Genomic DNA, 57,096 nt, shown 5'->3' on the forward strand with positions numbered 1-57,096 from the left:
AATTGACGTTCTCCGCAATGCCGTTCAGCGTCGCGATCTGGCAGATGCGCCCTTCAATGGCCGCCGCCTTCCAGTTCCGCTCGACGTAGTCTCCGCCGACCATATCCAGGATAACGTTGACGCCTTCGCCGCCGGTGATCTCCAGGATCACCTTTTCGAACTCTTCCTCACGATAGTTGATGGCATGGTCCGCGCCGAGCTTTCGCACCGCTTCAACCTTTTCAGCCGACCCGACGGTGGTGAAGACTTCCGCGCCGAATGCCTTGGCGAGCTGGATCGCCGTCGTGCCGATGCCTGACGTCCCACCATGCACCAGGAAGCGCTCGCCGCTCTTCAGGCCGCAGCGATCGAACACATTCGTCCAGACGGTGAAGAAAGTTTCCGGAACAGCTGCAGCCTCCACCATGGAGAACCCCTTGGGAACAGGCAAGGCATGGCCTTCGGGAGCCTTGCAGTAGGTTGCATAACCGCCACCTGGCGTCAGTGCCATCACCTTGTCGCCGATCTTGTGACGCGTGGCGCCCTCGCCAAGAGCGACCACTTCGCCCGAGACTTCGAGCCCCGGCAGGTCTGACGCCCCCTTGGGCGGCGGATAGGCACCCTTGCGCTGCAGGACATCCGGACGGTTGACGCCGGCGGCGGCCACCTTGATCAGGATCTCACCCTGTCCCAATTCGGGAATGGAGCGCTCCTCAGCGCGCAGAACGTCCGGCTCCCCCGGCTCTGAAATGGCAACCGCGGTCATACGATCCGGCAGATTCTGCATGGGGACGTTTCCTTTTTGGTTCATATTGGGACTGGCTAGGCCAACTGTGCCTGGCATATGGTAAACCGAGTGTCAGTCTATTTGCAGGAAAACGGCCCGGAGAGGCAACCCGCCCGGCCCCACTCGAAATCACGGCCGGAAACGCAGCCAGCCCCTTTCCTGGCGCCGCAGTGGAGGAAACTGATGAGCCTGTTTGATGAAGATCTCCCCAATAAATCACCACCGGGCACTGTTGCCGTTGGGGAAGATCTGTCGCGCCTTTCCGAGACGGAGCTGGAAGAACGGATCGAAGCTCTGAGGGGGGAAATTAACCGTACCCAGAAGGAGCTTGAGCAACGCAGCACTATTCGCGATGCCGCCAACTCAATTTTCCAGAAGTGATCCTGTAAATTATTACAGTTATTGAGTTTATGTCCTTGTCTGGCACGCACTTACAGTAATGCCGATAGGTAAAAATTTACTCGTTTACCTGTTATTAATCTTTCCAAATTATAAACAGAGGTATCCAGTCATCTGGATGTGAGTGGCTCCTGTCCACTCTGTTTGACGCCTCCCTGTTAAAGACTCAGAGCCGCAACCAAGCGGCTCTTTTTTTTGCTGCCGCCTCATAGTATCTTGTCAATGTTCTGGTTAATGGCCGTTTACTTGTCTGATTGGCACGCGCTTTGCTGGATACAGGCCATGAAGACCTGCATCGTTCCAAAAAGGAACATCTGAAACGGGATGTCATATCCCGGGACAGACCAGAAGAGATGCCAGGATAACCGGAAGAGTAATTGAGGCTTAGCAATCCTATGACGGACGACATCAAAAAAGCCGGTGAAACAGGCAGCGCAGTTCACATCGCGCATCATCTTGCCAGCTCCGACAGTTTCCAGAACCTGTTCCAGGAAGGCATGTCGCTGGTCGAGGAAACCGCGATGTACCTGGATGGCAACGGTCGCGAAGAAGCCAAGCAGCTTCCGCGCCCCGCCTCTCTGGCCTATGCGACTGAATCCATGCGCCTGACAACCCGGCTCATGCAGCTCGCCTCCTGGCTGCTGTTGCAGCGTGCCGTCAACGAGGGCGAAATGTCCCGCGAGCAGGCCGGCAGCGAGAAGAACAAGGTTCGCCTCGACAAGCTGTCCACCGCCGCAGGCGGCCCGACCTGGAATGATCTGCCGGAGACACTGCGCGAACTGGTCGAGCGCTCCTCCCGCTTGCAGGAACGCGTCGTCCACCTCGACAAGATGCTGTACCGCAAGGACGCCGAGCAGGTCGAGGAAGCCACCAACGACAACCCGGTCGCATCCCAGATCGACAAGCTGCACGCAGCATTCGGCAAGTTCGGCTAAGACCGCTCAGCCGCTCTCGAATTCGAAAAGCCGCCGCAAGGCGGCTTTTTTGTATTGGGTGAGCCTGCGCAGGATGTCAGTAAAGCCATAGGTGACGCCCCGAGAAGCGAAGCGTAGATCCGAAGCCTACTCGCAAGGCCGAGTACCGAAGCGCCAAGGTTTACTGATGAAGGTCAACACGCTCCAATTTTCTGGCCAGGTCTCTAGCTAGGTCTCTGGCCAGCTCTCTGGAAACGAGTAGCCCCCAGGTCCGCGATACTCGCCCAGGATGACACTATACTTGCTGCGCTTCCTGCGGCCCCAAACACAAAAAACCCGGCCAGAGGCCGGGTCTTTCGTTTGAAGCTGTCGTGGCGGAGGCTTAGGAGCCCAGGAAGCCAGCGAACTTGTTCTTGAAGCGGGACACGCGGCCGCCACGGTCCATCAGCTGACGGTCGCCACCGGTCCATGCCGGGTGGGACGTCGGATCGATGTCGAGCGTCAGGGTGTCGCCTTCCGCACCATAGGTGGAGCGGGTGGTGTATTCGGTGCCATCGGTCATGACGACCTTGATGGTGTGGTAGTCGGGATGAATATCCGCTTTCATGGCCGGTCCTTTCAAGCGCCCTGTGACAACCTTCCGGGAAAGCCGCCAAGCAAACGCAAAACGAAATGAGGGGCCGCCGATCCGGTTGCGGACGCCGCCCTCAGAAACATGAGGCGGGGATATACCTCATGGTGGAGGCCAAGACAAGGGGCAAATTCCCGCAATTTCCTGCTATGTCCAGCAAAGGATTTCCGCCCCTTGCGATCATACCCTGCTTTCGCCCGATAAAGCTCTTTCAAAGCTCTCGAACGGCTTTGTCCAAAGTCATTGTCCACCGTGTGGAACATGCTAAGACGGGGTGAAACAACAAGGAGACCCCAGTGGCCGACGCCCCTGCCAACGAAACCCAGTCCCCATCCGGAAAGTCCCGCAGATCGCTTCGCCCGCTCACCCGGCTGCTGCCCTATCTCTTCCGGCACAAGGGCATGGTCGCGGCAGCGGTTGCAGCTCTGTTTTCCGCCGCCGTCATCACGCTGATTCTGCCAGCGGCCGTCCGCCGGATGATCGACTTCGGTTTCGGCGCAGACGATCCCGCCCTGGTCAATTCCTATTTCGCCGTGCTGATCGGTGTGGTCTGCGCGCTCGCAACGGCCAGTTCCGTCCGCTATTTCCTGGTGATGTGGATTGGCGAACGTGTGGTTGCCGATGTGCGATCCGACGTTTTTGCCCATATGACCCGGCTCAGCCCGGTGTTTTACGACAGCGCCAAGTCAGGTGAAATCCTCTCGCGGCTGACGGCCGACACCACCCAGATCAAGGCGGCCTTCGGCTCCAGCGCATCGCTCGCCATGCGCAACCTCATCATGTTCCTGGGCGCTGCGGTAATGATGGTGGTCACCAGTCCGCGCCTGTCCGTCATCGTGCTGGCGGCAATCCCGGTCATTCTCATTCCCATCCTCGGCTTCGGCCGGCAAGTGCGCAAACGCTCCCGCTTCGCGCAGGACACGTTGGCAGAAGCCTCGGCCTATGCCAGCGAGATGCTGGGCTCGGTCCGCACACTTCAGGCCTTCACTCATGAAAGCCTCAGCGCAGGCCGCTACTCCGATGCCGTCAACGAAGCCTTCCAGGCTGCACGTCAGGCAATCGTCGCCCGCGCCGCGCTCACCGGCTTCGCCATCATGGTGATCGGGGCCAGCATCGTCGCCGTTCTGTGGATCGGGGCCAGCGATGTCTTTGCTGGCAGGATCACCGGCGGTGAACTCAGCCAGTTCCTGCTGTATTCCATCCTGGCGGCCGGTTCCCTGGCCGCCCTTTCCGAGGTCTGGGGCGAACTCTCACAGGCAGCAGGGGCAGCCGAGCGCCTGTCGGAGCTACTGGAAATCCAGCCGGAAATTGCCGCGCCCGCGAACCCCGTCCGCCTGCCCGCGACACCGCGCGGCGAGATCGTCTTCCAGAACGTATCCTTCGCCTATCGCAACGCGGAAAAGATGCCCGTCGTTCGCGACCTCAGCCTCACCGTCTCACCCGGCGAGACCGTTGCCGTGGTCGGGCCTTCCGGCGCGGGCAAATCGACCCTGTTCAGCCTGCTGATGCGGTTCTACGATCCGGTCTCGGGTGTGATCCGTCTCAATGGCGCGGCCTTGCCCGACCTCGACCCGGAAGACCTGCGCCGCCATATCGCGCTGGTGCCTCAGGACACCGCCATCTTCGGCGCCAGCATTGCGGAAAACATCGCTTACGGCCGACCGGAGGCCAGCCGCGAAGACGTGATCGCGGCAGCGGAAGCGGCCCTGGCCGCCCCCTTCATCGAGCAGATGACGGACGGTTACGACACGCTTGTTGGTGAACGCGGCATTACCCTGTCCGGCGGCCAGCGCCAGCGCATTGCCATCGCCCGCGCCGTCTTGAAACACGCTCCTGTGCTGCTGCTTGATGAGGCCACCAGCGCTCTGGACGCGGAAAGCGAAAACCTCGTCCAGCAGGCCCTCGACCGGCTGATGGAGAACCGGACCACACTGGTCATCGCCCACCGGCTGGCAACCGTGCTCAAGGCAGACAGGATCGTGGTGATGGAAAACGGCCGGATCGTCGAAACCGGGACGCATGGCGAACTGACAGCCGCCGGAGGTCTATATGCCAAACTCGCCCGGCTGCAATTTGGCGCCGAGCAAGAAGCTGAAACGGCATAGAGCCTCAAATGCAAAAGGGCGGCACGATTGCCGCCCTTTCTTATCGATGAAACCCTGTAACGATCACGCGTCGTCGGGAACGGCGACCGTGTAGTTGAGCGGCATGCGGCCGCCATCGGCAAAGATGGTCTGGCCGGTGACATAGCTGGCATCGCTGGAGGCCAGGAAGGCCGCGACGCTGGCGATTTCGGACGGCTCACCGACACGCAGCATCGGTGTCCGCGACAGAACGCGGTTCTTCGCTGCCGGATCGCTGTTCACCGACGCCAGCATCTCGGTCATGATCGAGCCCGGCCCGATGGCGTTGACGCGGATGCCGTATTGGGCGAGCGCCAGGGCCGTCGTCTTGGTCAGCTGCGACATGCCACCCTTGGAAACGCAGTAGGGGATCTGGTTCGGGATCGCGAGCACCGAGTTGACCGACGACATGTTGACGATACAGCCCGGCTCACCGCCGTTCTGCACCTTTTCCACCATGTGGCGGGCAACGGCCTGTGAGCAGAGGAAAGCGCCTTTCAGATTGATTGAAAGGACGCGCTCGAAATCTTCTTCTTCCAAGTCGAGGAAATCCGCGCCGACCACGATGCCGGCGTTATTCACCAGCACATCGATGTCGCCATAGGCATTCAGCGTCTCGGCAACCAGATTGCGGACATCCAGGCGTTCGGCGACGTTGCAATGGATATACATCGCCTCGCCCTGAGACTTCAGATCTTCTGCCGCAGCTTCACCGGCTTCGTCATCTACATCGGCAATCACGACCTTTGCGCCATCGGCGACAAAACGCTTGGCGACTGCAAATCCGATCCCCCGGGCTGCCCCGGTGATGATGGCGACCTTATTTTCCAAAGACACGGAAACCTCACGGCTGCTTGAGTTTAAATCTGACACGCAAAAAAGCGGGCCGCTTCGCGGCGGCCCGACCTTAAGTGGCAAAAACGGCTATGTCGATGGCTGTTATTGCCCTCCAGCAACGTCACCTGGCCAATTCAGACGGAAATTCCATGCGTTTTGAGCGCTTCGGTGATCTCGTCCAGGATGGCGGGATCGTCGATCGTCGCCGGCATTTTCCAGGTTTCGCCATCGGCAATCTGGCGCATCGTGCCGCGCAGGATCTTGCCGGAGCGTGTCTTCGGCAGCCGGTCGACCGTGATTGCGATCTTGAAGGCCGCCACCGGGCCGATCTTGTCGCGCACCAGTTTGATGAGTTCCTTCTCGATCTCCTCATGAGACCGGTCGACACCGGCCTTCAGCACCACGAAGCCGCAGGGAAGCTGGCCTTTCAGCTTGTCGGCAATGCCAATGACGGCGCATTCGGCGACATCCGGGTGTGTTGCCAGCACCTCTTCCATCCCGCCTGTCGACAGGCGGTGGCCGGCAACGTTGATGATGTCATCCGTCCGCGCCATGATCGACAGATAGCCGTCATCATCGATAATGCCCGCGTCCGCGGTCTTGTAGTAACCGGGGAATTCGGCGAGATAGGCATCGAAGAATCGCTTGTCCGCGTTCCAGAGCGTCGGCAACGAGCCGGGAGGCAACGGCAACTGCACCACGATGTTGCCGAGCGTATTCGCCCCCAGCGGATGGCCGGCATCGTCAAGCACCTGAACATCGTAACCGGGCATCGGCACGGTCGGCGAGCCCGGCTTGACCGGCAACTGGCCCAGGCCCACCGGGTTGCCGACGATGCACCAGCCGGTTTCCGTCTGCCACCAGTGGTCGATCACCGGCACCTGCAACTGATCGATGGCCCAGTTGACCGTTTCCGGGTCCGCACGCTCGCCGGCAAGAAACAGAGACCGGAACAGCGATAGATCGTAACGCTGAATGAGTGCGCCGTTCGGATCTTCCTTGCGAATCGCCCTGAATGCGGTTGGCGCAGTGAACAGCGACACGACGTTGTGGTCGGAAATGACCCGCCAGAACGTGCCTGCGTCCGGCGTCCCCACCGGTTTGCCTTCAAAGACGATAGTGGTGCAGCCGTGCAGCAGCGGCGCATAACAGATGTAGGAATGGCCGACGACCCAGCCGACGTCGGACGCCGCCCAGAACACTTCACCCGGCTGGATATCGTAAAGGTTCTCCATCGACCACTTCAGCGCCACCATGTGGCCGCCGTTGTCACGGACGACACCCTTGGGCTGGCCGGTCGTACCGGAGGTGTAGAGGATATAGAGCGGGTCGGTTGCCTTGACCGTCACCGGCGCAATCCTGCGTCCGGCCACGATAGCTTCTGCCTGAAGGGCGCCGAGGTCATGGTCCCTTCCCGGCTTCAGATCGGCTGTCAGTTCCTCACGCTGGAAAACGAGGCAGCTCTCCGGCTTGTGTCTGGCAATATTGATGGCCTGGTCGATCAGCGGTTTGTAGGCAATGACCCGGCCCGGCTCGATGCCGCAGGAGGCCGCGATGATCGCCTTCGGGGTGGCATCGTCGATTCGCGTTGCCAGCTCGTTGGCGGCGAACCCGCCGAAGACGACGGAATGGATGACGCCGAGACGCGCGCACGCCAGCATCGCCATCACCGCCTGCGGGATCATCGGCATGTAGATGATGGCCCGGTCACCCTTGACCAGCCCGTGGTCGGCCAGCACGCACGCCATGGCCTCCACTTCCTCCAGCAGCTCTGAATAGGTGTAGCTCGCCGTCCGGCCGGTAATCGGGCTGTCGTAAATGAGCGCCGGCTGGCCGGGACGGCCATGTTCCACATGCCGATCCAGGCAATTGTAGCAGGTGTTGCACTCCCAGTCCGGAAACCAGCGGCCGTATTGCCCCTGATCCGGATCGAACACCTTTTCCCCCGTCGAGACCCAGTCTATTTCCTCAGCGGCTGTCTTCCAGAACCCGAGCGGGTCGTGTTTCCAGCCCTGGTAGACCTCGTGATACCGGCTTGCCATGACAATGTCCTCCCAAACAAAGGCCCGGAAACGCAGCTCCGGCTTTTGCCGCCTAGAGTGCTGTAAGGGAACCTGGAATTGCAAGCCTCCGCTTCTAGGCAATTCGGCCTTCGGGACTTTACGTAAGCACTCTGGCATGATTGTCTGCCGGTCCTGTCCGTTCTATTCCTCGCGTTTCTCAGCACATGATTCCAATTTCAGATCCCTGGTTCTATGCGGCCGCCATTCCGTCGGTCTTTCTGGTCGGCCTGTCCAAAGGCGGCTTCGGCGGCACGTTTGCCATGCTTGGCGTGCCGATCATGGCGCTGGTCATTTCCCCGCTGCAGGCAGCCGGCATCATGTTGCCGATCCTGATCGTGATGGACATCGTCGCGCTGATCGCCTATCGCGGACGTGCGGACTGGAAAAGCCTCAGCATTCTGCTGCCCGCCGCCGTGATCGGCATCGGCATCGGCTGGGCCACCGCCGCTTATGTGAACGACGCCTTCGTGATCTTCCTGATCGGCATCATGTCGCTGGCCTTTGTCGCCGACTATCTCTTCAAGCAGCGCAAGGTCACCACGGCCAGCGGCCACAACCGGGCGAAAGGCACGTTCTGGGGTACGATCGCAGGGTTCACCAGCTTCATCAGCCACACCGGTGGCCCGCCCTTTCAGATGTACATGCTGCCCCTGCGCATGGCGCCGCTGATGTTCGCCGGAACGGCGGTCATCTTTTTCGCCACAGTGAACGCGATCAAGCTGGTGCCCTATTTCCTGCTGGGACAATTCGACGCCACCAACCTGTCGACCTCCGTCTTGCTGTTTCCCGTGGCACTGGTGGCGACCCTTGTCGGGGTCTGGCTGGTGCGCGTCGTCAAGGCGGAAATGTTCTACGCCATCATCTATACCTTCATGGGCGTGATTGGCGCCAAGCTGACGTACGACGGATTGATGGGCCTGCTTGCCTGACCCCGGCGGTCGCGGCGGATCGTCAAAGGGGATACCCCCGCCAATGATCAATTGCACGGCAAACCGTTTCCGGTTTTGATACGGCCAAAATCAACCGGTCACCGAACCTCGCCCACACGGCAAAGGGGCGGCTGACCGGTCTCAGGACATTTTCGGCATCCCGCGCTCCATGTGCCGGCAGGATGCTTCAGGGAGGATGGTCATGGATGCCAGCGTCAACCCCTTCACAAAGGGTCTCGACAAGAACACCGCCAATTATGCACCGCTCAGCCCGCTGAGTTTTCTGGCACGGGCGGCCGATGTCTTTCCCGACACGATTGCGATCGTACACGGCCGTCAGCGGACCGACTACCGGACGTTTTATCGGCGTGCGCGTCAGCTCGGCTCCGCACTGACGCGGCTTGGCATCGGCAAGAACGACACGGTCAGCGTCATGCTGTCCAACGTGCCGCCGATGCTGGAAGCCCACTACGGGGTGCCGATGGCAGGCGCCGTGCTGCATTCCATGAACACCCGTCTGGACGCCGCGATCATCGCCTTCCAGCTCGATCATGCCGATTGCAAGGTGCTGATCACCGACCGCGAATATGCGCCGGTCGTCAAGGAAGCCCTGTCGATGGCGGCGGTAACCCCGATCGTGATCGACTTTTCCGACACGCAGTTTCCGCAGGACGGCGAACGTCTCGGCAGCCTCGACTATGAGGCGTTTCTGCAATCAGGCGATCCGGAGTTCGCCTGGTCGCTTCCGGATGACGAGTGGGATGCGATCGCGCTCAACTATACCTCCGGCACAACAGGCAATCCCAAGGGCGTGGTCTACCACCACCGCGGCGCCTATCTGCTGGCCCAGGCGAATGTGATCACGGCCTCCATGGCCAAGCATCCGGTCTATCTGTGGACCTTGCCGATGTTCCACTGCAACGGCTGGTGCTTTCCCTGGTCGTTGTCGCTCGTTGCCGGCACCCATGTGTGCCTGCGCTGGGTCCGGCCGCAAACCATGTGGGAACTGATCGCCGAGGAAGGCGTCACCCATCTGTGCGGCGCGCCGATCATCATGTCGACGCTCCTCAACGCCGCGCCCGAGCACAAGCGCGATCTGGACCGCGAAGTGGAATTCTTCACGGCCGCCGCTCCACCGCCGGAAAGCGTGCTGGCTGCCATGAAGACCGCCGGCTTCAACGTCACCCATCTTTACGGCCTCACCGAAGTCTACGGCCCGGCAGTCGTCAATGACTGGAAGCTCGAATGGAACGATCTGCCGCTGGACGAGCAGGCGCAGAAGAAGGCGCGGCAGGGCGTACGCTATGTCGCGCTGGAGGGCCTGACGGTGCTTGACCCGGAAACGCTGGAGCCGGTGCCCGCCGATGGCGAGACGCTTGGCGAGGTCATGTTCCGTGGCAACGTCGTCATGAAGGGCTACCTGAAAAACCCGGAAGCCACCGAAAAGGCCTTCAAGGGTGGCTGGTTCCATTCCGGAGATCTCGGCGTGCTGCATCCCGACGGCTATGTCCAGTTGAAGGACCGCTCCAAGGACATCATCATCTCCGGCGGCGAAAACATCTCGTCCATCGAAGTGGAAGAGGTGCTCTACAAGCACGCCGACGTGCAGGCGGCAGCTGTGGTGGCCAAACCGGATGAAAAATGGGGCGAAACCCCTTGCGCCTTCGTCGAACTCAAGGAAGGCTCAACGGTGAGCGAAGCCGATCTGATCGCCTTCTGCAGGCAGCACCTTGCCGGCTTCAAGGCACCGAAAACCCTCGTCTTCTGTGAATTGCCCAAGACCTCCACCGGCAAGATCCAGAAATTCGCTCTGCGGGAACAGGCAAAGGCGCTTTAAGAGCCAAAAACAAAAACGCCGCGCAATGCGCGGCGTTTGAACTAAAGGCGACGCCCCCTAATGGAGCGTCTCGTTTTCCCGTATTCGCGTAATCTCATCCTTGATCTTGAGCTTTTGACGCTTCATGTCAGCCAGTTGCAGGGAGTCTGTACTCGGATGTAACTGAGCGTCTTCAATCTTGCGTTCCATTTCCGCGTGACGGCGCTCAAGTTCTGCGAGATGCGACTGCATTGACATGGATATCCTCCTGTCTGTTGGCTCAACATTTTCATCGTGCCACAGGAATTCCGGCGTTGTCGATTGCTGATTCCGCATACCTTGAGCATTTCGCCGTCAAATTATGCATTCTCGTAGGTATCCTTAGGAAACCTTAAAGATGCGCCCCCAAGTAAGCCCCCGAAAACTCACGAAAATTACCCTTGAAAAATTTGCCAGTTCACAAGTTTTCAACATACGAAATCGTGACGGGCCGAAGATGATAGCTTGCCCGTGATCGGCAAAATGGATTAGGACTTATCTCCTGTTTAGGGGACATAGATGGCGCAGATGGATAGTGATGCGTTGCGTATGCAACTGGCGCAGCTTCGCCAGGAACACAGAGATCTTGACGCGGCCGTCGAGGCACTTGCCTCAACTTCGAACCAAGATGCCTTGCAACTGCAGCGGCTGAAAAAGAAGAAACTGATGATCAAGGACCGGATCACGGCGCTTGAGGATCAACTCTTTCCGGACATCATCGCCTGAGCCTTTTCCGCCGCGAGAGCTCCCGCATCCGCGGCACCTCCCCCGAAAGTGAATTTCCGGCACAGTACTGGCGGATTCGCGCTTGCGATGCGCGGCTCGCTGCCTATACTCCGCGGCTCTTCTGAGCCTGCCGGAAACTGGAGCACTTTATGGCAAAAGCGGATGTCGCCATCATCATGGGCAGTCAGTCGGACTGGCCGACTATGAAACACGCCACCGACACACTGGACCAACTGGGCGTCAGCTACGAGGCACGCATCGTCTCCGCACACCGCACACCGGACAGGATGTACGACTTCGCCAAGAGTGCGAAGGCCGAAGGCTTCAAGATCATCATCGCAGGCGCAGGCGGCGCCGCCCATCTGCCCGGCATGACCGCCGCCCTCACACCGCTTCCCGTCTTCGGCGTTCCGGTTGAAAGCAAGGCGCTCTCGGGCGAGGACAGTCTATTGTCCATCGTGCAGATGCCCGCAGGCATTCCGGTGGGCACGCTGGCCATCGGCAAGGCCGGTGCGACCAACGCCGCGCTTCTGGCAGCCGCCGTTCTGGCGCTGCACGATCCGGCAATCGATGCCGCGCTCACCGCTTTCCGCGCCGAGCGCACGGCAGCCGTCGCCGAAACACCCTCCAACGACTGACACAGAACCCCCGCGGGCAGGATCCACATCATGAGCGCCAAAACCCGTTTGAGCCCAGGCGACACCATCGGCGTCCTTGGTGGAGGCCAGCTTGGCAGGATGCTGGCACAATCGGCTGCCAGCCTTGGCCTCAAGACACATATCTTCTGTCCGGACCCGAACAGTCCCGCCTTCGATGTCAGCGCCATCTTTACGGTTGCCCCCTATGAGGACATCGATGCGCTCGACCGTTTCGCGTCCTCGGTCGCTGCCGTCACCTATGAATTTGAAAACGTGCCCGGCCCGACCGCGGCGCATCTGGACGCCAAGGTTCCGGTCCGCCCCGGCGTGCGCGCGCTGGAAGTCTCCCAGGACCGGCTGTTCGAGAAGCAGTTTCTGTCCGGGGCCGGTGTCGCCATTGCCGACTTCGCCGACATAACCTCTCAGCAGGAGCTTGACGCGGCCGTTGCCCGGTTTGGTGGCCAGGGCGTTCTGAAGACGCGCCGGTTCGGCTATGACGGCAAGGGCCAGCAGATGATCCGCAAGCCCCAGGATGCCGAAGGCGCCTTCAAAAAGCTCGGCTCAGTGCCCATGGTGCTGGAAGCGCTGATCCGGTTCGAATGTGAAGTCTCGGTGATTGTCGCCCGCGACCTGGACGGCGCCATTGCCTGCTACGACATTGCCCGGAACCACCACGAGAATCACATCCTGAAAACCTCGACCGTTCCCGCCGGCGTCTCTCAGGAAACGATGGAGGCTGCACGTGCCATGGCCGGGCAGATCGTCGCCGGTCTCGATTATGTCGGGGTCATGGGTGTCGAGATGTTCCTGGTCCGCGACGGAGCGGGCGAAAGGCTTCTGGTCAACGAGATCGCGCCGCGCGTCCACAATTCCGGTCACTGGACGCAGGACGCCTGCCTGACCTCGCAGTTCGACCAGCACATCCGCGCCGTTGCCGGCTGGCCTCTCGGCTCCGCCGAGCGGCATTCGGATGCGGTCATGGAAAATCTGATCGGTTTTGACGCCGACGGCTGGCTGGATATTCTGAAGGAACCTTCTGCCCGGCTGCATCTTTACGGCAAGGCGGAAACCCGGGAAGGCCGCAAGATGGGCCACGTCAACCGGATTTCCGGAAAGTCCTGACCTGGATCAGCCATTAAGTGTCTCAAAAGCCCCGGCCTCAAAACCGGGGCTTTTGTCATGACGCCGAGCCGCCGCCAAAACGGAACGGCTCAACCCGGCACGAGGCCCAGCTTCTCTCGCCGTGCAAAGCGGAGGTTCGCCAGCACGGCAACGGACGCAAGACCGCCTGCCAGACCGCACCAGACGCCGACCCCGCCCCACCCGGCAACAAACCCCAGCCCCAGAGACAGGCTGATGCCGACGACCCAGTAGCCGAAGAGGGCATAGAACAGCGGGATCGTGGTATCGCCCAGGCCGCGCAGGTTGTTGACACCGATAATCTGGCCACCGTCCGCGAGCTGGAACAGCGCTGCCACCGTCAGGAACGAGACGCCATAGGTCATCACTTCCCTGGCTTCCGGGTCACTGAGATCAAGATAGGCGCCGACGAGCTGCTCCGGGATCGACCAGAACAAGATGGCGAAGAAGCCCATGAACAGCATGGTGACGACCAGCGCCGTCCAGCCGGCGCGGCCTACACCCTTGTGGTCGTCCCGGCCTGAAGCGAGGCTGACGCGGGTCATGGCGGCCACGGACAGCCCGACAGGCACCATGAACGTGATGGACGCGATCTGCAGCGCAATGCCGTGGCCGGCCAGAGGCAAGGTGCCCAGCCAGCCGATCATCACCGATGAGGCCGTGAAAAGAGACCCTTCGGCAATGATGGTCAGGGCAATCGGCGTGCCCAGCCGGACGATCTGGAAAAAGACCGGCCAGTCCGACCGCCATATCCGGCCCAGAATGTTGTAGCGGCGCAGCTTGGGGTGCAGCACGGCATAGGCCAGCAGGAACAGGAATGTCGTGGTCGCGCTGAGGACGGATGCAATCCCTGCCCCCACCAGTTCCAGGCGCGGAAAGCCGAACTCGCCGAAAATCAGCACATAATCCAGGAATGCGTTCGCAAAGGCACCGGCAATCGTCGCCCAGAGCACCACCTGCGTGCGTTCCATCACCGTCAGGAAGCCGCGCACGGCCATGATCAGCAGCGCAGGCAACATGGTCCACTGCAGATAGGCCATATAGACGCCCGCGAGTCTGGCCAGTTCCGGCTCCTGTCCCAGCAGCAGCAGGATCGGCTCGATGAACAGCAGGATGCCCCAGACCGGTATGCAGAACAGGACCGAAATCCAGAACCCCATGCGCACGGCACGGCGCAGGTCACGCAGTTTTTTCTGACCGCGGGCGCGGGCGGCAAGCGGGATCACCGCCTGCAGCAGGCCCATGCCGAAAAACCACACCAGCATGTAGAAATTGAACGCCAGCACCGAGGCAGCAAGTTCCTGCGCACCGAGACGTCCGATCATCAGAACGTCGGTGGTGTTGATGGCCATCTGGGCCAACTGAGCGCCGGCCAGCGGCAAGCCCAGAGAGAGAGTCGGCTGAATGTCGCTCCGCCAAAGGGACTGGCTCTTGTCCGAATCGGGAGCCCTTGACGCGTGCTGCGCCATTGTTTCCTCCAACAATGAGGGCAAGGTCATACCTTCTTGTACGAGGCTCGATTGACCGGGGTGAGACATCCACCTCTAGTCGTGATACACTGCCGTGTCCACACCTGTTCTGCGGGTTGGGGACACCCTCCGGCCTTGGCGCCGGAATCCGATTTTGGCGGGTTTCTTTGCGAATGCCTGTGGACACATGGGGTTTGCTCTGGTATTAAGCCCGCCAAAGTGAGCGACGCGTCAGCGGCGATAAGGTCTCTGTACACAAGTGGATGCTTGACTGATCGGTACGCCGATGGGCACACGCATGTGTTTTTGAAACCACCGTAAGGTTCGTTGGCGAAGCCTCGCTTCCATCATGGTTCTTCTTGCTGCGGATCCTCTGCAGCGCATCGAAAACGGGAAAAAACGCGTGCAGGTTCTGGTTCGCGACAACAATGTCGATCAAGCGCTCAAGGCGCTCAAGAAAAAGATGCAGCGCGAAGGCATCTTCCGTGAAATGAAACTTCGCGGTCATTTTGAAAAACCGTCTGAAAAAAAGGCGCGTGAAAAGGCTGAAGCAATTCGCCGTGCACGCAAGCTGGCTCGCAAGCGGGCACAGCGTGAAGGCCTGCTCCCGGGCAAGTCCGCTCGCCGCTAAGATCGGCTTGAGCGTTTCTGGCGGGTTTGGCCGCCAATCTTCTCAAAATTGCCCTAAGGCCGACCGAAGTCCCGGTCGGCTTTTGGCGTTTTGCGGAGAATGCTTCGGGCTCGCTCCAAAGAGCCCTGCGCAGCCATACTCACGCCCTATTGGAGGCAGATGAACGGCATGTCTAATCGTTTGACCCTTAGAGATCGTCTGTGCCTCATGCACAAATTTCTGCCTCATGCAACGCTGATCGGCCTGGCTTCCATGCTGGCAGCCTGCAACACGTCGGGCGTCTACGACGATGTGCCAACCAACTCTTCTGCCGGGTCTTCGACCAACATCGCCTCACTGACGGCGGTGATCGACGCCAATCCGAACGATGCCAGCGCCTACAGCACCCGCGGCATCGCCTACGGCCAGGCAGGCAAGCTGGACAAGGCCGTCGAGGACTTCAACAAGGCGCTGCAACTGAACCCGCAATCCTATCAGACCTATGCAAACCGCGGTCTCGTCTACCGCCGCATGGGCCAGAACGAGCAGGCGGTTGCCGACTACACCCGCGCCATCAACATCAAGCCGGATTATGACGTGGCTTATGTCGGACGCGGCAACATCTATCGTCAGCAGGGCAACTACAACGCCGCCCTCGCCGACTTCAATTCCGTCATCACCCGAGACAGCAGCGATGCCCGTGCGTTCTACAATCGCGGCCTGATCTATCAGGCCCAGAACCAGCATCAGCGCGCGATCGAGGACTTTGCGACCGCCATCGGCCTCAACCCGAAGGCAAGCGCGCCCTATATCGCCCGCGGGATCTCCTACATTGCGGTGAACGACCCGAACGCCGCCTTCTCGGACCTGTCGATGGCCGTCAATCTCGACCGGGATTCCGCCATTGCCTGGGCAAACCGGGGCCTCGCCCAGGAAATGCTCAACAATCCGAAGGATGCCCGGCGCAGCTTTACGCGCGCGATTACGCTGGACAACTCCAACACGATCGCCCGCGAAGGTCTCCGCCGCGTCGGCAACGGCTGACCCGGCCCAAACGTAAGCTTTTCAAAAGACCTGAAGTCATCATGTGCGGTGACCGCACGAGCCAGTTTGCGGTGTCTCGCCCGGTAGCGGCTGAGGCTGGTCGGGGGCACCACACAGGCCGAATGGCTATCTAGAACGGCACCTCGGACCGGAAACAGATCCGTCCGCCATGCGCCGGGTGGTGCAGCTCCAGGGTTTCTGCGTGGAGCGCCAGCCTGGGAGAGGCTGTCAGCGCCGCACCTTGTGCATAGAACCTGTCGCCGGCAATCGGATGACCCAAAGCAAGCATGTGGACGCGCAACTGATGCGAACGGCCGGTATGCGGGAACAGGCGGACCCGTGACGTCGTGTCTTTCCGCTCCAGAACCTGCCACCGTGTCAGCGCTGGCTTGCCGAATTCGAAACTGACCATCTGCTTGGGCCTGTTCGGCCAGTCGCAAATGAGCGGCAGATCGACTTCCCCCTCGTCTTCCGACGGACTTCCCCAGATATCGGCAATGTAGGTCTTGAGCGTCTTGCGGCGTTCGAACTGAAGCCCCAGATGCCGATGTGCCGCCGGGTTTCTTGCCAGAACCATGATACCGGAGGTGTCCATGTCGAGCCGGTGAACGATGCGCGCATCCGCATACCGCTCCTGTGCGCGGCTCTCGATGCAGTCAGCATGTTCGGCGGCCTTGCCCGGAACGCTCAAGAGGCCGCTCGGCTTGTCGACGACAAGAAGATCGTCATCTGCGTGAAGCACCGTCAGAAACGGCTCCAGCGGCGGGGCATAGACAAAGGATACTGGCGCGGCCTGGCTCATCGCAGTTGGGTCCAATGACAAAAGGCGCGGATCTGACCGCGCCTTTCCAAAACAGATGTGTTCGTCTGTACTCTCCGAACCTTTCAGGTCCGGCAAAAACCTCAGACGGTCAGGATCGCCAGGATGCCGCTCAGAACGAACACGGCTGCAGGCGGGATCCAGCCGGATGAACCCAGCGCCATGCCGACGGCAGTGGCCACAAGGGTTGCAATCAGCATCAGCCAGCCGAAGACGGTGGCAGCGGTGCCGCCGAAAGCGAACATGATCAGGCAGACAACAATGGTCAGGACTGCGATCGTGCCGATCTTGGAGAAGTTGATGAACCCCTCGTAGGTCTGCTCGTGAGAGTCATAGTCCATTGCGGGCGCAGTTTCGTCAGACATGAAGTCCCCCAGGAAAATTCGTTAGTCGGCAGCCTACATACAATAAAGCTTCCCGGTTCGGCAATGATGGGAAGTGCACAATTCGTCACTGAGGTCGCGACTTTTTGACAGTCCGCGGCGTGGCACCCCTGTCGGCAGGACAAAAGGGTGGACAATCAGGCGGCGTGCGAGGCCCCCGCAAGGCCTGCAGCAGTCAAGACATCGTCCTGGCGCTTGCGCACGGTTGCCGCATCGAAGCCATCGATCTGTTCGTTGAAGAGCTTGAAGAAGTTGAGTTCCGCCCGCAAGTGCAGGAAGACACCCCCCAATCCGATTGCAGCCCTGTCCATGAAGACGAACTCCTGCGGCACGGTGAGCGGGCCCAGTTCCTTCAGAGCGGTATGCACCCGGAAGGCCTCCTTGCGCCCGTATTCGGCTGCCGACACGCCATCTGCGATGGAACGGACACGGTCACTGAGCAGCGGACCGTAGATGAACCTTGCCCAGATATTCAGGACCTCGATGACTTCCTTCTTCAGATCCTTGAAACCCCAGCGCTCATAGGCCGCCACGACCCGGTCGTTGTCTTCTTCCAGGAGACCGCGATAAAGCTCGACGACACCCTCGACAAAGGCTTCGGGGAAAACGCGGATACAGCCGTAGTCGAGCAGATTGATTCCCGCCGGCTCGCCTTCCTGCTCGAAAACCGTGTAATTGCCCAGGTGCGGATCGCCGTGAATGACGCCGAAATGGCTGAATGGATGCCACCAGGCGTGGAACATGGTCCGGGCGAGCAGATTGCGCTCGTTCTGGCTGTGGTCCTTGTAGTCGAGCAGCGGTTTACCGGTGAGCCAGCCCATTGTGAGCAGGCGCTTTGTCGACAGGTCGTGGATCACTTCCGGAACGCGGATGCGGTTGAAGTCTCCCAGGATTTCCTGATAGACGGCGATATGCGCCGCTTCCCTGGCATAATCCAGCTCCTCACGGACCCGGGCGCTGATTTCCTTGGCAATTTCCCGCGTATCGATGGCCGGGCTCATGCGGCGGTGCAGCGAAAACAGCATCTGCAACTGCTTGAGATCGGCCTCCACCGCCGAGGCCATGTCCGGATATTGCAGCTTGCAGGCCAGAACCCTGCCGTCGTGGCCGGTAGCCCGGTGCACCTGCCCAAGGGAAGCCGCCGCAGCCGGTTCCTTGCCAAACTCGGCGAACCGGCCCTGCCAGTCCGCACCAAGTTCGGCGCGCATCCGGCGCTTGACGAAGGCCCAGCCCATGGGAGGTGCGTTGGCTTGCAGCTTCGCCAGCTCGGTCGTGTATTCGGGCGGCAAGACGTCGGGGATCGTCGACAGAAGCTGCGCCACTTTCATCAAGGGGCCTTTCAGCCCGCCAAGGGCCGCAGCAAGTTCGGCTGCATTCTTGGCGTTGTCGAGTTCCATGCCGAACAGACGTGCCCCGGCCACCTTTGCGGCAATCCCGCCCATGTTGGTGCCGACCTTGGCATAGCGGCCCATACGGGCACTGAGGCGATTGCTTTCGCGGTCTTTCGATTCGGCCATGCGGTGGCGGTCTCCCTTGTGACACCAGACGTTCCATGGACCACCCGATGTGCCAAACCGGTGGCTGCGGTCTCTGGAAACTACATATGACCTACCGCAGCAATATCCAGATCCGCCAGCCGCTATTCCGACGCAGGTCTGCAACGAGCTCCCGAAGGACGGCTATTTTCAAGGCGTTGCTCGGGTCTCGTTCGCAGGAAATCCGTCGCGTTGCCGCTATCGGCCGCCCCCGGATCGAAGGCAGGGCACTTCCCGAAACCAGGCAATCTGCCCGGTGGTCACGGCTTTCCAAGGCTGATTTTTTCAAGCGCCCGGGCCAGATCGTCTCGCGTTGCCACAAGCCCCTTGTAGGCAAGCTGATCGGCATCAAGCGCGAGAAGCTGTGTCCGAAGCCCTTCCGCCAGGCCCGCACGCCCTTCCTGTGCTTCCAGAGCCGCCAGAGGGTCGTGATGGATCTTGATGGTGAACAGGATGTCGCCGGAGCCCGGCAAACGCCGCAAGGTCTGCCGTTCGACCCGGAGGAAAAGCTGAGCCAGCGCGCCGTCGTCAATCTTGACGCGGATCTGTTTCGGCAAGGGATGGTGCAGTTCGCCGTCGGGATAGATCGACCAGTTGAAGCGCTCCAGAAACTGTCCTGCTTTCAGATTGTCGAAGATCCGGGCGACCATCATGCCCATGCGGCTTCCGTTGAATCCGGGGACATTGTCGTGAATTCCCGTCATGGACTGCCCGAATTTCTCCGCCAGGGACCAGGACGAAGGAAAGCAGAGCGCAGCGGCCGCAAGCCTGTAGCCATCCGGACCGGGCCGCATCAAAACGAGATCTTCCTGCACGAGACGCGCCGCGGTCATCAGAGGCGGTGAACCGGAAAGCACTACGCGCTCGCCGGTTTCGGCGATCTCGACCGCGTCATCACCCACCCGGTGGGTCTCTTGATGGAACCTCGAAAGGTTTTCTTTGACGAGATCCAGCACCTCCTGCTGCGCGGGTGTTGTATCCACTTCTGCCCGGAACACCGTTTCAAGATGTTCTGAGAACAGGCGGTTTTTCTCGCGGAGGTGCTTTGCCAGCAAGGGATCGGGTTCCAGCCAGCCCTCCTCACCAATCGGCTTCAGGCCGACAGTGAAGGGCTGGCTGGTGCCGTCGTAAGGCGTGTGGTGGAAGGGGGGCGACGGTTGCCGTGTCATTGGGTACCGCGTCAGGCCTCTTCCAGTGCTTCCAGTTCATCGATGATCCGCTCGATCACCGAGAGGCCCTTCTTCCAGAAATCCGGATCGACCGCGCTCAGTCCGAACGGTGCCAGAAGTTCGGAATGATGCTTGGTGCCGCCAGCCTTCAGAAGGTCGAAATACTTCTCCTGGAAGCCCGTCTCGGCTTCCTCGTAACCGCATAGAGCGAATTCACCAGGCAATCGCCGAAGGCATAGGCATAGACATAGAACGGCGAATGGATGAAGTGCGGAATATAGGTCCAGAAAGTCTCATAACCTTCGCTCAACTTGATCGCGGGCCCGAGGCTTTCGCCCTGCACGGACAGCCACAGTTCCCCGATCTTGTCCGACGTCAGCTCACCGTTGCGCCGCTCTGTATGAACCTTGCGCTCGAACGTGTAGAAGGCGATCTGGCGCACCACGGTGTTGATCATGTCCTCCGCCTTGGAGGCCAGCATCACCTTGCGGGTCTGCGGATTGTCCGCCTTGGCAAGCAGCGACTTGAAGGTCAGCATCTCGCCGAAGACGCTGGCCGTTTCGGCCAGGGTCAGCGGTGTCGGCGCCATCAACGGCCCGTTGGGCGCTGCCAGCACCTGGTGAACGCCGTGGCCAAGCTCATGCGCCAGGGTCATCACGTCGCGGATCTTGCCCTGGTAGTTGACCAGCACATAGGGGTGCGCGCTTGGCACGGTCGGATGGGCGAAGGCACCCGGGGCCTTGCCGGACCGGGCCGGCGCGTCGATCCAGCGCCGGTCGAAGAACCGGCCCGCGATTTCCGCCATATCGGGGGAAAACGCGCTGTAAGCGGACAGAACCGTGTCTTTCGCCTCGTCCCAGGGGATCACCCGCGTGTCGGCGTTCGGCAGGGGCGCGTTGCGGTCCCAGGTATTGAGCTGATCCATACCCAGCCACTTTGCCTTCAGCTTGTAGTAGCGATGCGACAGGCGCGGATAGGCATCGCGCACGGCGGCCACCAGCGCGTCGACCACTTCCCGCTCGACCCGGTTGGACAGATGGCGGCTGTCGGCAATGTCCGTGAAATTCCGCCAGCGGTCGGAGATTTCCTTGTCCTTGGCCAGCGTGTTGGTGATCAGCGTGAAGGTGCGCAGATTTTCCTTGAACGTCTTCGTCAGAGCTTCCGAAGCCTTGCGCCGGGTATCAGGCTTAGGGTCCACCAGCAGATTGAGCGTCGGTTCGATGGAAAGTTCCTGTCCGTCGACATCGAAGGTCAGCGAGGCCATCGTCTCGTCGAACAGCCTGTTCCAGGCACCGGCGCCGGTAACGGACTTCTCGTGGAACAGTTGCTCCACCCTGTCTTCAAGCTGATAGGGCTTGCCCTTGCGCAGATCCTCGATCCATGGACGGTAATGCGCGAACTGGCCGTCCTCAAGCGCCGTTTCCATCACGGCGTCGTCGATCTTGTTCATCTCCAGCGTGAAGAACAGAAGATGCGAACTTGCCGTCGTTATCTGTTCCTGAACGTCGCCGTAGAATTTCTGCGATGCCGGTTTGATGGTGTTTTCCGAATAGACGAGACCGGCAAAGGAAATCAGCCTGCCCATCAGGTCTTCCAGGTCCTCATAGGCGCGAATGGCCGTGACCAGCGCGGAAACGTTGCTCTGCGCCATTTCGGCCAGCCTGCCCTTGTAGGACGTCTCGAAGGTTTTTGACCGGTCGAGGATCTCCTTCAGATCGGCAGCAACCTCCGGCGCGTCGACGGCAGGATATAGATCCGTGAGGTCCCATTCGGGAAGAGACCCGATATCTGCGGAAGCGGCGGCCTGCGGGGCGAAGACGGGATGTGGAATGGGCAAGTTTTCTCTCCGGTGCGTCTGCGGACGAACGGGTCCGGCAATCATCTGTTGTTAGAATTAGTAGGCCGGGAAAAGGTTCGCCCGCAATCAGAGTGTGAAAACTTTTTTGCCGGCGCTTGGACGATTTGTTTACCCAATTGCGACCAGAATGGTTCGAAACGAGACAATTCGGGACGAGCGAAACCGCAAATGCAAGCACTCAGCGGCAAAATTCTCATTGTTGACGACGACCCCATCCAGCGCAGGTTGCTGCAGGAAGCCGTGAAGAAATTCGGTTACCGGTCGAAAACCGCCGAGAATGGCGCCGAAGCGGTGCGCATCATGTCGAGCGCAGAAGCAAGCGAGATCGATCTGATCATCCTCGATATGGTAATGCCCGAGCTTGATGGCCTGGGTGTTCTGGAGCGGCTGCGGTCCGACAAGAACGCAACGCCGGTGATCGTCCAGACCGCTCATGGCGGCATCGATACCGTTGTCACCGTGATGAATGCCGGCGCTCAGGATTTCGTGGTCAAACCGGTGGCACCGGAGCGGCTGAACGTCTCGATCCGCAATCTCTTGAAGACATCCGCGCTGGAAGGCGAGATCACCCGGATCCGCAAGCAGGCCTCCGGCACGCTGACCTTTGCCGACATCATCACCCACTCGCCGGCGATGGAACGGGTGATCAATCTCGGCAAGCGGGCGGCCGCATCGAACATTCCGATCCTGATCGAAGGAGAAAGCGGCGTCGGCAAGGAAATGATCGCCAGCGCCATTCAGGGCTCAAGTGACCGCAAATCCAAACCTCTGGTCACCGTCAACTGCGGCGCGATCCCCGACAATCTGGTGGAATCGATTCTCTTCGGACACGAGAAAGGCGCCTTTACCGGCGCGGTAGACAAACACATCGGCAAGTTTCAGGAAGCGCACGGCGGCACCCTGTTCCTGGATGAAGTCGGCGAACTGCCGCAGGATGTCCAGGTCAAGCTGCTGCGCGCCTTGCAGGAAAACGAGATCGACCCGATTGGTGCGCGACGTCCCGTGAAGGTGGATTTCCGGCTGATTTCTGCAACCAACCGGCGGCTGATCGATCAGGTGAAGGAAGGCGTCTTCCGCGAAGATCTGTATTACCGTCTGAACGTTTTCCCGATCTGGATCCCACCGCTGCGCGACCGGCGCGAGGACATTCCCGCGCTCACCCGCCATTTCCTGGCCCGTTTCGCGGCCGAGGAAGGCAAGCCCCAGGTGGCAGGCGTCACCGCCGATACGCTCGCCATGCTTCAGGACTATCATTGGCCGGGCAACATCAGGCAGCTTGAAAACGCGGTTTTCCGTGCGGTCGTCCTGTGCGACGGCCCGCAACTGACGATCAACGATTTTCCGCAAGTGGCCGCCGCTACCGAGCAGACAGCCGCTCCTGGCGTTAGCCACCACCTGCAGGCACCATCGGCATATGCGGACAGGTCGTCCGGCGGCGATCTTGCCGCGGCCCCGGTTCGCCCGAGCGAACCCACGGCCACGCCGCATCATGCTCCCTCAGCCCCGCCCCCTCAGGCAGGCTTCGAGCAATCAGCCCCGTTCGGCTTCATGCGCAACCTCGACCAGGATGGTCACGTGCGCAAGCTGACCGATATCGAGGAGGAATTGATTCGTGCTGCGATCAATCATTACTCCGGGCGCATGACAGAGGTTGCCAAACGGCTCGGAATCGGCCGGTCCACACTCTATCGCAAGCTGAAGGAATACGGACTCGACGAAAGCGGCAGCGACGCGGCGGCCTGAATTGAGGCAAATCATAGCGCAAACCGTCGATTTCGACGATATTTTGACGCATTCTCCGGGTAACCACCACTACCGGAGCGTTTTTGCACTACGCGCTTGCGCCGTTGCAGTTCTGCAACGATTATCAGCTAAGCGAAATTAGGGTAAAAACTTCTTAACCTGCGGCAGCTAGGGTATGTGACCTGCTGGGGAGCACGGGATGGGTGAAAGCCCTCAAAAACGGCGAGATAGAGATTGCGTACACGGTTAGTTGATTTCGACGCCGTCGGTTGGCTGAAGCGTGCCGCGAAAGCGGCCGGCGCGTTTGCTGTTGTGTCTGTGTGCCTGGTCACCTTTGCCCAGGCGGAGACGCGTACCCTGAAGCTGTACAACACGCACACGAAAGAGCGTGTCTCCATTACCTTCAAGAAAAACGGCCGCTATCTGCCCGACGGTCTGCGCGAAGCCAACCGCTTCCTGCGCGACTGGCGCCGCAACGAAATGACCAAGATCGATCCGGAGCTTCTGGATCTCGTCTGGGAAGTGTACCAGCAGGTGGGCGCAAGCCAGCCGATCCACGTCGTTTCCAGCTACCGGTCTCCCGCGACCAACAACATGCTTCGCAAGCGGTCCTCGGGCGTTGCCAAGAACAGCCAGCACACGCTCGGCAAGGCCATGGACTATTTCATTCCCGGCGTAAAACTTGCCACCCTGCGCGCCACCGGCCTGCGCAAGGAAGTGGGCGGTGTCGGTTACTATCCAAGGTCCGGCTCTCCGTTCGTTCACATGGACACCGGCAGCGTCCGTCACTGGCCGCGCATGAGCCGCTCCGAGCTGGCCCGCGTGTTCCCGGACGGCAAGACCCTTCACATTCCGTCTGACGGTAAACCGATGAGCGGCTACAAGGTTGCGCTTGCCGAAAGCAAATCCGGCCGCTCGAGAAGCACCAAACCGACGATCGTCGCCTCCAACTCGCGCTCCAGCTCCTCCAATGGCCTGAGCACCCGCGACCAGAACCTGACGCGTCCGGGCAAGCCCATTCCGGTGACCGCGCAGAATGACAAGCCGTCCTCTGGTGGCGGCAACCTGTTCGCCAGCCTCTTTGGCGGCGGCAACAGCCGTGACGACAATGCAGCCAGGCGTCCGGGCGCGGTCGGCAATACACCGCCCGCACCTGTTACAGCCGAAGCGCCCGCTGTCGTGATCGAAAATCCGCCGGTTCCCGCTCGGAAAATCCTGGGCGACGAACCAGAGGCACCGGCAGCCGCGCCGATTGTCGTTGCCAGCAGCGCTCCTATCGTGAAACCGCCTGCGGATATTCCCTCCGTGGCGGCGACCAAGACGCCTCCGCCTGCGCCGAACACGCTTGATGCACAGCGGTTCGCCATCGAGACCAGCCCTCCGGGCGCCCAGAGCCCTGCGACGGGCACCGTTCCGGAGAAAACGATCGATTCGCGGTTCCAGGTTGCCACGCGCACACCGGTGCAAAAGCCGAGCAAGGGCCTCAGCGATGCAGCCAAGGTCGCTGCGGCAAATCTTGGCCTGAGCAGCGACGTCCCCGTTCCGGGCTCCGTACCGACCGACGATCCGGTCGCTGCAATCGCGGCAGCCACCGGTACAGCCGTGCCCTCTCCGGTGCCCGCGCCCCGGTCGGAAACCACGCTCGCCTACGCCTCCGCCTCCGCGACACCACCCAGCCTGAGCCGCTCCCTGCGGCCGTCGGTCAGCGAGCCGGCACGGGCGCAGGCCACCCGGCCGGCAGCCGCCGCAACCGCCAAGGCCGCCCCGGCTCGTCAGCCTTCCGTTTCAGGCCGGATCCCGCGTGACCAGATTGTCGACCCGCTTGCAGGCTTTGCGAGTTTGCCGGACAAGTCCGCACCGACGCTTCTCTCAGGTGCAGGCACCACACGGCATCAGGCATTTGCCTCGCTCAGCCACCCCAATCAGCGTCAGCTCAAGAACGTGATGATGCCCGGCAACCGCTTTGTGTCCGCCAGCTTTGAAAGCAATCCTTACGGTGGTCTGCGCACAGACCGGTTCGACGGTCCGGCTGTCGTCATCCTGCCGGTCCGCTTCGCGCGCTGACCGGTCAGCCGGTAAAATTCAGACAAAAAAAGAGCGGCATTCCTGCCGCTCTTTTCATGTCGGGGTGCGGATCTTTCCGCTGATCAGCCTTCTGCGCCGCCAGCACCGCCAGCCATGCCGAGTGCGTGCAGGTAGAGATCGAGAACTGCCTCTTCTTCTTCACGCTCATGGGGCTGCTTCTTGCGCAGGGAGACCACCTTCCGCAGGATCTTCACGTCAAAGCCGTTGCCCTTGGCTTCCGCATAGACGTCCTTGATGTCATCGGAGATGACTTTCTTTTCTTCTTCAAGACGCTCGATACGCTCTACGAATGCGCGCAGCTGGTCGCCTGCCACTCCACCGGGATCGGACATGTTTTCTGTTTCTCCTTCTCGTTCTTCCGTGTCGCGCTGTGCGCGGTCTTAATGGCTGCGGCTGATCTTCAGCCGCCGTCAATCACCTAGCCGTGCGTTGCCAGACTGCGCATCGCCCGTCAAGCAGTCATGCGCGTTCAGGCAAGTGCTGGGCTGGCTCAATGCTGGGGTTTGTTCTTTTCGAAAGCGGCTTGCTGGTCCGCCGTCGCTTCGGTCTGGTATTTGGCTTTCCAGTCGTCATAGGGCATGCCGTAGACGATTTCGCGGGCTTCCGACTTTTCCAGGGGAACACCCTTTTCCTGCGCAGCGTCCTGATACCAGTTGGACAGGCAGTTGCGGCAAAAGCCGGCCAGATTCATCATGTCGATGTTCTGCACGTCGGTGCGTCCGCGCAGATGGTCCACAAGGCGCCTGAAAACGGCAGCTTCCAGTTCGAGTTTCGTCTGATCGTCCATCCCGAAGGTCTCCCTGTCCCGGACCGGTGGCCCGGCCTTAAGCGGCGTCGCTGCGCGACTTGAAATGCTGGATACGCCGGCAGTCGGACATGCCGGCAATTTTTCTGATGACCGGCTCGAGGCGGTCCGCCCACTCAAGCGCTCCGGCTTCGTCGGCAATCAGATCCTGCCGCAGTTCCAGAAGCGCATGCGCCAGCCCACGGCGCGTTGCGTGCCGGTACATTGTGTCGTTTTTGAGAGCCCCGTCATAAGGCTCATTGTCGCCCACAATGATGTCGTCCTGCGCCCTCAAACCCTCCAGCAGGGGATCAACGGCCCGCGGGTCGCTGTCCCACAGGACGGTGACATGCCAGGGCCGCGGCACACCGCGCCAGACCGGCGTAAAGCTATGAATGGAAAAGATCACCGGTGGATCGTTGACCTCGATCATCGCATTCAGTGTCTGGTCGATCAGGTCGTGATAGGGTTTGTGAAACCGGTCGATCCTGTTCGCCCGCTCAATCGTGTCGACCTTGGCATTGCCCGGCACGACGGCGCCGTCCGAGAGGCGCATGATCAGCGTCGGGTCGTCGGCGCCCCGGTTGGGATCGATCAACAGACGCGAAAAAGTGGTCAGGCAAGCCGGTGCATTGAGCCGCTTCGCCAATTCGAGCGTAACTGCGCGCGCACCGATATCATAACCGATATGCCGCTCGAACTGTTCGGCCGGAACGCCGAGATCACCATAGGGCTCCGGAACGGTGTTGCGGGCATGATCGCACAGGAGCAGCAATCCGGTCGTTAAATCGCCATTGACATATTCGGTCGGCTGAAAGGCCCGGCCGGTTTCGGCAGCTGGTTCTATCATGTCTCGCTTCGTGGAAACTTCTGTGGCTCACTATCGTGCAAGCGGTCAGGTTTACGGCAAACCAGCGAAGGAACCAAGCCCGAAAACACCGCTTTCAGACAGCGTTTCTGCAGACCATCCACACCTTCCGCACGCCAGCGCCCGATCTGTGCACCCGCGATTTTGCCAAGGTCCTTACAACGCGGTATACGCTTTATTGACATCTAACGACGATCTGAGGCGGAGCGGTCATGTTCCCGCCCCATTTCTGACGGCATAGGGGGTGGGACTGTTCAATTGGACAAAAAATCCGGACGGTTCGGGAAACAAGTCTGGGCGAAAGACACCGTATCCCGTTAACGACGTTGACAAGGCCCCCTTGTCGACGCAAAAAGCGAATGTCTGTAAAGCAGCAAAGCGAACGACTGCATATGTTTAAGGTTGGGGAACGGAACCAGGGCAGGTCTCGGGCATGTGTCAGCGTGCCTGTGAAATTTGCCTTTGCTGCTTTCCTTGCCGTGCTGTTTTTCTCCGCATCCAGTGACGAAGCCAGAGCGGATCTGCGCCTTTGCAACAAGACCGACAGTCAGGTTGGTGTGGCCATCGGCTACAAGGACAAGACCGACTGGGTTACCGAAGGCTGGTGGAACCTTGCTTCCAACTCCTGCGAGACCCTGGTACCCGGGGCGCTGGTGTCACGATACTATTACATCTACGCAGTTGATTATGACCAATTCGGCGAATGGGGTGGCCGGGCGTTCATGTGCACCCGGGAAAAGGAATTCACCATTCGCGGAATTGAAGACTGTGTGGCTCGCGGATTCGAGCGGACAGGCTTTTTTGAAATCGACACGGGCGAACAGAGCAGCTGGACGGTCCAGCTGACCGAACCCGTGCAACAGGGGACAGGTGGGCGATGAGGCGTAACCGGCGAGTCAAAATTCTTGCAACTCTCGGACCCTCTTCCTCAGAACAAGACATCATCGAAAAATTGTATCGCTCCGGTGCGGACGTGTTCCGCATCAACATGAGCCATACCGATCATGATCGTCTGAAGATGCTTGTCGAACGCATCCGTTCTGTTGAGGAGAAGGTTGGGCGGCCAATCGGCATTCTGGCCGATCTGCAGGGGCCCAAGCTGCGTGTGGGGACTTTTGCCGACGGTCCGGTGATATTGGAAAACGGCGCAACCTTCACGCTGGATGCCGACAAGTCCGGCGGCAGCGTCGACAGGGTACATCTGCCGCATCCCGAAATTCTTCAGGCGCTCGAGCCGGGCCACCGCCTGCTGCTCGATGACGGCAAGATCCAGCTCAAGGTTCTGGAAGCCGACCGCACCAGGGCCGTGACGGAAGTCATCGTCGGTGGCAAGCTGTCCGACCGCAAGGGCGTCAGCGTTCCCGATTCGGAAATCGCGACCAGCGCCATGACCGAAAAGGACCACAAGGACCTGATCGCGGCTCTCGACCAGAATGTCGACTGGGTCGCCCTGTCCTTCGTGCAGCGCCCGGACGATATCGCCGAGGTGCGCAAGATCACCCGCGGCCGCGCCGGCGTTCTGGCCAAGATCGAAAAGCCGCAGGCCATCGGCCGGCTGGACGAAATCATCGAGCTCTCGGACGCCATCATGGTTGCCCGTGGCGACCTGGGCGTTGAACTGCCGCTGGAACAGGTTCCCGGCCTGCAGAAGCGCATCACCCGTGCCTGCCGCCGCGCCGGCAAGCCGGTCGTGATCGCCACGCAGATGCTGGAATCGATGATCAACGCACCGGTGCCGACCCGCGCCGAAGTGTCCGACGTTGCCACCGCCGTGTTCGAAGGCGCAGATGCCGTCATGCTGTCGGCAGAATCCGCTGCAGGCGAATTCCCGATCGAGGCAGTGTCCACCATGGACAAGATCGCCCAGCAAGTGGAACAGGATCCCAACTACCGCACGATCATCTACGCACAGCGGACCGAACCGGAAGCCACTGGCGCCGACGCGATTTCGGCAGCGGCCCGGCAGATCGCCGAGACGCTGAACCTGGCCGCCGTCGTCTGCTACACGACCTCCGGCGCAACGGGCCTGCGTGCATCGCGTGAGCGTCCGTCCAGCCCGGTGATCGTTCTGTCACCGGTGCTTGCGACCGCGCGTCGCCTGTCGCTTGGCTGGGGCCTGCACTGCGTGGTCAGTGAAGATGCCGCCAACGAGGAAGACATGATCGACCGCGCCTGCCGCATCTCCTTTTCCGAGGAGTTCGCAAAACCGGGCCAGCGCATCATCGTGACAGCGGGCGTCCCCTTCGGCACGCCGGGCTCCACGAACATGCTGCGGATTGCCTTCGTCGGCAACGACGGCCAGGGCGGCATTTGACGATCTAATCGGTTAAACAGACCGGATCACGAGAAGGCGGCCTCAAGGTCGCCTTTCTTCATTCCGCCGGCACGGCTTCGGCCCCTGTTTCGGGCACCCTTGCCTTGCCGCCGGATCCAGCAACCCGTTCCACCAGCCTGTCGATACCGGACACGATCTCATCCGTATGCGTGTGCTGCGGCATGTGCCCCGCCGCGCCCAGCATCAGCAGCTCTGCGTCCGGCAGATCCTGCAACAGGCCTTCGCAATGGATCGACGGCCAGACCACAGTATCTTTCGTTCCCGTGATGATCAGCGACGGTTGAACAAGTTCCCCGTAATGCGCCGACTGCTGCCGGACAGCCTGTTTCAGACTGCAGATGTCTGCCGCGTTGGACCGGAAGCTTTCGGGCCGGAAGAGCAGCGGCAGACGGACCGACGCGGCATAGCCGGAAACCGGCGGATCGGGATGGAAGACATGCCTCAGCATCTGTGGCACCAGCCGCTCGCCGAACGGGATCGTCAGTGTTCTGGAAAACAGCCAGCCGAAGACCGGCATTGCCGCAACCGTGTAGTACCAGTTGACCCCGCCCGGCCACACGTGGCTGACGGGCGCCAGGAAGACGAGCCCTTTCACCCGCTCCGGCGCGGCAAGGCCCACTGCTGCCGTCACCGCTCCTCCGAGCGAATGCCCCACCACAATGGCAGACTCGATGCCAAGGCGTGCAAGCAGACCGGTGATCAGCTTCGCCTGGCTTTCCGGCGTGTTCCGGCCGGTTCTGGAGCGCTGCGAGAACCCAAGTCCAGGCCGGTCGATGAAGAGCAGCGGGTAGCGCCCCTCAAAAGCGCTCTCAAACGCAAGCTTCATGTCATAGGCATTGCCGCTTGCTCCATGCAGGAACACCAGCACAGGCTGCCCGCTGGCCGCCTGAGACGCAGGAACGAAGTGATAATGCATCTGCGCGCCATCCACCTCGGCGAGACTGCCGTCGGGCGCATAGGCACGCGAAATCTGCCTTGCCCTGTAAAGAGAGTAGGCGACAAACAAACTGGCGGTGGCGAGAAGAGCAGTCAGGAACGAAATCATATTGCGGACATAGCACTGCGCCATCAGCAATCAAGTCTGGCAGCAATCAAGTCTGGCAGCACGCCGGCGAAACGGAAGAGCCTTCCTCAGGCGGGTTCGCCCTCGGCGTCCTTTTCCAGATCCTTTACAGCCTTGTTGGCATTTTCCAGGCTGGGATTGATTTCAAGCGCCCGCTTGAACGTCGTCAGCGCTTCGTTTTCAAAGCCCAGTCGCCGCTGGATAATCGCAAGGCCTGACAAGGCGCCCCAATGACGCGGCTCCAGCGCCAGTGTGCGCTCGATATCCACCAGGGACTTGCCGAAGTCCTCTTGCATGTAATGGACAGTCGCACGCCTGTTCCAGCCTTCCGCATAGGTTGGCTTCAGGATGACGACCGTGTCCAGCAGATCAAGCGCCAGGGCATGATCGTCGGCCTGGATGGCCTTGCCGGCGCGGGACATCAGCACGTCCACCGTATCGCTGCCGGAATCCATCCAGAACATCTGGATTTCCCGGCCGATACGCGCAGCTTCCTTCGGATTGTCCGATTTGGCCAGATTGGCAAAGAGCTCATCCAGACGGGACTGTTCATCGTCCGGATCGCTCTCTTCGACAACCACCTGCCCGCCTTCTTCCGGAAGTTCGTCGGGAAGCGCGTTGAAGTCTTCGGCAGACGGCGGCTCTGCCTCCGGACCGAGATCCGGAACAGGCTGGGCGCTCGCCATACTGGCGCCGGCGAAAAACAGAAAGGCAAACACAAAAATCCGCATCCGACGATTATGGGTCGTTGGATGCGGCGGTCAATCCTGCAATTTGACACATCTTCGTGCGCCACGGTGGCAGGAACCCGATCCACTCCCACCGCAACAAGACAAGGCCTTGTTCAGCAAGAGATTTCCTGGTCTTCCGCCACGCAATGCGCAGCAGCAAGATTAGCCCTGGCGTGCTTTGAAACGCGGGTTTTTCTTGTTGATGATGTAGACGCGGCCTTTGCGGCGAACCATGCGGTTGTCGCGGTGGCGGGTCATGAGCGCTTTGAGCGAGTTCTTGATCTTCATGTCACTGTCCCCACAAGGGTCCTGCTTCTTTAAACCAAATGAGCGCCAAAGGCGCTCACGTTTGACTGGATTGGCCTTGAAGCAGCGGCAGGTCCTGCGCCTATCTTCAGATCAACCCGCGCTTCTCGAAACCTCAATCAGCGCAATAATGGTGGGCGTGACAGGGATTGAACCTGTGACCCCTTCGATGTCAACGAAGTGCTCTCCCGCTGAGCTACACGCCCGAATTTCTCGGTAGTCCGGCGCCCCAGCGCCGTGGTGGAGTGCGATATAACGGGGATCGGCAAACTGTGCAACCCCCCTTTTTCACCGAACCGTCAAAATTTCCCCAGCCCGGTTGGCACCCCCAGTTTTCCGCGGCGTCAACGCCTTGTCAGGCCGCCAGCATGCGCTCCACTTCCTGCACGAGGTCTTTCAGATGGAACGGCTTTGAAAGGACTTTCGCATCCTTCGGAGCATCCGATTCCGGGTTGAGTGCAACGGCAGCAAACCCCGTGATGAACATCACCTTCAGGTCCGGATCGAGTTCGGTTGCCCGGCGGGCCAGCTCGATCCCGTCCATTTCAGGCATCACGATGTCGGTCAGGAGCAGTGAAAACGGTTCCTCGCGCAGGCGCTCGTAGGCGCTTCTGCCGTTATCGAACGAAACGACGTCGTGACCGGCATTTTCCAGCGCCTTCGCCAGAAAGCGGCGCATGTCATTATCATCTTCGGCAAGCAGGATACGCGGCATCGTAATTGACCAGGTCCTTTGTTCGTGTGGGTTATGTTCCCTTTCTGCCGGTTATAGCTCGAATTCCACAGAATGATAGGGTGAATTGGATCACACAGCCACGGTGTGGATAGCCAGGTGTTGAGAACGATGCCGCCTTTGACCTTTCCACACGGGAAGGCTTCTTACGCAGGGGAAAATCACCCGGCCTCCGCTCCTCACACCGTACCGTGGGTGCACGAAGCCCGCACGGCCCGGCCGGCGCCGCCGTCAATCGCGGCATCGTTGCCCACAAGCGCGCACGCTTTTGATCCTGTCGAGGTGGACTGCGCACCGATTCCTTGGCACCATAGGTGACGGCCTGCACCGGGCGCCAACCAGGACACAGCATTGACGGACGACAAGCAGCCTTCCTCCCCAGCCTCTTTCGAGGCGGATTTTAACGGCTTTCCCGCTTTCGAAGTTCTGTGCCCGGCGGACCAGAGGGTGCCGTTCGTTTTCAATTCGCCTCATTCCGGCCGGCAATATTCCAAAGGCTTTCTTGCCTCCTCCCGTCTGGACGAAATAGCGATCCGGCGGTCGGAAGACGCTTTTGTCGACGATCTTTTCGCCCATGTCGTGCCGCTCGGTGCGCCGCTTCTGCGTGCGCACTTTCCAAGGGCCTACCTTGATGTGAACCGCGAACCCTACGAACTCGATCCGAAAATGTTCGACGGACGCCTGCCGACCTATGCGAACAGCCGCTCGATCCGGGTGGCAGGTGGTCTTGGAACCGTGGCCCGCATCGTCAGCGAAAACCACGAGATCTATCGGCACAAGCTGCCGGTCGCAGAGGCACTCAGCCGGGTGGAGGAAATCTACAAGCCGTATCACACCACATTGCGCCGGCTGCTGGCCCAGACCCACGTAACCTTCGGCTACGCCGTTCTGATCGATTGCCACTCGATGCCGTCCAACGTGAAATGCCAGACAACCGACACAAGGCCGGACTTCATCCTTGGCGACCGCTACGGCACAAGCTGCAGCAGCGATCTGACGGAATTCGCCTGCTCGGTTCTGAAGGACATGGGCTACACCGTCTCCCGCAACAAACCCTATGCAGGCGGCTTCATCACCGAACACTACGGCCGCCCCACAAGCGGCCTCCATGCGCTTCAGATCGAAATCAACCGCGGGCTCTACATGAACGAGGTCACGCACCAGCCAACCCCGGGCTTTGGCGACCTCTTCCATAACCTGCGCCAGTTCGCCCGCGAGCTGACCTCCATGCCGGATGCCGCCTTGCCGGCAGACTCCATCGCAGCGGAATAAAAATCTCAGGACAAAAAAAAGGCCGCTCTCAAAAGAGGCGGCCCGAGTCTAGGGAGGAAACGCCCAAGGAGGGCGGTACGACACAACGTATCGCACCGCAATAAAATCGCATTGCACCGCACAAACGTCAAGACCGACAGCCCTTCCAAACTGATCAAAGTATGAGCAGTCATTCAGGTTTTGCAGATTCATTTTTTTGCAGAACCGGTTATACAAGCGGCAATTCGTAATAATTTCGGTTTCGCGCGGTTTCCGCGGCCAGGAGGTAATGATGTCGGCAGGGCCGGTTTCCAGTTCAAATATGTTTGCCCCGTTCCTGGACAGGCTGGCGGAAGCAGCCAGTGGCGCGATCATGCCGCACTTCCGCCAGGGCTTTGCAATCGACAACAAGCGGGAAGCCGGGTTCGACCCTGTCACCATCGCCGACAGGAACGGCGAAACCGCAATGCGCGCTTTGATCAACGAAACCTATCCGGACCACGGAATCCTTGGCGAAGAACACGGTCCGGAAAATCTCGACGCGGAACATGTGTGGGTGCTCGACCCGATTGACGGCACACGCGCCTTCATCACCGGCCTGCCCACCTGGGGAACGCTGATCGGCCTCAGGACCAGCGGCATTCCGAGCCTCGGCATGATGGTTCAGCCCTATATCGGCGAGCGCTTCGGCGGCGACGGCAAGACGGCCTGGTACGATGGCCCCCTGGGCGGAAGACAGCTTCAGACACGTCCCTGCGCCAGCCTGGAAGATGCCACTATTTTCACCACCACCCCTGCGCTTTTTACTGATGGCGAACGCCAGGCCTTCGACAAGATCGAAGCTGCCGTGCAATTGTCCCGCTATGGCACCGACTGCTACGCCTATTGCATGGTGGCAGCCGGCCATGGCGACGCGGTGATCGAAGCCGGCCTGCAAGCCTATGATATCGTTGCACTTGTGCCGATCATCGAAGGGGCCGGCGGTGTCGTCACCACATGGACTGGCGGTTCACCGGCCGATGGTGGCCAGATCGTTGCGTCAGGCGATCCGCGTCTGCATGAAATCCTTCTGCGGAACCTGGCAATAGCTGCCTGACGGCCCGCACGGCCTCATCAGGGGGCCGGATCAGCTACTGGCGCGGTCCAGCGCCTGTTCGGCTTCCAGGCCCGGAATGAAGGCGTCGAACGCCGCCCAGAACTGATCCCGGAAGACATCACGCTCCATCATCAGTTCATGTTCGGCGCCTGCTATTTCCACGTAAGCTGCCGCCTTCGCCCGTGCGACGAAATCCTCGATCATGGGTGTGGAAACGATCCGGTCGTTTCCTGCCGCCAGCACAAGGCAGGGCAACTTGATGTTCGGCCCGGCGGCCCGCCGGCGCAGCGCCGACATGGCCCGGCCGGTCGCGGCCAGCCATCCGAGCGTCGGCGAACCGACACCCAGTTCGGGGGCCTTTTCCAGAACCTTGTTGAAGCGTTCGAAGCGGACCCTGTCGGTCGTTTGCCGGTTGACCTCATAGGCCACGGTAATCTCTGCATTTCCCCCAGGCACGAACAGCCTGCCCAGGCCAAGGAGTGACAGTAGACGGGCGGTGGGAATGGCAACCTTTTCGATCAGCCAGGATGTCTTGGGGGCTGTTGCCTTCAGCCCCGGACGCCCGAACAGGCCGAACGTGAGCTTGCGCAAGATCCACCGGTAGCCGGACACCAGGTCAGGCGACCATGTTCCCGTCGGCAGGCCCAGAAGCGGTGCGGTCAGCACCGCCCGGTCCAGCATGGTCCGCAGGCGGTCGGTATCGGACAGGACCACGAGCGCGCCAGTGGAATGGGCGAGCGCAAAATGCGGCCCGGGGTAGGTTGCCAGCGAGACTTCCTTGAGCACCGTACGCAGGTCCAGCTTGTACTTGTTGAAGTTCGAAACATGACCGCGCCTGGGGTTGCGGGTCAGCCGTTGAGAACCGCCCTGCCCGCGCCAGTCGAAGGCGATGACCGCAAAGCCCCGTTTGCGAAGATCTCCAATCACCTCGAAGTATTTTTCAATGAACTCCGCCCGGCCCTGAAGCAGGGTGACCGTACCCTTGCGCCGCGCACCAGCGGCCGGCCAGTGCGCATACCGGATCTTCTTGCCGTCCGGCGTCGTGACGAACCCGGATCGCGCCCCGTCTGGCACCGGATTGTCGGGATGATCGATCAGGGTCATGCGCTGCGAATCACTTGGGTTCGATGAGAGCTTGTTTCTCAATCAGATAAAGGTTTTTCGTCAAGAACTCGTCACCCGTGCCGGCACTGGTGGCCCTGTTCGGTGCGCACTTGTACCATATGTGATAGCCGCGTCCCGCATCCGCCTCAACAAGGTTCAGGCCGGCTCCCTGGGAAGCCGGCCCTGAAAATGTCAGATAGCCTTGAGCAGCCGATCAGTACCAGCGGCGCTGCCAGTGACCGCGATGACCGATCGGATGGCTGCGGACGATGTTGGCGTTCCGGCTGTCGACGACCAGTCGAACCGGCATACCGCGCCAACCCTGTGCCCGCACGATGTACATCGGGCCGCGGCGGTCGAGGATGCGGATGTGGTCAAAACCACGGTGGCGCAGGCTGCGGCGAATCTGGCGCGGACCCATTTCGACGTTCCGGCCACCATGACGGCCATGCCAGTTGCCACCACGGCCGTTTCCACGACGATGATCGACCTTGACCACCAGCTCGGCCTTGGCCGGTTCGATCTGGGTCTTGCCGGCCAGCGGCGCAGCGGATGCGGTGGAAATGAAACCGGCGGAAACCAGCAGAATGGCACCGGCGATCGGGGCGGACAATTTCGAAACATTGGCAAACATCTTCAAATCTCCAGTCTGTTCCGCCAGCTCCGTGCTGACGTTGGACTGAAGATGCACCGGGCCACTTGAACGCAACCGGAAGGCATCGTTCATGTGGCGTTCATGTTTCGGCGACCGCCGCCCTTGCCTGCCCTCTTGAAATGAAAATCCGAATTACCAAATCTCATCATGCAAGCGCCAACATGGGTTTGCACCGCAGCCTGTCCCGCCATTCCGGGGGACGAAGGACTGCTCAACATCAGTGAAGTATCAGTTGCTCAAGAGAGGACAGACACATGCGTCACTTCGACTTTTCTCCGCTTTACCGCTCCACCGTCGGTTTCGACCGGCTTTTCTCGATGCTTGATGCCGCCGGCAACGAAGCCCCGAGCTACCCGCCCTATAACATCGAGCGCACGGGTGAAAACGCCTACCGCATCACGATGGCCGTGGCTGGTTTTTCCGACGACGAACTGAGCGTCGAAGCCAAGGAGCACACGCTCACCATCAAGGGTGAAAAAGCTGAAGAAGATGCCGGCCGGGAAATTCTCTACCGCGGCATTGCCTCGCGCACCTTTGAACGCCGCTTCCAGATTGCCGAACATGTTCGCGTGGAAGGGGCAAGCCTCGAAAACGGCTTGCTGCACGTCGATCTCGTCCGGGAAATTCCGGAAGCCATGAAGCCGCGCAAGATTGAAATCACCAGCGGTGAAACCAAGCAGATTGAAACCACGGCGCACTAACCGCCCGGTTCAACTTTCTGAAATCGCATCTTTGGGGCGCCTGGGAAACCAGGCGCCTTTTCTGGTGCTCTTGTGCAGAAGATCGCTGGCAGGGAACGGTTTTCAAACCGTCCCGGCAAGCACCTTCAGAAATGCGTCGACGTCTTCATCCGTCGTTGCGAAACTGGTGACCAGACGCATGCAGACTTCGTCCGGCGCAGGAGCGTGACCTTCGGCAAGTCCTTTGGCAGGCCACTCGTACAGCCTGGCTCCCACCGCCTGCAGCGCTTCCATCTGGCTGCGCTTGAGGATCGGAAACAGCTCGTTGGCCTCCACCGCCCAGGCAGTTCGCCCGCCGGCTTCCCGGATGCCTTCGGCAAGGCGCGTGGCCATGCCGTTGGCGTGGCTTGCGGTCGCCAGCCAGGTATCGTCTTCGAAATAGCCTTCGAACTGGGCGGCCACAAACCGGCTCTTGGAAAACAGGTGCCCACCGCGCTTGCGGAAATACTCGAAGGATTTCGCCGCTTCCAGATCGAAAAACACCACCGCTTCGGCGCACCAGCAGCCGTTTTTGGTGGCTCCGAAGGACAATACGTCCACCCCGGCCTTCCAGGTCATGTCGGCTGCCGAACAGCCCAGTGTCACAAGGGCGTTGGCAAAGCGTGCACCGTCCATATGAAGCGGCACGGAGCGCGACCGGCAGACGTCCTTGATAGCGCTGATTTCATCCAGTGTGTAAACAGTGCCGCATTCGGTTGCCTGGCTGATGGAAACCGAGGCGACCTGACCATGATGAACCACGCCGTCCGGCACCTGCGCCATCTTTTCACGAAGCGCATCGGCGGAGAACCGGCCGTCTGTCCCCTCGACGCTGATGAGTTTGTTGCCGCCGGTCATGAACTCGGGGCAATTGCACTCATCAACCTGGATGTGCGCAGCGGAATGGCAGAAGATCGCCCCGCCCGGCTTGGCCCAGGCGGCCAGCGCCAGCGAATTCGCCGCCGAACCGGTCGCCACGAAAAAGACGGCAACTTCCCGTTCGAAGATCTCGTTGAAGGTCGTGGAAACGGCTTCGGTCAACGGGTCGGTGCCGTAGGCAGGCGAGAACCCATCATTATGGCGGGCCAGCGCCGACATCACCGCCGGAGCCGCACCCGCCCAATTGTCGCTAGCAAAATTCATGTGCCGGTTTAATCACTTGGTATCATAACCGGCAACTGGTTTTTCAGTAGTACATCTCGCGTTTGCGATAGGACCGGCCAAGGAGCCAATCGAGCGAAACGACACCCGGCCCCTTGAGCACCGGCACCAGCAGCAGGAAGATCCAGAGCAACCGGTCGTCGGCGATGATCGCGTAAGGCTCGCCGTCGAACAGAGCTCCGATCGTCTTCGCATCGGCCCCATGGCCATAGACATCGACATAGGTCATCACGCAGATGAAGACGATCATGCCAAGGCTGGCAAAGCGGGTAAAAAGACCGACAACCACCATGACCGGCAGAACGAATTCACCCCAGGTGCCCAGAAGCACCATCAGACCATAGGGAAAGAAGGCAATCTGGCTAGTGTCGTAGCTGACCTGCTCCATCATCTTCGGCAGCATCTGCGCATAGGCACCTGCGGTTGGCGTGAAGATGTTCATGATGTTGCCGCCGATTTTCGTCATCGCCGAGTTCAGGAAGAACTGCAGCAGGATCGCGGCAAAAATGAACCGGGCGGCAAGCCCGATGAACCAGCCGTCCGTCAGCCGTTCCAGAGCTCCGAACACCATCGTGTAGAGCCTGACAAAAAATCCAATCAGCACACCCATTTAATCCCCCATGATCAGGCAGCATCCATTTGCCGCGTGATTGTTAGTCGTTCAGCAGCAGACCGGAAAAAGCGCCTGCAGCAAGACAGTCCGACAGGCAATCGGACAAGGAAAACGATCCGTCTTCTTCCTGTGCCCGGCCTGCTGCATCTGCAAGCGTTTGCCCTTGCAGGAGGTCCATCGTTAATGCGGCCCCGCCCGCACGCAGCAGAAAGACATTCACATCCATGTCCGGCCGGGTGATCAACACCGATTGCGGCTCTGCAAGATCGATAGCCCCGGCCTCATCGGGCTCGAACCTGTTGGCCCGTGCAATAGCCCACACCGGCCAACGGGACGTCACCATATGCGCCGCCGGATGCGGCGTGAAGCAAACGTCGCCCAGCTGCTGCGGACTAACCTCCCCCAGCCTGGCCGGATCGAGAGGCGCAGCATCCGCCGCATGGTAGGCTTGAAGCCAGGCCCATTCCAGCCGGGCAACGTCGCCCAGATAAGGATACGCCTGGAGCGGCGGAAACGCGTCCAGGAAATCAGCGAATTCGGCGCCATACCAGATCAAGACCGGCGACAGAGGTGGATGGGCCGTCACGAAGGCCCTGGCAAGGGCCTTGAAATAGTCCTCACCCAGCAGCGTTTTCACGCCTGGAAAGGTTTCACCCAGAGCTTCGCTCAGGCTGACGATGACGTTGTTGCGGTAGACATTGAACCGCTTGGGTGCCGTCTGCCCGTCCGGTCCGGTCAGTCCATCGGGTGTGGCTGATTGCGGGTCGAGCAGCGCGCGACCGAAAGAGGCGGCGTCGACCTGCGGATGGGACAGGGAGCTGCGCATCTCAGACCGCTTGCTTTCTTCTGGCCCCAGCAGTCTGCGCCAGGATCCGGTCTGCAGCTTGCGCCTCGGCAAGCAGAACCGGCCAGGCAGGAACATTGTTGTCCCACTCGATCAGGGTCGGCAACGGGCCGTTTGCGCCAATGACGTCTTCGAAGAGCTGCCAGACCGCCTGGTCGACCTCCCGGTCGTGAGCGTCGATCAGAAGTGGCCGGCCGGCATCATCCCGGTCCGGGGCATGGCCCCCAAGGTGAATTTCGCCCACAGCGGCCATCGGGAAGGCCGCGAGATAATCGGAGGCAGATCTTTCGTGGTTCGTGCAGGACACATGAACGTTGTTGATGTCGAGCAGAAGACCACAGCCGGTCCGGCGCACGATCTCGCCCAGGAAATCCAGTTCGCTCATCGTGCTTTGCGCGAAGGCGACATAAGTCGACGGATTTTCCAGTAGCATCCGCCGACCGACGGTTTCCTGCACTTCGTCGATATGATCGCACACCCGGTTCAGCGTTGCCTCATCGTAAGGCACCGGCAACAGGTCGTTGAAATAGGTGGTGTCGTGGGATGACCAGGCCAGATGCTCTGAAAACAGCCCCGGCTCGTATCGACGGTTCAGATCCGACAAGCGCTTGAGATGATCCTTGTCGAGCGGCTGTTCTCCGCCGATCGAAAGACCGACGCCGTGAAGGGACAGGGGATACCGCTCACGGACGGCTTGCAGCTGCCGATGCGGCGGGCCGCCGGCCCCCATGTAGTTTTCGGCATGGACTTCGAAAAAGCCGATATCGGCGCCCGTTTCCAGAATATCCGCCACATGGTCCGCCTTCAGGCCGGCGCCGGCGCGTGCCGGAACAGCGGCTCCGCAACGCAGTGCCGGATCTGATCGGGTGTCGGAAACCATGGTGCTCTCCAGGTGGAAAATAGCGTGTCAGGCAGGCGCACTGGCTGAGGACATCTTCAGGCCGGTTCGGCTGAAGCACCATGGCTGATGGCGTTGAAACACCTTGCATCTTACGCCCGGAGCGTAAATGCGGGCTTTCCAATTGCCTGCCTGAACAGGTTGCCGCGGACGCAGCCGGTTGAGCCCTATCAGGCTTCCGGAAGGTCGCGCTTGAGTTCCGTCAGGGAGCCATGACGGCCTCCGGGAACATCCATCGTCACGCAGGTGCCTTTCGGGACAAGCGTCCAGGCATTGCCCTGATAGTCGACGGTCGACGTGCCTGCGCAGGTCGTGCCAGGGCCGGCCTTGCAATCGTTTTGGCCCTTCAGGGACACGCCATAGCATTTTTCCTTGGCCTGGGCGTGGGCCGGCACAGTTGACGAAAGCCCCGCAACCGCGGTTGCAACCGCACCGGCAACAATCGCTGCAGACATGGCCTTATGCTTCATCTCGATCTCCTCTCTTCGTTCCAAATTCTCTAGATTCCGGCGTTTTTGATGGGCCGCCAGTCACCCTCCGTAGATGACCCTATTGAAGATAAATAGGAAATCAAACGCATGTGACTGTTTTGCGAGCATAACCGCACAAAGTTTAACAAACGCAAGATTCTTACTTATTTCTCATCGGTTTTGAGCTTTCCGGACGATTGGCACTTTTTGCGCGAAACAATTATAATGCGGCGACGCAGAAACACTCTTGCTCACGACGGCGAAATCTGTCATGTTCGCGCCGCTTGGAATAGGACAGGTATGCTGTCCCAATTATCGCCATGCTCAAAACGGCCCGGACAGGGCGCATGACAAAACGGCTCGGGCGATAGACAGGCTGACCACTAGGCGGATCCGGGGAGGATCCGTAAGGAAGCGAGACGGAACGTTTCGGCAGCGGAGGACCGCTGCGTCAATGCGGCGGTTTGCTTTGATAAACTGCCGTGGTTAATACAACAACAGAGCCGGGGCGGGAAAGCCAGGGTTCGCCGGACCGCATTCTTGATGGAATGCGACCCGAACGGAACCGGACGCTCCCAGCCACGGCGGCACTGGGGTTAACAGTGAGGGCGCACATGACGAAGATAGAGCTGACGACCAGCACAGCCATGCAAGCGGGGAGCGCGGACATGAAGACCACCGCAACCACCACACTTGCGGAGCGACTGAGCACGGCCGCCGACAAAGGGCTCTATAATCCGTCGCGTGAACACGACGCCTGTGGCGTGGGATTCGTCGCCCACATGAAGGGCGAGAAGTCCCACAAGATTATTGCCGATGGCTTGCAGGTTCTGGAAAACCTCACCCACCGCGGCGCGGTTGGTGCCGACCCGCTGATGGGTGACGGTGCCGGCATGCTGGTGCAGATCCCGCATGCGTTCTTTGCCGAAGAACTGGCGAACGCAGGCACCCCGCTTCCCGAAGCCGGTGAATATGGCGTCGGCTTTATCTTCATGCCGCAGGACGATGAACTGCGCGCCAAGTGCGAAGCGATCATCGAGCGCGTCATTGAAGACGAAGGCAAGGAGCTGATCGGCTGGCGCGACGTGCCTGTCGACAATTCGTCGCTGTCCAAGGCGCCGGACATCGCCGCCACCGAACCGGTGTCCCGTCAGGTTTTCATCCGCAAGACCGGCGGAGACTCGGATTCCTTCGAACGCCGCCTTTATGTGCTGCGCAAGGTTATCTCCAACCGCGTGCGCGCCGAAACCGATGCGGTTTCCAAGGGCTTTTATATCGTTTCAATGTCCAGCCGGACCATTGTCTACAAGGGCATGTTCCTTGCCTATCAGCTCGGCGCCTATTACGCCGACCTGCAGGACGAGCGCTTTTCGTCCGCCCTCGCCCTTGTCCACCAGCGTTTCTCGACCAACACGTTCCCGTCCTGGGATCTGTCGCACCCCTACCGGATGGTCGCGCACAACGGCGAGATCAACACGCTGCGCGGCAACGTCAACTGGATGGCGGCGCGTCAGGCGTCCGTGTCGTCCACGCTGCTTGGCGACGACATCTCCAAGCTCTGGCCGATTTCCTATGAAGGCCAGTCCGACACGGCCTGCTTCGACAACGCACTCGAATTCCTGGTCATGGGCGGTTACTCGCTCGCCCATGCAGCCATGATGCTGATCCCGGAAGCCTGGGCCGGCAACCCGCTGATGGACGACAACCGCCGTGCCTTCTACGAGTACCACGCGGCCCTGATGGAGCCGTGGGACGGTCCAGCAGCCGTTGCCTTTACCGATGGCCGCCAGATCGGCGCGACGCTGGACCGGAACGGCCTGCGTCCGGCCCGCTACATTGTCACCGACGACGATTTAGTCATCATGTCTTCCGAGGTTGGCGTGTTGCCGGTCGAAGAAGAGCGCATCGTCCAGAAATGGCGCCTCCAGCCGGGCAAGATGCTGCTGATCGACATGGACGAAGGCCGGATCGTTTCCGACGACGAAATCAAGCGGCAGCTTTCCACCGCCAACCCGTACAAGGACTGGTTGCACCGGTCCCAGATCGTTCTGGAAGACCTTCCGGGCGTGCGCCAGCGTGCGCCGGTCGCCGGTGAAAGCCTGCTCGACCGTCAGCAGGCCTTCGGCTACACGGAAGAAGACATCAAGCTTCTGATGACCCCGATGGCAACCGTCGGCCAGGAAGCCATCGGCTCCATGGGCACGGACACGCCGATCTCGGCCCTCTCCGACAAGTCGAAGCTGCTTTATACATACTTCAAGCAGAACTTCGCCCAGGTCACCAACCCGCCGATCGACCCGATCCGTGAAGAACTGGTGATGAGCCTTGTCTCCTTCATCGGTCCGCGTCCGAACATCTTCGATCTTGAGGGCATGTCGACCTCCAAGCGGCTGGAAGTGCGCCAGCCGATCCTCACCAACGAGGACCTGGAGAAGATCCGCGCCATCGGCGACATCGCCGACAACCAGTTCTCCGCCAAGACGCTGGACATCACCTACAATTCCGAAAAAGGCGCCGTCGGCATGGAAGGCGCCCTGGACGAATTGTGCGAGCGTGCCGAAAAAGCGGTTCTGGACGGATACAACATCATCATCCTGTCAGACCGCCTGATCAGCCGGTCGCGCATCGCGATCCCGGCCCTTCTGGCAACTGCCGCCGTGCATCATCACCTCATCCGCAAGGGTCTCAGAACCTCTGTCGGCCTGGTGGTGGAAACCGGTGAAGCCCGCGAAGTGCACCATTTCTGCGTTCTGGCCGGCTATGGCGCGGAAGCGATCAACCCTTATCTGGCGTTCGAAACGCTGCTTTCCATGCACATGGAAATGGACTTCCCGGAGGAAGTCGATCAGGACGAAGTCGTCTACCGCTACATCAAGTCCATCGACAAGGGCATCCTGAAGGTCATGTCCAAGATGGGCATCTCGACCTACCAGTCCTACTGCGGCGCACAGATTTTCGACGCTGTTGGCCTCGGTTCGGAGTTCGTGAAGAAATACTTCTTCGGCACGGCCACCATGATCGAAGGCATCGGTCTTCCCGAAGTCGCCAATGAAACCGTCTTGCGCCACGAGCAGGCCTTCGGCGATGTCGCCATCTTGCGCCGCTCGCTGGAAGTCGGCGGCGAATACGCTTACCGCACCCGCGGCGAAAGCCACATGTGGACGCCGGACTCCGTCGCCCTGCTGCAGCATGCGGTGCGCGCGAAACTTCCCGAAACCTATCGCGCCTTCGCAAAGGAAGTGAACGAGAAGAGCGGACGCTATGCGATCCGTGGCCTCTTCCGGATCAAGTCCGCGGACGAAATCGGCCGCTCGCCAATCGCCCTCGATGAAGTGGAACCGGCCGAAGCCATCGTCAAGCGCTTCGTCACCGGCGCCATGTCCTTCGGCTCGATCTCGCGCGAAGCCCACACGACCCTGGCCATCGCCATGAACCAGATCGGCGGCAAGTCGAACACGGGTGAAGGCGGCGAGGAACCGGAGCGTTTCAATCCGCTGCCGGACGGCTCGTCCAACCCGCAGCGCTCCGCCATCAAGCAGGTTGCTTCCGGCCGCTTCGGTGTGACCACGGAATATCTGGTCAACTCCGACATGATCCAGATTAAGGTTGCCCAGGGCGCAAAGCCCGGCGAAGGCGGCCAGTTGCCGGGTCACAAGGTGGATGCGGTCATCGCGAAAGTGCGTCACTCGACACCGGGCGTCGGCCTGATTTCGCCGCCACCACACCATGACATCTACTCCATCGAAGATCTGGCGCAGCTCATCTACGATCTGAAAAACGTCAATCCGGAAGCCGACATCTCGGTCAAGCTGGTGTCGGAAGTGGGCGTGGGCACGGTTGCGGCCGGCGTTGCCAAGGCACGTGCCGACCACATCACGATTTCCGGTTACGACGGCGGCACCGGCGCTTCGCCGCTGACCTCGATCAAACACGCTGGCTCTCCGTGGGAAATCGGCCTTGCCGAAACCCAGCAGACCCTGGTGCTGAACGGCCTGCGCTCGCGCATCGCCCTTCAGGTCGACGGCGGCATCCGCACTGGCAGGGACGTCATCATCGGCGCCCTTCTGGGGGCTGACGAATTCGGCTTCTCGACCGCACCGCTGATCGCCGCAGGCTGCCTGATGATGCGCAAATGCCATCTCAACACCTGTCCGGTCGGCATTGCCACCCAGGATCCGGTCCTGCGCAAGCGCTTCAAGGGCACGCCGGAACACGTCATCAACTACTTCTTCTTCGTCGCCGAGGAAGTCCGCGAGCTGATGGCAAATCTCGGCTTCAAAACGCTGGAAGACATGATCGGACGGTCCGACTTCCTCGACAAGGAAGCCGCCATCGATCACTGGAAGGCAAAGGGCCTCGATTTCTCCCGTATTTTCTTCCAGCCGGAAGCAAAGCCGGAAGAAACCCGCTGGACCGCGCGTCAGGATCACCCGATCCACGACATTCTGGATCGTCGCCTGATTGCAGCCGCCAAGCCGGCCCTCGACAACAAGGAGCCGACGATTATCGACGAGACGATCTGTTCCGTCGACCGCTCGGTTGGCGCCATGCTCTCCGGCGAAATCGCCAAGCGCTACGGCAACAAGGGCCTGAAGCTACCTGACACGCTCAAGATCAATCTGAAGGGCACTGCAGGCCAGGCGTTCGGCGCGTTTGTCGCGCGCGGCGTCACCATTGATCTTGTCGGCGATGCCAACGACTATGTCGGCAAGGGTCTTGCCGGTGGCAAGCTGATTGTCCGTCCGCCGGAAAACACCCGGATCGTGCCGGAAAACTCCATCATCGTCGGCAACACGGTGCTTTATGGCGCCACCGAGGGCGAGTGCTACTTCCGCGGAGTTGCCGGGGAACGTTTCGCGGTTCGCAACTCCGGTGCTCTCGCTGTTGTCGAAGGCGTGGGCGACCACGGCTGTGAATACATGACCGGCGGCGTCGTCGTCGTGATCGGTCAGACCGGGCGCAACTTCGCGGCCGGCATGTCCGGCGGCATCGCCTATGTGCTCGACGAAGACGGCACATTCGGCTCCCGCTGTAACCTGGCCATGGTCGAACTGGAACCTGTGACCGAAGAAGACGATCTTCTTGAAAAGCTGCACCACCATGGCGGCGACATCGAGCACAAGGGCCGTGTGGACCTGTCCTGCGACATGACGCGCCATGACGATGAGCGCCTGCGCCAGATGCTGACGAAACATCTGGAGCTGACCGGCTCGACCAAGGCCAAGGCTATCCTCGACAACTGGACCCAGTACCGGCCCAAGTTCGTCAAGGTGATGCCGGTCGAATACCGCCGGGCTCTGCGCGAAATGGAAGAACAGCGCCTCGGCATGGTCGCCGCCGAATAATCGGGCCAAACGCACGAACAGGCTCTCGGCCGCTTGACGCGGCCGATTGCAGCCACTCTGGACAGACGCATGACATTTTGAGGAGGTCGCCTTGGGCAAGGTAACCGGTTTTATGGAAATCGATCGGCAGGAACAGAAGTATCAGCCTGCCTCTGACCGTATTCGCCATTTCCGCGAGTTCACCATTCCGCTGAACGACCAGGACGTCATGAACCAGGCGGCGCGCTGCATGGATTGCGGCATTCCGTTCTGCCATGGCCCGACGGGCTGCCCGGTCAACAACCAGATCCCGGACTGGAATGATCTGGTCTATCAGGGCGACTGGGACTTCGCGCTCAAGAACCTGCATTCCACCAACAACTTCCCCGAATTCACCGGGCGCATCTGCCCGGCCCCGTGCGAGGAAGCCTGCACGCTGAACCTGGAAGACATTCCGGTCAACATCAAGAGCGTGGAACAGGCGATTGCCGACAAGGGCTGGGAAGAAGGCTGGATCGTACCGGAACTTTCCGCCACCAAGACCGGCAAGGCAGTGGCCATCATCGGCTCGGGCCCTGCAGGCATGGCGGCTGCCCAGCAGCTCGCCCGCGCAGGCCACACGGTGCATGTCTATGAGCGCGAGCCCAAGGCCGGCGGCCTGCTGCGCTACGGCATTCCCGACTTCAAGATGGAAAAACATTACATCGACCGCCGCGTGAAGCAGATGGAAGCCGAAGGCGTGACCTTCCACTACGGCGTCAATGTCGGTGTCACCGTTGCCCTGGAAGAACTGGCCGAGCGCCACGACGCGGTTATCCTGTGCGCAGGCGCTGAACGTCCGCGTGATCCGGGTGTCTCCGGCATGGAGCTGGAAGGCTGCCATTGGGCAATGCCGTACCTCGTCCAGCAGAACCGCCGTGTGGGCGGTGAGCCGGAAGGCGACGAGGCCCCGATCTGGGCCGGTGGCAAGCACGTTGTGGTCATCGGCGGCGGTGACACCGCATCAGACTGTGTCGGCACGGCGTTCCGTCAGGGGGCGCTGTCGGTTACCCAGCTCGACATTCGCCCGATCCCGCCGCTGAAGGAAGACAAACTGGCCATCTGGCCCTATTGGCCGACCAAGTTCCGCACGTCCTCTTCGCAGGCTGAAGGCGCAGAGCGCGAGTTTTCTGCCGCGACCCTGGCTCTTGTCGGTGAAGACGGCAAGGTTACCGGTGTCAAATGCGCCCGCGTCGATGAAAAACGCCGCCCGATCGAAGGCACCGAGTTCATCCTGCGTGCCGACCTCGTTCTGGCTGCCATCGGCTTTTCCGGTCCTCTGCTGGAAACCTACATCGCCGAAGCCGGCGAAAAGCTGGAACTGGACGGCCGCACCAACGTCAAGGCCAACACCGAAGACTACAAGACCAGCATGGACAAGGTTTTCGCCGCCGGTGACGTGCGCAAGGGCCAGTCCCTTGTCGTCTGGGCTATCCGCGAAGGCCGTCAGGCAGCCCGCGCCGTCGATGAATTCCTGACCGGTTCTACCGACCTGCCGCGGTAAGCTCGTTCCGCCAAGAATCAAAAAAACCCCCGCAGACAGACGTCTGCGGGGGTTTTTGTTTGTTCCGTACCTGATCGTGTCTCAGGGTAATCCCGGACGCAACGTCACCGAGACGCGGCCTTGCGCGTCCTGACTGGTGGCAGCGCCCAAACGATCACTGAGAGCACTACCTTCAGGCGGCGTTCCGTCCTCGACAGCGGAAACAGGCGCCGATTTCACCACCACAGGCACACGCGGATCGTCCACACGCCCTTGCATCGGCGGCAGGGGCTCTCCCTTCACGAAGAAGCGATAGGTTCTGCTCGCCGGGTCGATCTCCTCATCCTCCTCGCCGCCCAGAAGCAATGCCTCCGGCGAGGTGGTGCGTCCGGTCAGGACGATGAAGTTCGGGTCATCCTCCACGCCTTCGAAGGCAAGCCCGCCATAGCCCCCCAGCAGACGAGAGAGTTCCCGCTCAACGAAGAACGCGACTTTCCTGTAGCCGGCCCAGGTGAAATCAATCTTGTCGTTGGTGCGCAGCCGCGTGTTCTTGCCGTCAACATCCGGACCGTAGGACGAATAGCTGCCGTCTTCGGCCAGGAAGATATCCCAGATATCCACATAGCGAACCCGCCTGTCTTCCGAAGCACTCTGGAAAATCGAGTTGAGCTGGGTGAAATCGGCATTCACCAATTCATCGCCTGTAGGCGGCAGGCCGGCCCAGACGAGCGGCTTCTTTTCCTGTCGTACCAGGCGCACGAGCGCGTCGACCTTCTTGCGATAGCTGTCCAGCCATTCCGCGGTCATGAACTCGACGGGCGGGTCGCCAGGAAAGGCTTGGCCAAGATCCTGCCGGCCGATCATCACCACGACGGCCTGGACATCCGCCCCGCGAATTCTGGAGACCACCTGCGTTGCCCAGTCCGGCGTTCCGTCACCCACGAGGCCTTCCTTGTCTTCAGTAATGGCCTCGACACGGATCTGCGGTTTTTGCGCGAGCGTGTATTTCAGCCCGTCGGCAACACCGCGCGCCATCCGGTCTCCCACCACCAGGATCAGACCGGCATTGGGGTCCTTATCCAGAACGTCGAATTTGGGCGGAGCGCCGGCAGGCCGGGAAACCCTCGGCTTTTTCTGTGTTTTTTGCGGCTTCGTGACACGCTTCTCGGCACCGCCGCCAAACAGCCGCTGAAGCGGCGCAAACGGGTTGAACCCACGGAAAGGCCCGTTCTGCGCAACCACGATCTCGCCGCGCGGCACATCCTGCGCGGCAGAAATCCCGGCGGAACAGAAAACCAGTACAAGACCAAGAGCAACCGCAAAGCGGAGCGAGGCGGCGGGCCCACCCTTGCCTTCGTTTTGCCGGTTCCCAATTCTCACGCTGCGCTCCTGCTGCGGCTGAACTGCACCCAGTTTAGCCGTCCAGCTTCAACCGTGCCAGCAAAACAACGGATGCATAACCGTCGGGAACCATTCCCCGGGACCGCTGATAGGCGCGTATCCCCTTGCGGGTCGCGGGCCCAATCCGGCCATCCGCCGTGCCCACGGAAAATCCACGCTGGTTCAAAAGCGCCTGCAACTCGGCGGTTTCCGAGCGATTGAGCGGAAGATGCTCACGCGACCAGTCACCCTCGATCGGTCCGCCGCCGATGATCCGGTCGGCAAGATGCCCAACGGCAAGCGCATAGGCGGTCGCGTTGTTGTACCGCTTGATCACGTAGAAGTTCTTCAGCATCAGGAACGCCGGACCACTCGCGCCGGCCGGCAGAACCAGGATGGCGTTGTCGGAAGGCCGCGGAAAATCCTTGCCGTTTGTCCGGCGAATTCCGTATCGGCCCCATTCGCCGAGCGTCAGCGTCTTTTCGCCGTCGGCCATGTGATAGTCGAACCCACTGGGCAAGGCGACCTCGTATCCCCAGGTCTTGCCTGTCTGCCAGCCGTGCTTCTGCAAGTAGGCAGCGGTTGAGGCCAGCGCATCGGGAATGGACGTCCAGATATCCCGGCGGCCGTCACCGTCGTAGTCGGCAGCATAGGCCTTCCAGCTTGAGGGCATGAACTGCGTGTGTCCCATGGCCCCGGCCCAGGAACCTTCCATGTCCTGGAAACGCACATGGCCTGCCTGGACGATCGCCAGCGCGGTAACCAGTTCCTTTTCCCAGAAGCTCTTCCGGCGCGGCGCCGCATACGCCAGCGTCGCCAGGGCCTGGATTACATTATGACGCCCCATGAAGCCGCCATAGTTGGTTTCCATGCCCCAGATCGCCAGCACGGCTTCACGATCGACACCGTAGCGGTTCTCGATGACCGCCAGCACCTGGCTGTATTCCTTCAGCATCTCGCGGCCCTTCTCGACCCGCGTATCTGAAACGGCGCTGTCGAGGTAATCCCAGATCGGCTTCACGAACTCGGATTGCTTGCTCATCAGGCGCAAGGTGTCCTCGTCCGGCTGCATGCCGGTAAACACCGCATTATAGGTCTGGGATGAAATGCCTGCAGCCCTGGCCGTCGGCCAGAAGCCGGAAACGAACCGGCTGAAACCCTGATCGGCCTGCGCCGGCAGCGAAACGGCCAGCAGAGTGCCCGTCGCCGCAGCTGTCACAAGCAGCCGGCGCCCAAGGGTTCTCAGTCGTCCTGAAAGAGGCAGTATTGTTTTCACGTTCGCAGTCAGCTGCGCAAGGTTCAGCATCAGGGCCTCCTCGATGCCCAGGTCCGTAAGTTTCTGCCCCCGCCCCATGAATGATGTGAATTTGGTTACCGTGACGTTAATGCCGGAATCTAAAGCCAGCTTCAACAGCGTTTTCGGAATAGTCGTTTCCCTGCTGCGAGCTGTCGAAGCGACGATGGGTGTAATCCGCTGTTACCGCGATGTTTTTGGTAACCGCGAAGGTCAGACCACCGAAACCGGTCAGGGTCCGCTCCTCGATCGAGACACCTTCATAGGTCCGGTAACTGTAGCCGACACCGGCCTCGCCGACCAGCCGGTCGCTGAAGGCGTGGGCAAGGCGCAGGTCGCCGGAATAGATGATCGAACCGCTGGCGCCATCGATGTCGGTTGCCTCGAAGGAGGTTCCAAGCCCCCCGGTGACAGTCGTCAGACGGCTTGGTGACCACACCAGAGAGGCCTCGGCAATCAGGCCCGACAGATTTTCCAGCCGGTCGTCTTCAATGTCCTCGATGCGCCACCCCGCACCCAACTCACCGGTGAGCTTGGGACCGGACGCAATGGTGACACCACCCAGGACCTGGTACCCGTTGGCGTTTCGTTTTTCGCACAGGTCATCGCTGCAGGTGTCGTCATAGCGCCGCAGGAGCAATGAGCCTTCCACGAACGGGGAAAACACGCTGCCGGTATTGCCATCCAGCCGCAGGCTGGCCGAATAAAGCGTGTTGTTGCGTCCCGATTCCGACCCGCTTTCCGCTGTATAGAAGTTCCGGTCCACACCAAGCGAGGCTGTTGCCGCAACAATGCCGATCGCGCGTGTACCGCTGCCACTGCCCGACAGTTCGTGATCGTAGTCGGTTCCGGACGCGGATTCCGCGCTGCCATCGTCTTCCTGGCTGAGCGTGTAGGACACTGTGGTGGTGACCTGTGTCGCTTCGCTGATATCGAGCCTCAGGTTCGTGGCTGCAAAGACGGTCGCTTCATTGTCGTCGCTCTCCCCGGGATAACCGGTAAAGGAGCCCCGCAGCGACGTATCCAGCTGGTGCCGGGACCAGTTTGAGGTCAGGGAAACATCCGGAGAGATCCGGTAGAACTTGCCAGCCGAGCCGTTTGCCGACTGCGATCTGTTGTCGGTCCAGCCTGTCGAGAGGGTCAACTGCGGGGTCAGGGTAAAGGCTCCAAGCCGAATGCCCTGCGGGGCGTCAAAAGTCGTGTCACCTCCGAACACGCTGTCATCGATACCGCTGACGGAAAGTGGAACTGCCCTGTCGACCGCTGTTATCCTGTCGGCGAAGGGCCGGACCGGTGTCGCTCTGCCGTCGGTACCAAGGCCGCTCGATCCGGTTTCCGCCGTGGCTGAGTTCAGCGTTGAACGCAGGGAAAAGACATTGGCCTGTGTCGGATTACGGTCCGCCGCCTGCGCTGCCTGATCGGAAGGGTCGACTGATTCTTGCGCTCCCCCCGGTTCTTCCGATCCCCGCAAATCGTCAAGCGTCGTCTGCGCGGCCGCGGAAACGGCCTGCAGAACGGCAAGAAAAGTGATCAGGGGCAGAAAGCTGCGCATAAAGTTCGGGACCAGTCGACGTGGTATGTCGGGTCCAACCTGACGAAGGATGGTTAATCCTTCGTTTCTTTTTCGCAAATTGGAAGGTTACACAAAGTTACATAAAGTCACCTGATCTAATGCATTTAATGGATCACGGGTCCTTGATCCCCGTCAGCGACTGGCATAGAGCTAGGCTGTCTTCAATAAAAAAGAATTATGTTCATGACCACCGTGCTGCGTGACCCGGTTTCCGAAGAAAATTCTGACATGACGTCCCTGTGCCTCGTCTCCGCAGAGCGGACCCTTGAAACGGAAATTGCCGGCCTGAGCGCTGTGCGGGCAGCACTGAAGAACGGACTTGCCGTTCCATTCCAGAAGACCTTCGAGCTCATTCAGAAAAGCAAGGGGCGCGTTGTCATCACCGGCATCGGCAAGAGTGGTCATATCGGCACCAAGATCGCCGCCAGCCTGGCCTCCACCGGAACGCCGTCCTTCTTCGTTCATGCCAGTGAAGCCAGCCACGGCGACCTTGGCATGATCACGGAGGGCGATGTCGTGATCGCGCTTTCCTGGTCGGGCGAAACGCAGGAACTTGCAGGCATCGTCAGCTACACCCGCCGCTTCAAGGTGCCCCTGGTCGCGATTACCTCGCGCAAGGACAGCACACTCGGCCGCGCTGCCGATATTGTCATGAACCTGCCGGCCGTCACCGAAGCTTGCCCGCATGGCCTGGCACCCACAACATCCGCTCTCATTCAGTTGGCGGTCGGCGATGCCCTTGCCGTGGCGCTTCTGGAAGGGCGCGGTTTCACCGCGCAGGATTTCCGCGTCTTCCACCCGGGTGGTCGCCTTGGCGCCAGCCTGAAAACGGCCAAGGACATCATGCACACCGGCGAACGCATGCCGCTGGTGTCCGCAAACACCCCGATGAGCGAAGGCATCGTCCTGATGACCCAGCGCGGTTTCGGTGTGCTGGGTGTCGTCGACGAACTGAAACAGCTTATCGGCATCATCACCGATGGTGACTTGCGCCGCCACGTTTCCTCCAATCTCCTGGCGAAATCGGCCGGCGAGATCATGACACGCGCACCGAAGACGGTCTCGACCGACACACTGTCGGCCTCGATCCTCGAACTGGCCAACAGCCTGTCGATCACATCCGTGTTCGTGATCGAGGACGGCCGCCCGGTCGGCATCGTCCATCTGCACGATCTTCTGCGGATCGGCGCTGCCTGAACTCTATCCGAACGCGCAATACTGCCGCAGCAGGCCGAAAAAGATTGTTTTCCGGCCTGCGAGTGGCGTGCCATTAGGATTTGATTAGCCATAGACCTCTTACACTGCCCCGAAGTTTCATCGGCTTGACGCCGCAGACCTTGGTGTGTGTACAGAATGGATCTGGCGACATTAATCGGCATTGTGGGTGCCTTTGGCATCGTTACGACCGCTATTTTTCTTGGTGGCAGTTTCGGCCAGTTCATTGACGTGCCGTCGGTCCTCATCGTGGTCGGCGGCGGTCTCGCCGCCACGCTGATCCGCTTCCAGCTCTCCGACATCGCCGCCGCATTCGTCACGGGCTTCAAGGTTGCGCTTGCGGGCAAGAACGCCAATCCGCGCGACCTCATTACCGAAATCAGCAACCTGGGTGAAATCGTCCGCAAGTCCGGCCCGCTCGGTCTGGAGAACGTGGACGTCTCGGACCCGGTGCTGGCCAAGGGTGTGCAATACATCGCGGATGGCTATGAGCTGGAGTTCATCCGGGAATCGATGGAGCGCGAGCGGGACCTGCAGCTTTCCCGCCTGTCGGAAGGCAAACGTGTCTTCAAGGCGCTCGGCGATTCAGCACCCGCTTTTGGCATGATCGGGACGCTGGTCGGTCTGGTACAGATGCTTGCCAACATGGATGACCCGGCTGCAATCGGTCCCTCCATGGCCGTCGCCCTTCTGACGACCCTTTACGGCGCGCTGATCTCCAACATCCTTTGTCTGCCCCTGGTGGACAAACTGGATGCGAAATTCGATGTCGATGACCTCAACCAGACACTGATCATCGACGGTGTGTGCCAGATCCGCGAATCCAAGAGCCCGGCATTGATCAAGGAAATGCTGATCGCATATCTGCCGGACAAATTGCGCGCCGAACTGGCAGACGCAGCCTAAAGCAGTCTGCGGTCCCGATGACCCCGGGCAGAGCATTCGCTGAACTGGATATGGCAATGGCGGCGGTTCGGTTGAAAACGATAGAACCGCGGCCGATGCGGAACTGACAAAAGAGCGACAACAGCGCGATGGCAAAGAAAAAGAAACCTCAAGGCGGCGGCGGAGCACCCGACTGGCTGGTGACTTTTGCCGATCTGATGTCCCTGCTCGTCTGCTTCTTCGTTCTCATCATTTCTTTTTCCATTCAGGACAAGGAAAAGCTTCAGGTCGTCGCCGGGTCCATGCGCGAAGCCTTCGGCGTGAAGGATTCTTCCCGCAAGACGGGCATCATCGAGGTCGAGGGCATTCCGATCCGCGACTACATGAAGGATATCAGCCAGGTCGAACAGGAAATGGATTCCGACTTCTCCCAGGAGCGTCATGAAAAGCGGCGCAAACAGGGACCGGAAGCCAACACCCACGACACGCTGGAAGCCGATATCGAAAAGCCGCGGCAATTCGCGACAGCTGCCGCCTCGCTGCGCCAGGCCTGGCAGGAAATGCCGGAAATCACCGAGATTTCCAGCAACATCATTCTGGAAGAAACCGAAGAGGGCCTCAACATCATGCTCGTCGATCAGGACGGGCGCTCGATGTTCCGGGAAGGCTCGAAATATCCTTACGAGACCACCCGCCGCCTGATCGCCAAGATGGCACCAGTTCTGTCACAGATGCCAAATCGCATCGAGATCACCGGCCACACGACAGCTGGCCGCCAGTCCATCGACCCGAGTTATACCGGCTGGGAGCTCTCCAGCGAACGCGCCAACATCGCCCGGCAGATCCTGTCCGAATATGGCGTGCCGGACAATCAGTTCTACTCTGTGGTCGGCAAGGCAGACACGGAACCGCTGTTCCCCAACGATCCCTATCTTGCGGCAAACCGCCGGATCGGCATTCTGCTCAAGGCCGAAGAACCGCCGTTGCCGTTAGGGCACAAGCTCTGAGGGAGCGGGCCAAGCGCTCGCCCATACAAAATGCGGATCTGGCCTAGCTGACCTTTGACACGACCAGCCGCGCACCATCGATTGCATCGACACGTACCTTGGTGCCTGCGGGCAGATCCGGTCCGGTGATGCGCCAGATGGTGTCATCAATGGAAAGGTTCCCGGCGCCCTCCCTCAGCGGCGCGGCAAGCGTGAATTCCCGGCCAACATAGCGGCTGCCACGCTGGTTTAGCCCCGGGTCGCCCTTTTCCGATGCAAGCTTCTGCATCAGCCGGCGTCCGATCAGCAGGCTGACAAGCGATAGCACCAGGAACAGTCCCACATCCACCTGCCAGGCGAAGTCGAACAACAGAGCAACGACACCAACGACCAGCGCCGACAGGCCGAACCACAGGAAAATCGTGCCGGGCGCGAGTATTTCGAGCCCCAGCAGCAAGAGCCCCAGAACGAACCAGCTCCAAGGCCCCAGGGCCGCGATCGTGCTTTCAATCAGGCTCACCGGTTCCCCTCTCCCTCATCACTGCGGGTGTTGGGAATGCGTGAGGACGACCGGTTGGAAGACCCATCCTCACCGAATGCTTCCTTGGCAATGGCGCCGATACCGCTCAAGGCCCCCAGCAGCGATGTCGCTTCCATTGGGAGGATGAGCGTCTTCTGGTTGCGCGAGGTTGCCAGTTCCTTGAACGCTTCAACGTATTTGCTGGCAACGAAATAGTTGATGGCCTGGACATCACCGGAGGCGATGGCCGCACTGACGAGCTGCGTTGCCTTGGCTTCGGCTTCCGCCTCGCGCTCGCGGGCTTCCGCATCGCGGAAAGCGGATTCGCGGCGGCCTTCGGCTTCCAGGATGAGCGACTGCTTTTGCCCTTCCGCTTTCAGGATTTCCGACTGGCGCTTGCCTTCGGCTTCGAGGATGTAGGCGCGCTTCTCGCGTTCCGCCTTCATCTGGCGGGCCATGGCATCCACCAGATCGCGCGGCGGATTGATGTCCTTGATTTCGATACGGGTGATCTTGATGCCCCAGGGCTCTGCCGCCGCATCAACGACACGCAGGATCTGGGCGTTGATTTCGTCGCGATTGGACAGAAGGTTATCGAGATCCATCGACCCCATGACCGAGCGGATGTTGGTCATGGTCAGGTTGAGAATGGCGTTCTGAAGGCCAAGCACTTCATAGGCCGCACGGGCGGCATCAAGCACCTGGTAGAAGGTCACGCCATCCGCACTCACCGTCGCATTGTCGCGGGTAATGACTTCCTGGGTCGGAACATCCAGCACCTGCTCCATCATGTTGAGCTTGTGGCCGATCCTATCGATGAACGGGATGATGAAGTTCAGACCCGGCGTCAGCGTCTTCCGATACTTGCCAAAACGTTCGACCGTATAATTGTAGCCTTGCGGCACCGTCTTTACGCCGGCGAAAAAGACCAGAATGACCAGCACGACAAGGCCGATCAGGAAAATGTCAAATCCCGCGATTGGCATATACGTCTCCCGTAATTTTCCAAAAAAGTGCTGTCACTATGCG

51 protein-coding genes, 1 tRNA gene and 1 pseudogene (1 of these 53 running past the window's edge) are annotated in these 57,096 nt (G+C 60.4%); 22 read left to right on the forward strand and 31 right to left on the reverse strand.

Annotated elements, in window-relative coordinates; genetic code table 11:
• On the reverse strand, positions 1–766 hold the 5' portion of the coding sequence (locus SIAM614_RS03575) for an NAD(P)H-quinone oxidoreductase (RefSeq protein WP_006932151.1). Its footprint begins 239 nt before the window's first position; only the first 766 of its 1,005 coding nucleotides appear in the window; its start codon is at positions 764–766; its stop codon lies beyond the left edge, outside the window.
• 183 nt (positions 767–949) lie between these two features.
• Between SIAM614_RS03575 and SIAM614_RS31860 the strand changes: the two genes are divergently transcribed.
• On the forward strand, positions 950–1,147 hold the full coding sequence (locus SIAM614_RS31860) for a DUF1192 domain-containing protein (protein ID WP_040439047.1): 198 nt from the start codon (positions 950–952) through the stop codon (positions 1,145–1,147).
• Between the two features lie 413 nt (positions 1,148–1,560).
• The gene (gene rcdA, locus SIAM614_RS03585; RefSeq protein ID WP_006932155.1) at positions 1,561–2,100 is read left to right on the forward strand and encodes a protease adaptor protein RcdA; all 540 of its coding nucleotides are present in this window, start codon (positions 1,561–1,563) and stop codon (positions 2,098–2,100) included.
• 361 nt (positions 2,101–2,461) lie between these two features.
• On the opposite strand, the gene rpmE is transcribed toward rcdA, so the two are convergent.
• On the reverse strand, positions 2,462–2,686 hold the full coding sequence (rpmE, locus tag SIAM614_RS03590; protein WP_006932159.1) for a 50S ribosomal protein L31: 225 nt from the start codon (positions 2,684–2,686) through the stop codon (positions 2,462–2,464).
• A gap of 320 nt (positions 2,687–3,006) precedes the next feature.
• On the opposite strand from rpmE, the gene SIAM614_RS03595 reads away from it, so the two are divergent.
• Complete coding sequence (locus SIAM614_RS03595) at positions 3,007–4,815, forward strand: ABC transporter transmembrane domain-containing protein (protein WP_006932160.1); 1,809 nt, start codon at positions 3,007–3,009, stop codon at positions 4,813–4,815.
• A 63-nt stretch (positions 4,816–4,878) separates the two neighbouring features.
• Here SIAM614_RS03595 and SIAM614_RS03600 read toward each other — a convergent pair whose 3' ends face one another.
• Entirely contained in the window at positions 4,879–5,670 is a 792-nt protein-coding gene (locus SIAM614_RS03600; protein ID WP_040439049.1) for an SDR family NAD(P)-dependent oxidoreductase, read from the reverse strand.
• Positions 5,671–5,804: 134 nt separating this feature from the next.
• Positions 5,805–7,712 (reverse strand): propionyl-CoA synthetase, encoded by a 1,908-nt coding sequence (locus SIAM614_RS03605; RefSeq protein ID WP_006932162.1) that lies wholly within the window; start codon positions 7,710–7,712, stop codon positions 5,805–5,807.
• Positions 7,713–7,897: 185 nt separating this feature from the next.
• Between SIAM614_RS03605 and SIAM614_RS03610 the strand changes: the two genes are divergently transcribed.
• Positions 7,898–8,662, forward strand: a complete 765-nt coding sequence (locus SIAM614_RS03610; RefSeq protein WP_006932163.1) for a sulfite exporter TauE/SafE family protein — start codon at positions 7,898–7,900, stop codon at positions 8,660–8,662.
• Positions 8,663–8,858: 196 nt separating this feature from the next.
• Positions 8,859–10,499, forward strand: coding sequence for an acyl-CoA synthetase (locus tag SIAM614_RS03615; RefSeq protein WP_006932165.1), 1,641 nt, complete (start codon positions 8,859–8,861; stop codon positions 10,497–10,499).
• Between the two features lie 57 nt (positions 10,500–10,556).
• On the opposite strand, the gene SIAM614_RS03620 is transcribed toward SIAM614_RS03615, so the two are convergent.
• Positions 10,557–10,736 carry a YdcH family protein gene (locus SIAM614_RS03620; protein WP_040439055.1) on the reverse strand — a complete coding sequence of 60 codons (180 nt, stop codon included), beginning with the start codon at positions 10,734–10,736 and terminating at the stop codon, positions 10,557–10,559.
• Positions 10,737–11,036: 300 nt separating this feature from the next.
• Between SIAM614_RS03620 and SIAM614_RS03625 the strand changes: the two genes are divergently transcribed.
• The 3 genes from SIAM614_RS03625 to SIAM614_RS03635 all read left to right on the forward strand — a co-directional run bounded on the left by SIAM614_RS03625 (position 11,037) and on the right by SIAM614_RS03635 (position 13,003).
• Complete coding sequence (locus tag SIAM614_RS03625) at positions 11,037–11,243, forward strand: YdcH family protein (RefSeq protein WP_040439058.1); 207 nt, start codon at positions 11,037–11,039, stop codon at positions 11,241–11,243.
• Between the two features lie 149 nt (positions 11,244–11,392).
• Positions 11,393–11,881 carry a 5-(carboxyamino)imidazole ribonucleotide mutase gene (purE, locus tag SIAM614_RS03630; RefSeq protein ID WP_006932171.1) on the forward strand — a complete coding sequence of 163 codons (489 nt, stop codon included), beginning with the start codon at positions 11,393–11,395 and terminating at the stop codon, positions 11,879–11,881.
• Positions 11,882–11,911: 30 nt separating this feature from the next.
• On the forward strand, positions 11,912–13,003 hold the full coding sequence (locus tag SIAM614_RS03635; protein WP_006932172.1) for a 5-(carboxyamino)imidazole ribonucleotide synthase: 1,092 nt from the start codon (positions 11,912–11,914) through the stop codon (positions 13,001–13,003).
• Positions 13,004–13,092: 89 nt separating this feature from the next.
• Here the strand turns inward: SIAM614_RS03635 and SIAM614_RS03640 are convergent, their stop codons facing one another.
• Positions 13,093–14,490 (reverse strand): MATE family efflux transporter, encoded by a 1,398-nt coding sequence (locus SIAM614_RS03640; protein ID WP_040439061.1) that lies wholly within the window; start codon positions 14,488–14,490, stop codon positions 13,093–13,095.
• Between the two features lie 403 nt (positions 14,491–14,893).
• Between SIAM614_RS03640 and rpsU the strand changes: the two genes are divergently transcribed.
• Positions 14,894–15,121: a 30S ribosomal protein S21 gene (gene rpsU / locus SIAM614_RS03645; protein WP_008188883.1), complete on the forward strand. Its 228-nt coding sequence runs from the start codon at positions 14,894–14,896 to the stop codon at positions 15,119–15,121.
• Positions 15,122–15,328: 207 nt separating this feature from the next.
• A complete protein-coding gene (locus tag SIAM614_RS03650; RefSeq protein WP_006932177.1) occupies positions 15,329–16,144 on the forward strand; it encodes a tetratricopeptide repeat protein in 816 nt (271 codons plus the stop codon).
• 130 nt (positions 16,145–16,274) lie between these two features.
• On the opposite strand, the gene SIAM614_RS03655 is transcribed toward SIAM614_RS03650, so the two are convergent.
• From SIAM614_RS03655 to SIAM614_RS03675, 5 genes and pseudogenes are all read right to left on the reverse strand, one after another.
• Positions 16,275–16,946, reverse strand: coding sequence for a pseudouridine synthase (locus SIAM614_RS03655; protein ID WP_006932181.1), 672 nt, complete (start codon positions 16,944–16,946; stop codon positions 16,275–16,277).
• A gap of 101 nt (positions 16,947–17,047) precedes the next feature.
• Positions 17,048–17,329: an aa3-type cytochrome c oxidase subunit IV gene (locus SIAM614_RS03660; RefSeq protein ID WP_006932187.1), complete on the reverse strand. Its 282-nt coding sequence runs from the start codon at positions 17,327–17,329 to the stop codon at positions 17,048–17,050.
• A 155-nt stretch (positions 17,330–17,484) separates the two neighbouring features.
• Positions 17,485–18,864 carry an ABC1 kinase family protein gene (locus tag SIAM614_RS03665; RefSeq protein ID WP_006932189.1) on the reverse strand — a complete coding sequence of 460 codons (1,380 nt, stop codon included), beginning with the start codon at positions 18,862–18,864 and terminating at the stop codon, positions 17,485–17,487.
• A 278-nt stretch (positions 18,865–19,142) separates the two neighbouring features.
• On the reverse strand, positions 19,143–20,051 hold the full coding sequence (locus tag SIAM614_RS03670; protein WP_006932191.1) for a heme-dependent oxidative N-demethylase family protein: 909 nt from the start codon (positions 20,049–20,051) through the stop codon (positions 19,143–19,145).
• A gap of 11 nt (positions 20,052–20,062) precedes the next feature.
• Positions 20,063–21,933 (reverse strand): annotated as a pseudogene (locus SIAM614_RS03675) (M3 family oligoendopeptidase).
• A 144-nt stretch (positions 21,934–22,077) separates the two neighbouring features.
• Between SIAM614_RS03675 and SIAM614_RS03680 the strand changes: the two are divergent.
• Positions 22,078–23,652 (forward strand): sigma-54-dependent transcriptional regulator, encoded by a 1,575-nt coding sequence (locus SIAM614_RS03680; protein ID WP_006932197.1) that lies wholly within the window; start codon positions 22,078–22,080, stop codon positions 23,650–23,652.
• 234 nt (positions 23,653–23,886) lie between these two features.
• Entirely contained in the window at positions 23,887–25,716 is a 1,830-nt protein-coding gene (locus SIAM614_RS03685; RefSeq protein ID WP_006932198.1) for a DUF882 domain-containing protein, read from the forward strand.
• Positions 25,717–25,799: 83 nt separating this feature from the next.
• Here SIAM614_RS03685 and SIAM614_RS03690 read toward each other — a convergent pair whose 3' ends face one another.
• The 3 genes from SIAM614_RS03690 to SIAM614_RS03700 all read right to left on the reverse strand — a co-directional run bounded on the left by SIAM614_RS03690 (position 25,800) and on the right by SIAM614_RS03700 (position 27,371).
• Positions 25,800–26,069, reverse strand: a complete 270-nt coding sequence (locus tag SIAM614_RS03690; protein ID WP_040439064.1) for a DUF2312 domain-containing protein — start codon at positions 26,067–26,069, stop codon at positions 25,800–25,802.
• A gap of 158 nt (positions 26,070–26,227) precedes the next feature.
• A complete protein-coding gene (locus SIAM614_RS03695; RefSeq protein WP_006932200.1) occupies positions 26,228–26,524 on the reverse strand; it encodes a DUF1244 domain-containing protein in 297 nt (98 codons plus the stop codon).
• A gap of 37 nt (positions 26,525–26,561) precedes the next feature.
• The gene (locus SIAM614_RS03700) at positions 26,562–27,371 is read right to left on the reverse strand and encodes an N-formylglutamate amidohydrolase (protein ID WP_006932201.1); all 810 of its coding nucleotides are present in this window, start codon (positions 27,369–27,371) and stop codon (positions 26,562–26,564) included.
• Positions 27,372–27,832: 461 nt separating this feature from the next.
• On the opposite strand from SIAM614_RS03700, the gene SIAM614_RS03705 reads away from it, so the two are divergent.
• On the forward strand, positions 27,833–28,270 hold the full coding sequence (locus SIAM614_RS03705; protein WP_006932202.1) for a DUF1036 domain-containing protein: 438 nt from the start codon (positions 27,833–27,835) through the stop codon (positions 28,268–28,270).
• Entirely contained in the window at positions 28,267–29,703 is a 1,437-nt protein-coding gene (gene pyk, locus SIAM614_RS03710) for a pyruvate kinase (RefSeq protein WP_006932203.1), read from the forward strand. Before SIAM614_RS03705 ends, pyk begins: the two co-directional genes overlap by 4 nt.
• 58 nt (positions 29,704–29,761) lie before the next feature.
• Here the strand turns inward: pyk and SIAM614_RS03715 are convergent, their stop codons facing one another.
• The 5 genes from SIAM614_RS03715 to cpdR form a co-directional block, all read right to left on the reverse strand.
• Entirely contained in the window at positions 29,762–30,793 is a 1,032-nt protein-coding gene (locus tag SIAM614_RS03715) for an alpha/beta fold hydrolase (protein WP_208983885.1), read from the reverse strand.
• A gap of 62 nt (positions 30,794–30,855) precedes the next feature.
• Entirely contained in the window at positions 30,856–31,473 is a 618-nt protein-coding gene (locus tag SIAM614_RS03720) for a tetratricopeptide repeat protein (RefSeq protein WP_208983886.1), read from the reverse strand.
• A 207-nt stretch (positions 31,474–31,680) separates the two neighbouring features.
• A complete protein-coding gene (gene ykgO / locus SIAM614_RS03725) occupies positions 31,681–31,806 on the reverse strand; it encodes a type B 50S ribosomal protein L36 (protein WP_006932207.1) in 126 nt (41 codons plus the stop codon).
• 149 nt (positions 31,807–31,955) lie between these two features.
• Positions 31,956–32,030: transfer RNA gene (locus tag SIAM614_RS03730), tRNA-Val, on the reverse strand.
• A gap of 149 nt (positions 32,031–32,179) precedes the next feature.
• On the reverse strand, positions 32,180–32,539 hold the full coding sequence (gene cpdR, locus SIAM614_RS03735) for a cell cycle two-component system response regulator CpdR (protein ID WP_006932209.1): 360 nt from the start codon (positions 32,537–32,539) through the stop codon (positions 32,180–32,182).
• A 444-nt stretch (positions 32,540–32,983) separates the two neighbouring features.
• Between cpdR and SIAM614_RS03740 the strand changes: the two genes are divergently transcribed.
• Together SIAM614_RS03740 and hisN are read left to right on the forward strand one after the other, a co-directional pair.
• Positions 32,984–33,829 carry an N-formylglutamate amidohydrolase gene (locus tag SIAM614_RS03740; RefSeq protein WP_157139677.1) on the forward strand — a complete coding sequence of 282 codons (846 nt, stop codon included), beginning with the start codon at positions 32,984–32,986 and terminating at the stop codon, positions 33,827–33,829.
• Between the two features lie 268 nt (positions 33,830–34,097).
• On the forward strand, positions 34,098–34,904 hold the full coding sequence (gene hisN, locus SIAM614_RS03745) for a histidinol-phosphatase (RefSeq protein ID WP_006932214.1): 807 nt from the start codon (positions 34,098–34,100) through the stop codon (positions 34,902–34,904).
• A 30-nt stretch (positions 34,905–34,934) separates the two neighbouring features.
• On the opposite strand, the gene SIAM614_RS03750 is transcribed toward hisN, so the two are convergent.
• Together SIAM614_RS03750 and SIAM614_RS03755 are read right to left on the reverse strand one after the other, a co-directional pair.
• Entirely contained in the window at positions 34,935–36,008 is a 1,074-nt protein-coding gene (locus SIAM614_RS03750; RefSeq protein WP_006932216.1) for an alpha/beta fold hydrolase, read from the reverse strand.
• A gap of 214 nt (positions 36,009–36,222) precedes the next feature.
• Positions 36,223–36,735, reverse strand: a complete 513-nt coding sequence (locus tag SIAM614_RS03755; RefSeq protein WP_006932218.1) for a hypothetical protein — start codon at positions 36,733–36,735, stop codon at positions 36,223–36,225.
• A 182-nt stretch (positions 36,736–36,917) separates the two neighbouring features.
• On the opposite strand from SIAM614_RS03755, the gene SIAM614_RS03760 reads away from it, so the two are divergent.
• Entirely contained in the window at positions 36,918–37,364 is a 447-nt protein-coding gene (locus tag SIAM614_RS03760) for an Hsp20 family protein (RefSeq protein ID WP_006932220.1), read from the forward strand.
• Positions 37,365–37,466: 102 nt separating this feature from the next.
• Here SIAM614_RS03760 and SIAM614_RS03765 read toward each other — a convergent pair whose 3' ends face one another.
• The 5 genes from SIAM614_RS03765 to SIAM614_RS03785 all read right to left on the reverse strand — a co-directional run bounded on the left by SIAM614_RS03765 (position 37,467) and on the right by SIAM614_RS03785 (position 41,368).
• Entirely contained in the window at positions 37,467–38,525 is a 1,059-nt protein-coding gene (locus SIAM614_RS03765; protein WP_040439068.1) for a threonine aldolase family protein, read from the reverse strand.
• A 43-nt stretch (positions 38,526–38,568) separates the two neighbouring features.
• The gene (locus SIAM614_RS03770) at positions 38,569–39,153 is read right to left on the reverse strand and encodes a DoxX family protein (RefSeq protein WP_006932223.1); all 585 of its coding nucleotides are present in this window, start codon (positions 39,151–39,153) and stop codon (positions 38,569–38,571) included.
• 43 nt (positions 39,154–39,196) lie between these two features.
• Positions 39,197–39,982 (reverse strand): HvfC/BufC N-terminal domain-containing protein, encoded by a 786-nt coding sequence (locus tag SIAM614_RS03775; RefSeq protein ID WP_006932224.1) that lies wholly within the window; start codon positions 39,980–39,982, stop codon positions 39,197–39,199.
• Position 39,983: 1 nt separating this feature from the next.
• Positions 39,984–40,880, reverse strand: a complete 897-nt coding sequence (gene bufB, locus SIAM614_RS03780; protein ID WP_006932226.1) for an MNIO family bufferin maturase — start codon at positions 40,878–40,880, stop codon at positions 39,984–39,986.
• Positions 40,881–41,068: 188 nt separating this feature from the next.
• The gene (locus tag SIAM614_RS03785; RefSeq protein WP_006932228.1) at positions 41,069–41,368 is read right to left on the reverse strand and encodes a BufA1 family periplasmic bufferin-type metallophore; all 300 of its coding nucleotides are present in this window, start codon (positions 41,366–41,368) and stop codon (positions 41,069–41,071) included.
• A gap of 614 nt (positions 41,369–41,982) precedes the next feature.
• Between SIAM614_RS03785 and gltB the strand changes: the two genes are divergently transcribed.
• On the forward strand, positions 41,983–46,713 hold the full coding sequence (gltB, locus tag SIAM614_RS03790; RefSeq protein WP_006932230.1) for a glutamate synthase large subunit: 4,731 nt from the start codon (positions 41,983–41,985) through the stop codon (positions 46,711–46,713).
• Positions 46,714–46,804: 91 nt separating this feature from the next.
• Entirely contained in the window at positions 46,805–48,235 is a 1,431-nt protein-coding gene (locus SIAM614_RS03795; protein WP_006932232.1) for a glutamate synthase subunit beta, read from the forward strand.
• Between the two features lie 81 nt (positions 48,236–48,316).
• Here SIAM614_RS03795 and SIAM614_RS03800 read toward each other — a convergent pair whose 3' ends face one another.
• The 3 genes from SIAM614_RS03800 to SIAM614_RS03810 form a co-directional block, all read right to left on the reverse strand.
• A complete protein-coding gene (locus SIAM614_RS03800) occupies positions 48,317–49,594 on the reverse strand; it encodes an SGNH/GDSL hydrolase family protein (RefSeq protein WP_006932233.1) in 1,278 nt (425 codons plus the stop codon).
• A 34-nt stretch (positions 49,595–49,628) separates the two neighbouring features.
• On the reverse strand, positions 49,629–50,900 hold the full coding sequence (locus tag SIAM614_RS03805) for a lytic murein transglycosylase (protein ID WP_040439213.1): 1,272 nt from the start codon (positions 50,898–50,900) through the stop codon (positions 49,629–49,631).
• A gap of 76 nt (positions 50,901–50,976) precedes the next feature.
• Positions 50,977–52,440 (reverse strand): outer membrane beta-barrel protein, encoded by a 1,464-nt coding sequence (locus SIAM614_RS03810; protein WP_006932235.1) that lies wholly within the window; start codon positions 52,438–52,440, stop codon positions 50,977–50,979.
• Positions 52,441–52,644: 204 nt separating this feature from the next.
• On the opposite strand from SIAM614_RS03810, the gene SIAM614_RS03815 reads away from it, so the two are divergent.
• The 3 genes from SIAM614_RS03815 to SIAM614_RS03825 all read left to right on the forward strand — a co-directional run bounded on the left by SIAM614_RS03815 (position 52,645) and on the right by SIAM614_RS03825 (position 55,568).
• A complete protein-coding gene (locus SIAM614_RS03815; RefSeq protein ID WP_157139661.1) occupies positions 52,645–53,658 on the forward strand; it encodes a KpsF/GutQ family sugar-phosphate isomerase in 1,014 nt (337 codons plus the stop codon).
• A gap of 156 nt (positions 53,659–53,814) precedes the next feature.
• Positions 53,815–54,582 (forward strand): motility protein A, encoded by a 768-nt coding sequence (locus SIAM614_RS03820; protein WP_006932237.1) that lies wholly within the window; start codon positions 53,815–53,817, stop codon positions 54,580–54,582.
• A 128-nt stretch (positions 54,583–54,710) separates the two neighbouring features.
• Positions 54,711–55,568: an OmpA/MotB family protein gene (locus SIAM614_RS03825; protein WP_006932238.1), complete on the forward strand. Its 858-nt coding sequence runs from the start codon at positions 54,711–54,713 to the stop codon at positions 55,566–55,568.
• 43 nt (positions 55,569–55,611) lie between these two features.
• Here the strand turns inward: SIAM614_RS03825 and SIAM614_RS03830 are convergent, their stop codons facing one another.
• Positions 55,612–56,067 (reverse strand): NfeD family protein, encoded by a 456-nt coding sequence (locus SIAM614_RS03830; protein WP_006932241.1) that lies wholly within the window; start codon positions 56,065–56,067, stop codon positions 55,612–55,614.
• Positions 56,064–57,053 carry an SPFH domain-containing protein gene (locus SIAM614_RS03835; RefSeq protein ID WP_006932244.1) on the reverse strand — a complete coding sequence of 330 codons (990 nt, stop codon included), beginning with the start codon at positions 57,051–57,053 and terminating at the stop codon, positions 56,064–56,066. Before SIAM614_RS03835 ends, SIAM614_RS03830 begins: the two co-directional genes overlap by 4 nt.
• Between the last annotated feature and the right edge of the window lie 43 nt (positions 57,054–57,096).

Origin of the sequence: Roseibium aggregatum IAM 12614, from assembly GCF_000168975.1 — a bacterium.
Classification (GTDB): domain Bacteria; phylum Pseudomonadota; class Alphaproteobacteria; order Rhizobiales; family Stappiaceae; genus Roseibium; species Roseibium aggregatum.

Coding starts and splice junctions, on each gene's coding strand:
- SIAM614_RS03775 (WP_006932224.1), bottom strand. CDS start 39,982: ATGCGCAGCTCCCTGTCCCATCCGCAGGTCGACGCCGCCTCTTTCGGT.
- SIAM614_RS03820 (WP_006932237.1), top strand. CDS start 53,815: ATGGATCTGGCGACATTAATCGGCATTGTGGGTGCCTTTGGCATCGTT.
- SIAM614_RS03785 (WP_006932228.1), bottom strand. CDS start 41,368: ATGAAGCATAAGGCCATGTCTGCAGCGATTGTTGCCGGTGCGGTTGCA.
- SIAM614_RS03655 (WP_006932181.1), bottom strand. CDS start 16,946: ATGAGCCAGGCCGCGCCAGTATCCTTTGTCTATGCCCCGCCGCTGGAG.
- SIAM614_RS03810 (WP_006932235.1), bottom strand. CDS start 52,440: ATGCGCAGCTTTCTGCCCCTGATCACTTTTCTTGCCGTTCTGCAGGCC.
- SIAM614_RS03700 (WP_006932201.1), bottom strand. CDS start 27,371: ATGATAGAACCAGCTGCCGAAACCGGCCGGGCCTTTCAGCCGACCGAA.
- SIAM614_RS03665 (WP_006932189.1), bottom strand. CDS start 18,864: ATGGCCGAATCGAAAGACCGCGAAAGCAATCGCCTCAGTGCCCGTATG.
- SIAM614_RS03615 (WP_006932165.1), top strand. CDS start 8,859: ATGGTCATGGATGCCAGCGTCAACCCCTTCACAAAGGGTCTCGACAAG.
- ykgO (WP_006932207.1), bottom strand. CDS start 31,806: ATGAAGATCAAGAACTCGCTCAAAGCGCTCATGACCCGCCACCGCGAC.
- SIAM614_RS03755 (WP_006932218.1), bottom strand. CDS start 36,735: ATGAACGATGCCTTCCGGTTGCGTTCAAGTGGCCCGGTGCATCTTCAG.
- SIAM614_RS03605 (WP_006932162.1), bottom strand. CDS start 7,712: ATGGCAAGCCGGTATCACGAGGTCTACCAGGGCTGGAAACACGACCCG.
- SIAM614_RS03625 (WP_040439058.1), top strand. CDS start 11,037: ATGGCGCAGATGGATAGTGATGCGTTGCGTATGCAACTGGCGCAGCTT.
- SIAM614_RS03670 (WP_006932191.1), bottom strand. CDS start 20,051: ATGACACGGCAACCGTCGCCCCCCTTCCACCACACGCCTTACGACGGC.
- SIAM614_RS03815 (WP_157139661.1), top strand. CDS start 52,645: ATGACCACCGTGCTGCGTGACCCGGTTTCCGAAGAAAATTCTGACATG.
- SIAM614_RS03825 (WP_006932238.1), top strand. CDS start 54,711: ATGGCAAAGAAAAAGAAACCTCAAGGCGGCGGCGGAGCACCCGACTGG.
- SIAM614_RS03635 (WP_006932172.1), top strand. CDS start 11,912: ATGAGCGCCAAAACCCGTTTGAGCCCAGGCGACACCATCGGCGTCCTT.
- SIAM614_RS03770 (WP_006932223.1), bottom strand. CDS start 39,153: ATGGGTGTGCTGATTGGATTTTTTGTCAGGCTCTACACGATGGTGTTC.
- SIAM614_RS03805 (WP_040439213.1), bottom strand. CDS start 50,900: ATGCTGAACCTTGCGCAGCTGACTGCGAACGTGAAAACAATACTGCCT.
- hisN (WP_006932214.1), top strand. CDS start 34,098: ATGATGTCGGCAGGGCCGGTTTCCAGTTCAAATATGTTTGCCCCGTTC.
- SIAM614_RS03680 (WP_006932197.1), top strand. CDS start 22,078: ATGCAAGCACTCAGCGGCAAAATTCTCATTGTTGACGACGACCCCATC.
- SIAM614_RS03695 (WP_006932200.1), bottom strand. CDS start 26,524: ATGGACGATCAGACGAAACTCGAACTGGAAGCTGCCGTTTTCAGGCGC.
- SIAM614_RS03650 (WP_006932177.1), top strand. CDS start 15,329: ATGCACAAATTTCTGCCTCATGCAACGCTGATCGGCCTGGCTTCCATG.
- SIAM614_RS03610 (WP_006932163.1), top strand. CDS start 7,898: ATGATTCCAATTTCAGATCCCTGGTTCTATGCGGCCGCCATTCCGTCG.
- cpdR (WP_006932209.1), bottom strand. CDS start 32,539: ATGCCGCGTATCCTGCTTGCCGAAGATGATAATGACATGCGCCGCTTT.
- bufB (WP_006932226.1), bottom strand. CDS start 40,880: ATGGTTTCCGACACCCGATCAGATCCGGCACTGCGTTGCGGAGCCGCT.
- gltB (WP_006932230.1), top strand. CDS start 41,983: ATGACGAAGATAGAGCTGACGACCAGCACAGCCATGCAAGCGGGGAGC.
- SIAM614_RS03660 (WP_006932187.1), bottom strand. CDS start 17,329: ATGTCTGACGAAACTGCGCCCGCAATGGACTATGACTCTCACGAGCAG.
- purE (WP_006932171.1), top strand. CDS start 11,393: ATGGCAAAAGCGGATGTCGCCATCATCATGGGCAGTCAGTCGGACTGG.
- SIAM614_RS31860 (WP_040439047.1), top strand. CDS start 950: ATGAGCCTGTTTGATGAAGATCTCCCCAATAAATCACCACCGGGCACT.
- rpmE (WP_006932159.1), bottom strand. CDS start 2,686: ATGAAAGCGGATATTCATCCCGACTACCACACCATCAAGGTCGTCATG.
- SIAM614_RS03720 (WP_208983886.1), bottom strand. CDS start 31,473: ATGGCGAGCGCCCAGCCTGTTCCGGATCTCGGTCCGGAGGCAGAGCCG.
- SIAM614_RS03765 (WP_040439068.1), bottom strand. CDS start 38,525: ATGAATTTTGCTAGCGACAATTGGGCGGGTGCGGCTCCGGCGGTGATG.
- rcdA (WP_006932155.1), top strand. CDS start 1,561: ATGACGGACGACATCAAAAAAGCCGGTGAAACAGGCAGCGCAGTTCAC.
- SIAM614_RS03620 (WP_040439055.1), bottom strand. CDS start 10,736: ATGTCAATGCAGTCGCATCTCGCAGAACTTGAGCGCCGTCACGCGGAA.
- pyk (WP_006932203.1), top strand. CDS start 28,267: ATGAGGCGTAACCGGCGAGTCAAAATTCTTGCAACTCTCGGACCCTCT.
- SIAM614_RS03715 (WP_208983885.1), bottom strand. CDS start 30,793: ATGGCGCAGTGCTATGTCCGCAATATGATTTCGTTCCTGACTGCTCTT.
- SIAM614_RS03750 (WP_006932216.1), bottom strand. CDS start 36,008: ATGACCCTGATCGATCATCCCGACAATCCGGTGCCAGACGGGGCGCGA.
- SIAM614_RS03640 (WP_040439061.1), bottom strand. CDS start 14,490: ATGGCGCAGCACGCGTCAAGGGCTCCCGATTCGGACAAGAGCCAGTCC.
- SIAM614_RS03690 (WP_040439064.1), bottom strand. CDS start 26,069: ATGTCCGATCCCGGTGGAGTGGCAGGCGACCAGCTGCGCGCATTCGTA.
- SIAM614_RS03835 (WP_006932244.1), bottom strand. CDS start 57,053: ATGCCAATCGCGGGATTTGACATTTTCCTGATCGGCCTTGTCGTGCTG.
- SIAM614_RS03760 (WP_006932220.1), top strand. CDS start 36,918: ATGCGTCACTTCGACTTTTCTCCGCTTTACCGCTCCACCGTCGGTTTC.